Origin of the sequence: Variovorax sp. GrIS 2.14 (genome assembly GCF_046115955.1) — a bacterium.
In the GTDB taxonomy this organism is placed as follows: Bacteria; Pseudomonadota; Gammaproteobacteria; order Burkholderiales; family Burkholderiaceae_C; genus Variovorax.
In genome coordinates this window covers 282359-338329 of record NZ_JBJXIA010000004.1, presented here as the reverse complement: position 1 = coordinate 338329, position 55971 = coordinate 282359, and the positions used below count along the sequence as shown (strand labels likewise).

The window sequence follows — 55971 nt, the reverse complement described above, 5'->3', positions numbered from 1 at the left end:
CGAGTCCGGCTTCCTCGCAACGCGAAACCAGGGCGACCACACCGTGCGGCTGCGCCTGCAGCCGCTCGGCAATTTCTCCGATCGACGCCCACTGTCTTCCTGGAAACCCTTGCGTGTGAAGCATCAATTGGTACTGCAGCACCGTGATGCCCTCCTCCCGTGCAGCGTCTTCGCTGAACCGCAGGAAGCTGCGCAAGCGAAAGCGGAAATCTGAAAGAGCTTCGAAGCGCTGCTTCTCCGCTGCACCTTGGTTGTTTGTCATTGGCTGTGTGCTCGTCGGACGGATGAATGTAGCAGTGGCTTGCGGACTGTTCCCGCAGTGCGAAGGGTTATTACTCACGACGTGACATACATAACCTCATAACATGACATATCTGAACGCAGCCTGACCCGGCGTCATGGCTGCGTTTCTGCTTTCGTGCAGGCTTCCGCTGTCGAATTCCACTTCCCTGAGAGATCTTCCCAAGCCATGAAAATCAAGAGCCAGAAGGACTTGCTGTCCGGTCTCATGTTCAGTGGCGTCGGCCTGGCCTTTGCCATTGGTGCGATGAACTACAACATCGGAAGCGGAGCCCGAATGGGGCCTGGCTATTTCCCGCTTGTGCTCGGCATCCTGCTGGCCATCGGTGGCGGGGTGGTCATGGTGGGGGCTCTGTCGGCAGGTCCGGCCGGCGGTGACCCGGTCGGGCGCATCGCCTGGAAACCGCTGACCCTGGTCATCGGCGCCAACCTGGTGTTTGGCCTGCTGCTCGGAGGCCTGCCGACGATGGGCGTTCCGGCGATGGGGTTGATGATCGCGATCTATGCCTTGGTGCTGATCGCAAGCCTTGCCGGCACACGTTTCACGCTCAAGGCGGCCCTCATCCTGGCCACGATCCTGGCGATCGGCAGCTACCTGACCTTCATCATCGGCCTGAGCCTGCAGTTCCAGGTCTGGCCCACGTTCATCACCGGCTGAGGTCTGAATTCCATGGAACTGATCCACAACCTCGCCATCGGCTTCGAAGCCGCGCTCACAGTTCAAAACTTGATCTATTGCTTCGTGGGCTGCCTGCTCGGAACGCTCATCGGCGTGCTCCCCGGCATCGGCCCGGTCGCGACGATCGCGATGCTGCTGCCGGCCACCTACGCGCTTCCCCCGGTGGCCGCGCTCATCATGCTGGCCGGCATCTACTACGGCTCGCAGTACGGCGGCTCGACCACGGCCATCCTGGTCAACCTGCCCGGCGAATCGTCCTCTGTCGTCACCGTCATCGACGGGCACCAGATGGCCAAGCAGGGACGGGGCGGACCGGCGCTCGCGGCCGCGGGGCTCGGGTCGTTCTTTGCCGGCTGCGTCGGCACCTTGGTGCTCGCGGCCTTCGCGCCGCCGCTGACCGAATTGGCATTCAAGTTCGGCCCGGCGAAGTACTTCTCTCTGATGGTGCTGGGATTGATCGGCGCGGTGGTGCTGGCCTCCGGATCGCTGATCAAAGCCATCTGCATGATCATGCTGGGCCTGCTTCTGGGCCTGGTCGGCACCGATGTGAATTCAGGCGTGGCGCGCTTCAGCTTCGACATTCCCGAACTCACCGACGGCATCAGCTTCGTGGCCATCGCCATGGGCATCTTCGGTTACGGCGAGATCATCGCGAATCTGTCACGCAGCGAAGAAGAGGGCCAGGTCTTCACGGCCAAGCTGCACGGCCTGATGCCCACCAAGGAAGATTTCAGGAACATGATGCCTGCCGTGCTTAGAGGCACGGCGCTGGGCTGTTCGCTCGGCATTCTTCCGGGCGGAGGCTCGCTGCTGTCGGCCTTTGCTTCCTACACGCTCGAAAAGAAGATCAAGCTGCGGCAAGGCGAGATTCCGTTCGGCAAGGGCAACATCCGCGGCGTCGCCGGCCCGGAGTCCGCCAACAATGCCGGCGCGCAGACGTCCTTCATCCCGCTGCTCACCCTTGGCATTCCAGGCAATCCAGTGATGGCCCTGATGGTCGGTGCCATGACCATCCACAACATCCAGCCGGGTCCGCAGGTCATGACCAGCAACCCCGAGCTGTTCTGGGGCCTGATCGCGTCGATGTGGATCGGCAACCTGATGTTGATCATCCTGAATCTGCCGCTGATCGGCGTGTGGATCAAGTTGTTGTCGATCCCCTACCGCTGGCTCTTCCCGGCCATCGTGCTGTTTTGTGCCATCGGCGTGTACTCGACGAACAACAACACCTTCGATGTCTGGATGGTCGGCTTCTTCGGAGTCGTCGGCTACGCCTTCCTGAAACTGGGTTGCGAGCCTGCGCCGCTGTTGTTGGGCCTGATCCTCGGACCGATGATGGAGGAGAACCTCCGGCGCGCGCTGCTGTTGTCCCGAGGGGATTGGGGGGTGCTGGTCACCCGGCCGATCTCGGCGGGGCTGCTGGTTGCTGCTGTGCTGTTGCTCACCGTCGTGTTGTTGCCGGCAGTTAAATCGAAACGCGAAGAAGCGTTTGTAGAGGAGTAACCCGATGCACATATACCTCTCCCGTCTCTGCATTGCCATTCCCGGCGGGACATTGGTGGTCCTGGCCGCATGCAGTACCCAAGTTCCCTTGAATCCGACCTCGCCGTTTTCGCCTGCACGGATTTCGACGGCATCGCCTGGCCGCGTCGAGCAGGCGGTCGTGGTGCCCTCCCCCACCGCCCTGCACCCGCCCAAGGCCGATTTTGCGATGCCCGCGCGCGGCCCGGCGCGGGCATGGTTCGACGGCGCCGGCAACCCGGGCATCGATATCGTGGGGCAACCCGGCGATCCGGTCTTCGCCTCGCGCGACGGCCGCGTCGTGCTTGTGAGCAGTGCCCTGCCCGCCTACGAAACCATGATCGTGATCAAGCACGACGACACGTTCATCACGGCTTATGCGCACCTCGGAAAGACGCTCGTGCGCGAGAACGACGAGGTGCGCCAGGGCCAGCAGATTGCAGAGTTTGGCTTCCGGAAGAACGACGAGGTCGCGCTGCATTTCGAGATTCGCAAGATGGGCGTCGCGGTCGATCCCGAGCTCTACCTTCAGGGCCTCGCCCATTGAGATCTTCTTTTTTCTACTTCACACGGAACCCATCACGAATGCTTCATCCCAAGCGACTTTTGAATCTGTTCATCCTGCTCGCGATCTGCTGGCTCGCAGCGCCATCGGCGTTGGCCGCCCAGATGGTCAGCGCCGCCGGCAACACCGTCAACATGCGCACGGGGCCCGGGACAAGCTACGTCGCGCGCTGGACAGTCGACAAGGGCTACCCATTCAAGGTGCTCGCGCGCAAGGGCAAGTGGCTCAAGGTCAGCGACTTTAAGCACGACTCGGGCTGGGTCTATGGCCCGCTGATGAACAAGACGCGGCACTACATCGTGAGTGCGGCCTCGGCGACGCTGCGCGCAGCCCCCAACGCACGCAGTGCCGTGGTCTTCAGGGCCGCCCGGGGCGATGTGCTGCGCAAGCTTCGCCAACGCGGGCGCTGGATCAAGGTGCGCCACGAACACGGCCCGGTTGGCTGGGTGGTGAAGAGCAGGCTCTGGGGATGGTGAGCGCCGTGAATCACCTTGAACACCACGCTTACCAACGGATTGCACGCACATGAACGACTTCATGCAAACCATCCAGGCGATCAACTGGGAGCGCTGGAGCACCCCTGCACTTTCAGGGCTTCGGATCGTGCTGATCGTGGTGGTCGCGTGGATTTCGATCAGCGTGCTGCAGCGCGCAGTGCGCGTGGTCCGCCTGCGGGTCGAAGGGCGCCTGGATGGCACCGACAGCGCGCGACGCGCCGAGACATTGGGTCGCGTCGTGCGCTACCTGATCGCCATGGTGATCAGCGCCGTCGCGGTCATGCTGGTGCTGGCGGAAGTTGGCGTGTCGCTGGCACCCATCCTGGGCGCTGCCGGCGTGGTGGGTCTCGCCATAGGCTTCGGCGCCCAGAGCCTGGTCAAGGACTACTTTACGGGCTTCTTCATCCTGTTCGAGGATCAAATCCGCACCGGCGACGTCATCAGCATCGCGGGCATCGGTGGCTCTGTTGAAGACATCACGCTGCGTCATGTCCGCCTGAGAGACTACGACGGCAATGTGCACTTCGTACCGAATGGACTGATTACCTCGGTGACCAACATGTCCCGGTCCTTCGCACAGGCCGTGATGGATGTGGGCGTCTCTTACCGCGAAGACGTCGATCAGGTGATGGCACTCATGGCCGAGGTCGGTCGACAGCTGAGAGCGGATCCTGACCATGCCGTAAAAATCCTCGGCGACTTGGAGATTGCAGGCGTGGAGCGCCTTGATGACAGCGCCGTTGTACTGCGATGCCGCTTCAAGGTAGCACCGCTCCAGCAATGGACGGTCAGACGCGAATACCTGCGCCGCATGAAGGCGGCGTTCGACGCACAAGGCATTGAGATCCCGTTTCCGCATGTCACCGTTTATGCGGGCGTAGGCAAGGACGGCTCGGCTCCGGCGTTGCCGGTGCGGCTGCCGGGCGGTGCCCTCGAGGCCCAGGCGGTGCTCGATCATGTGCTGCCTTGAGCGCAGCGACAGCATCAACGTCGGCGAAGAGATTCAGCGCAGTGACAGACAGAACGGTCCTGCGAAAGACGTGAATACGTCGCGACGGTAGCTAGAGTGTCTTGCAATGCATCCCGCCTTCGTCCCCGCTGACCGATTGCGCTTCGCTTCAGGTTCCCTGGGGCTGATCTTCGCCACAGGCAGGCAGTGGTCTGCCTATGTTGTTGCCACTCTGGTGTTGGCCGGCTGCAGCCAAGGCTACCCGACGTCCAATGCCCCGGACACACGAAGCATGGGCGCCGCGCAACATCTGGCAGCAATCAACGGTATGTTGGCGTCCGATCCAGACCACGCCTCACGCGAAGCGCTGCTGGTCAACGCATGCACGTTGCGCTTCACTGCTTTACTCTCCTTTCAACATCGCATTCAGGGATCACCTGCAGGAACTCGTCAGGCGATGCTGGGCCATAAAAGGATCAAGACCATAGGCCTGCGCGACCTTAGACAGCGACAGCCACGCTCTCGACCACACCATCCTGAGGGCGTTGGCCAGACGCCGTCGCCAACGACAGAACTTTTCATGTTGGAGCTGCGCGCGTAATGCATCACAATGTGACCTATTAGGCTCGCAGCGGGAAAATACCGAGCACGCCGAAATTGTTTCGGATTGGGCAAGGATCGTCCGCGCGATTCGCAATCACAGCGTTTCACGCCACAGCAGCATCAATTTACGGGTATGAAATCACGTCAAGAAACTCTGGGAAGCGCGTCTCCCTCCGACAGGTTCGGAGGGCGTGTGGCGGCGTGCCTGACGGTGGGCACCGACGAACTGCCTGAAGCCCAACTCGCCCGACTTGAAGCTGCTCGAAGCCGCGCACTCGGGCGCAAGAAGAAGGCTTTGAGTCGCCCGATGCGATCAACGGCCCGCCGCATCCCGTCGTGGCTGCAGTTGAGCTCTCGCGGACTGAAGCTTGCGACGGTGGTCCCGTTTGTTCTGCTCGCGGCGGGTCTCTGGACGATCGACACGGTCACCATCGAGAACCTTTCAAGCGATATCGCGGAAATCGAACTGAGGCTGTTGACCAGCAAGCTGCCGCTTGCCGCATACACCGATCCAGGCTTCGCCGAGTTCGTGCGGCGCGATCGGCAGAACGCCGTAGCCGCTGCCGACGGGCCAACTTGAGGCTGTCGCTCCCGCCAAGTGAGCATCGTCGGTGATCTCACAGTGCAGCAGTGCCTTTAGGTGCCGGCACGCTGGCAGATCCGATCGAGATGCCCAATGACAAGCCGCGCTCACTCGTACACAAAAATGCCTGAAGCAGAACCGCTGAACAACGGTTCACACTTGCATCGATGGGCATGCCAACCCGGCTGCCGTCGTCGACCGGGCATCGTGGGCCGCCCTGAAACTGAACGCTCCTCTCGGATCGCTTTGGCGACGGTGCGCTGGGCGAGCATCGGAGGACGAATGAAACGTCTCGTCATCGTGAGCCCACTCCTCTTGCTTGCAGCCTGCGCGAGTTCGGGCCTGTCAGCCAATGGGATTCACTCCCTCGAAGTGAGCAGCCCACATCGTTTCGCCCTGCGTACGACAGCGATCCTGGAAGCGTCCAGACAATGTCGAGAGAACGGCAAACGAGTCGATATCCTTCAGGTGGATTCCAGTGGACTGACGCCCTTTACAAATCTGCCTGAGGCCGAAGCCGTGTTCCGGTGCGACTGAGGGTTGCGATTTCCGCAATGGCAGGGTTCGCCGCGGTCGATCTCTGTGAATACCGTAGTGCCGCCCAACAGATTTGTCTGATCATGATCGTTTGCTTTCGTTTCAACTTCGTCCTGGCGCTGTCGCTGGTGAGCGCCTCGGCCCTGAGCGCCACAACCCACGACGCGACCGAACTGAACGTCAAGTACCACGATGTTCAGAAGTGCACTGAGCGCACCCTGGGAAAGCAATGGGAAGCGCGGTATGGCATTGAAATGGCACTTAACCGTTGGGGTGCGATCGAAGCGACGGGCGCCTCCATTGACACGGCGCCGCAGGTCGTTCGCGTCACAGATCTTCGATGCCGGTACCAGAGCGATCTGGCCGGTGAACCGCGGCCTTGATGCTGGCTGGCAAGGTGATGGTGACGGGCGGAGAGCCCACCTATTCAAGCGCGAATGTCGCGAGTTGTCGCCTCTGTTCACCCGAATTTGCACCCCCGAAAGAATGCAGTGTCAAAACACGATGTGAAGTGACCAGACGCAAAAAAGCCCCGACAGGCGGGGCTTTAGAGCGCTTGCTGATGCACCGTGAAGTGATCTGAAAGCTATAGCTGGCGGAACCGGAGGGATTCGAACCCTCGATGAGGCTCTACACCCCATACTCCCTTAGCAGGGGAGCACCTTCGGCCACTCGGTCACAGTTCCTGAAAGAAGCCGCAATTATGCCAGCTTCCACGCCGCTTTCAAGCGGGCGGCTGATCCAGATCGAAGGCCTTGTGCAGCGCGCGCACGGCCAGTTCCATGTACTTTTCATCGATCACGACCGATGTCTTGATCTCGCTGGTCGAGATCATCTGGATGTTGATGCCCTCTTCGCTCAGCACGCGGAACATCTTGCTGGCCACGCCCACGTGGCTGCGCATGCCGATGCCGACGATGCTGACCTTGCAGATCTTGGTGTCGCCGACGATCTCTGCCGCGCCGAGCGTGGGCAGCACTTTGGCCTTGAGCAGGTCCATCGCCTTGGCGAACTCGCTGCGATGCACCGTGAAGCTGAAGTCGGTTTTGCCGTCCTTGCTCAGGTTCTGGATGATGACGTCCACTTCGATGTTTGCATCGGCGACGGCACCGAGGATGTGATACGCGATGCCCGGCTTGTCGGGCACGCCGAGCACCGAGATCTTGGCCTCGTCACGGTTGAACGCGATGCCGGATACGACGGCTTGTTCCATTTTTTCGTCTTCCTCGAAAGTGATCAGCGTGCCGGACTTGGCCTCTTCAACGATGTCGATATCCCACGGCGTAAAGCTCGAAAGCACGCGCAGCGGCACCTTGTACTTGCCGGCAAATTCGACCGAGCGAATCTGCAGCACTTTTGAGCCTAGGCTCGCCATTTCAAGCATCTCTTCGAAGCTCACCGTCTTCAGGCGGCGAGCGTCCGGCTCCACGCGCGGGTCGGTCGTGTAGACGCCGTCGACGTCGGTGTAGATCAGGCACTCGTGCGCCTTCATGGCCGCGGCAATGGCAACAGCCGACGTATCGCTGCCGCCGCGTCCCAGCGTTGTGATGTTGCCGGCGTCGTCGACACCTTGAAAGCCGGTGATGACGACGACGCGGCCGGCATCGAGGTCGGCGCGCACGCGCTCGTCGTCGATGCTCTCTATGCGCGCCTTGGTGTAGGCGCTGTCGGTGCGAACCGAAACCTGCCAGCCGGCATAGCTCACCGCTTCCATGCCCTCGGCCTGCAGCGCGATGGCCAGCAACGCCGACGAAGCCTGCTCGCCGGTCGAGGCAAGCATGTCGAGTTCCCGGTCGTGGCCGCGGCTGCCGGTCTGCTGAGATGCCAGCTCCTTGGCGAGACCGAGCAGGCGGTTGGTTTCGCCGCTCATGGCGCTGGGGACCACGACCATCTGGTGGCCGGCGCGCGCCCATTTGGCGACGCGCTTGGCGACGTTGCGGATGCGCTCGGTGGAGCCCATCGACGTGCCGCCGTATTTGTGAACGATCAATGCCATGGGTGAATTGGGAAGAGAAAGAAACCGGGCGCTAGGCCTTAGGCAAGGGCGCGGAATTGTACCAATGCAGGTGCTCGGACTGCCGCTGGGCAAAGCCGTCGGCGACCTTGATGTGGATGCGATGGCCACGCGTGGTGCAGGCGGCAATCTGGTCGAGCAGTTGGTCGAGCTGCGACGCACTCGGCGCGCGCGCGTGCGACTCTCGCAACCAGTGGCGCAACACGTTCCCCTGGCGCGCGCGCGAGAGCGCTTGCAGTGCCGGGATGCGCGGCGGATTGCCGACCAGGAAAAGGTCTTGCGCGCCCAGTTCTTTCAGGAGCTCTTGCGCCTCGGCAGCGTGCGCGGCACTGCGCGCAAAGGTCGACCGAAATTGCGGAAATGTCTGCACCAGCGCCGGCAAAAGAACAGCGCGAATCCGGTTGCGGGTGTAGCGCGCGTCGTCGTTGGTCGGGTCGTCGATCCAAGGCAAGCCGCGCGTTGCCAGCCAGGCGCGGATGTCTGCGGCCGAGACGCCGAGCAACGGGCGATGGATGGTCAAGCCCCGACGCACTGCGATGGCCGGCATGGCGGCCAAGCCCGGCAAGCCGGCACCGCGCGACAACGCCAGCAACAGTGTCTCGACCTGGTCATCGGCGTGGTGGCCGATGGCGATCGACCGGACCGACGGGCGCTCTGTGTGCGCACCGGCCATATCGTGAAACGAGGCATAGCGCGCATCGCGTGCAGTCGCTTCGGGACTGTCTCCCGCAGCATGACGTGCATCGACGTGTCGGCTGACAAACGGCACGGCCAACTGCGCGCAAACATCGGCGCAGTGCCGCTCGAAATCGTCGGCTGCAGCTTGCAGGCCGTGATGCACATGAAACGCGCGGACTCTCCCGGGCCAACGCGCAGCGCACGCCGCCAGAAGCGCAGTCGAATCAGCCCCGCCGCTGTACCCTACCGCCAGGGGCAGCGCCGGCTCGAACGCGGCGATAGCCTGCTCGAAGGCCTGTCCGGATGCAGTCACCTCGACACGCTGCGCGCCCTACTTGATGTCGGCTTTGGTGTCCGAGAAACGGCCGTAGCTTTGCAGTCGGTCGTAGCGTCGATCGAGCAGTTCCTTGACCTTCAGGTCGCTGACCTGACGGAATGCGTCGTTGAGCGCGCGCTTCAGGAAAGCCGCCATCTGGCGGTGGTCGCGATGGGCTCCGCCGACCGGCTCGTTCACGATCTTGTCGACCAGCCCGAGGGCTTTCAGACGATGCGCCGTGATGCCCAGTGCATCCGCCGCTTCCTTCGCCTTGTCGCTCGTCTTCCAGAGAATCGAGGCGCAGCCTTCAGGGCTGATGACCGAGTAAATCGAATACTGAAGCATCACGAGCTGGTCGCCTACCGAGATCGCCAGCGCGCCGCCGGAGCCACCCTCGCCGATGATCGTGACGATGATCGGCACCTCGAGCTGCGCCATCTCGAAGATGTTGCGGCCGATGGCTTCGGACTGGCCGCGTTCTTCCGCATCGATGCCTGGATAAGCGCCCGGCGTGTCTACAAAAGTAAACACCGGCAATTTGAATTTCTCGGCGGTTTTCAATAGCCGCAATGCCTTGCGATAGCCCTCGGGCTTGCTCATGCCGAAGTTGCGCGCGGTGCGCTCCTTGGTGTCGCGACCTTTTTGATGGCCCAGCACCATGCACGGCGTGCCGTTGAAGCGGGCCAAGCCGCCTACGATCGACAAGTCGTCGGAAAAATGCCGATCGCCGTGCAGTTCGACGAAGTCGGTAAATATTTCTCTGACGTAGTCGAGCGTGTAGGGGCGCTCCGGGTGCCGGGCAATCTTGGTAATTTGCCAAGGCGTCAGGTCGCTGTAGATGTCTTTGGTGAGTTGCTGGCTTTTTTTGCCCAGCTGATCGATCTCTTCAGAAATGTCCACCGCAGATTCGGTCTGGACATACCGCAGCTCTTCGATCTTGCCTTCGAGCTCCGCAATGGGCTGTTCGAAGTCGAGAAAAGTTCGTTTCGCCAACGTCTTCTCCTGTTATTCAATAGGCGACCGGTACCGGGTCGAGCGAGCGCCAAATATACCAAGTCGCGACGCTGCAATACGGTGCCCAGGCAACCGCCACCTCGCGCGCGTCGCTGCGACTGACCGGGTCACCCGAAAAGTAGTTGACGCTGATGCCGTTGAGCAGGCCCAGGTCGTCCAGCGGCAGCACGTTGGGCCGCATCAGATGAAAGATCAGGAACATCTCGGCCGTCCAGCGGCCGATGCCACGGATCGCGACCAGCTCTTCGATGATGAGTTCGTCCGCCATCGCGTTCCAGGCGTCCACATGCACTGCGCCGGCATCGAAGTGGATTGCGAGGTCGACCAGGTATTCGACCTTGCGCGCCGACAGACCGGCGCCGCGCATGTCGTCGACCTTGAGCTTGAGGACATTCGCGGGCGTTATCTTGCGCGGCAGCGCAGCGAACTTGTCCCATACCGCCTGGGCGGCCGGAACCGCGATCTGCTGGCCAACAATGCTGCGCGCGAGCGTCGTGAAAGCATCCCCACGTGATTCCAGACACGCATCGCCGAAGCGAGGAATAAGCCGCTTCATCACGCGGTCTTTCCTGGCGAGATGCTTACAGGCTTCTTCCCAGTAATCGGGCGTAAAAATCTCGACAGGCGGTGGTTTCTTTGGCGAAGGCATGGGCGCTCGGGTTGCTTCTTCTTTGCGTTCTATTGAGCTGCGGCCCAAGTCGTGCCGGTGGGGGAGTCTTTCAGCGCGATCCCCTGCAAAAGCAAGTCTTTTCGAATGCGGTCAGCTTCGGAAAAGTTCTTCGCGTCCTTGGCCGCAGTACGTTGGGCGATCAGCATCTGAATGGCCGCAGCGTCGAGTGAACCGCCAGCTTGCTGATACCCAGCTTGGAGAAAAACCTTGGGATCGCCCTGCAGCAATCCGATCGTGCCGGCCAATGCGCGCAGCAGGCCCGCGACCTCAGGCGACTTGGTACGGTTAACTTCGCCCGCAAGGTCGAACAACACGGCGACTGCCTCCGGCGTGCTGAAGTCTTCGTCCATCGCAGCCTTGAAGCGCGTGGCGTGCGGCTGGTTCCAGTCGATGGCTGCGTCCGCAGGCGGGACCAGATCAAGCGCGGTGTACAGGCGCTTAAGGGAATTGCGTGCATCGTCCAGATGCACGTCGCTGTAGTTGAGGTCGCTACGGTAGTGCGTGCGCACAAGAAAAAAACGCAACGTTTCGGCGTCGTATTTTTCCAGCACTTCGCGGATGGTGAAGAAATTGCCCAGGCTCTTGGACATCTTCTCGTTGTCAACACGCACGAAGCCGTTGTGCACCCAGAAACGCGCCAGCGGTTTGCCATGCGCGCCTTCGCTCTGCGCGATCTCGTTCTCGTGGTGCGGAAACTGCAAGTCCACGCCGCCTCCGTGGATGTCGAAGGTCTCGCCAAGCGTGGCGCAGCTCATGGCCGAGCACTCGATGTGCCAACCGGGCCGGCCCACGCCGAACACGCTATCCCATTTGGCGTCGTCGGGCTCGGCCGGCTTGGCGGCTTTCCAGAGCACGAAGTCGAGAGGATCGTCCTTGCCGTCGAGTACTGCAACGCGTTCACCGGCATGCAATTCGTCGAGCGACTTGCCCGAGAGCTTGCCGTAGCCGGGAAACTTGCGCACTGCGTAATTCACATCGCCATCGGCCGAGCGGTAAGCCAGCCCCTTGTCTTCCAGCGTGCGGATGATGTCGAGCATCTGCGGAACATAGTCCGTCGCGCGCGGCTCGATCGTCGGAGGTTCGATCCCGAGGGCGCCGATGTCCTGGTGCATAGCCACTACGGTCTCTTCGGTCAGCGCCCGGATGGTGATGCCCCGTGCCAGCGCGCGCGCGATGATCTTGTCATCGATGTCGGTGATGTTGCGCACGTAGGTCACGGCGTAGTCGCTCGCACGCAGCCAGCGTTGCACCACGTCGAAGGCCATCATCATCCGCGCGTGGCCGATATGGCACAGGTCGTACACCGTCATGCCGCAAACGTACATGCGGACATGGCCCGGCTGTAGCGGCGAAAATTCTTCCAGCTGACGCGATAGCGTGTTGTAAATGCGCAGGCTCATGGAGACTCGGAAAGCATCGGACTTACGGCCGGCCGGAGCGGGTGCGCAAGGGTAATTTTCAGGGGTGAAGGTGGGGTTGCACCGGAGGCTGGAAACGACCCCTCGGCTACAATCGGCCTCAGTATAAACGGCCGCCGCCGCATATTTTTCGGGTGTTTTTCGAGCTTGCTGCAAGGCGCTCGACCCCCCTACCTCCCGAGGCTTCATGAAGCACTTCGCGCTCTCCCCCTCCAACGCCATCCTCCCCATCTTCCGTCTTCTTTCTGCACCTTTCGTTGCCATGCTGCTGTGCCTGACGGTCGGCCCAGCACACGCCGACGACTACGGCGACGTCAACCAGTTGCTGCGGCAAGGCAAGGTACCTGAAGCACTGACCAAGGCCGACGCTTACATCGCCGGCAAACCACGCGATCCGCAGATGCGCTTTTTGCGCGGCGTGATCCTGACCGAACAGGGCAAGCAAGCCGACGCCACGGCCGCCTTCACCAGTCTCACGCAGGACTTCCCGGAACTGCCCGAGCCGTACAACAACTTGGCTGCGCTCTATGCATCGCAGAGCCAGTTCGACAAGGCACGTGCCGCCCTCGAAATGGCGATCAAGCTGAATCCGGGCTATGCGACGGCCTACGAAAACCTCGGCGACGTGTATGCCCGTCTCGCAATTCAGCAGTACGTGCGCGCGCAACAGTTCGCGTCGACCAATCCGAGCGTGACGTCGAAGCTGAAGACGGTTCGCGAACTGTTCGGGCCGGCCACGACGAGCGCGGACCCGGCTCAATTGCCAGCGGCGCCTGTGACCGCCAAGAAGCCGGTGCGCGCGAAGTAGACTTTTTTGTTCGCAGGTGCGCTGGTTACGGCCGGATGCACGCTTCCCGATTCATCTTTTCACCGGACAGATCATGGTTACAAACACACGTAAAGCAGGTGCCCTTTCGCGCCGCACTGCTCTCTTGCTTGCAGCGTCGCTAGCCGGCTCGATCGCCTTTTCAAGCGCGGCTTGGGCGCAATCCGCACCACGAGTCAAGCTCGCCACGTCGGCCGGCGACATCGTCGTCGAGCTCGATCAAGCCAAGGCACCGAAGACCGTCGACAACTTTCTGCAATACGTCAAAGACAAGCACTACGACGGGACGGTGTTCCATCGTGTCATCGACGGCTTCATGGTCCAGGGCGGCGGCTTCACTGCCGACATGCAGCAAAAGCCGACGCGCGCACCGATCGCGCTGGAGGCCGCCAACGGCCTGAAGAACGACAAGTACACCATCGCGATGGCGCGCACCGGAAACCCTGACTCGGCCACATCGCAATTTTTCATCAACGTAAAGGACAACGCGATGCTGAACGCTCCCAACCCGGACGGCCATGGCTACACCGTGTTCGGCAAAGTCGTTGCCGGCACTGAAGTCGTCGACAAGATTCGCGCCGCACGCACCGGCACCAAGGGCGGCATGGAGAACGTGCCACTCGATACCATCACCATCCAGTCGGCCAGCATCGTCAAGTGACTGGCGTGACCCAACTTTTTTGAAGGAGCCATCATGAGCAACCCCCAAGTCGAACTGCACATCAAGAACTACGGCGTCGTCACGCTCGAACTCGACCGCGCCAAGGCGCCGAAGTCGGTCGACAACTTTCTCGCTTACGCCAAGAAGGGTCACTACGACAACACGGTATTCCACCGCGTGATCCCCGGCTTCATGGTTCAGGGCGGCGGCTTCGAGCCCGGCATGACCCAGAAGCCCAGCGGCGCCGAGATCGAGAATGAAGCCAACAACGGCCTGAAGAACGACAACTACACGGTCGCGATGGCACGCACCAGCGCGCCGCATTCGGCCACGGCTCAGTTCTTCATCAACGTGTCCGACAACGCCTTCTTAAACCACACGGCACCGTCGGCGCAAGGCTGGGGCTACGCTGTGTTCGGCAAGGTCATCGCCGGCAAGGAAGTCGTCGACAAGATGAAGGCCGTGAAGACCGGCCGCAAGGGCTTTCATGACGACGTTCCGCTCGAAGACGTCGTCCTTGAAAAGGCTGTCATCACTGCGGAATAAGCGGACGGATAGACCAGGCGGAGCAAGCGGCACGATGCGTTGGGCGGCGATCGCATGAACCCATTGAGCTCCTCGTCGACGTTCCCCGAAATCATCGCGCCCGTCGGATGGCGGACCGTCGACCTCATCTCCGACCTGCACCTGCAGGCTGGAGATGCCGCAACGCTCGAAGTGTGGCGCGGGTACCTGCAGACCACGTCGGCTGACGCACTGTTCATCCTCGGCGACCTGTTCGAAGTCTGGGTCGGCGACGATGCTGCGACGCAGCCCGGCTTCGAGGCAGAGTGCGCCGAACTGCTGCGCCTTACCGCCGAGCGCTTGCCGGTGTATTTCATGCATGGCAACCGCGACTTTTTGGTCGGGGCCGGGCTGGCAGCACAGGCGAACTTCATCTTGCTCGAAGATCCCACGGTGCTGGTGCTACACGACGAACGCTGGCTTTTGAGTCATGGCGATTTGCGTTGCCTCGACGACACCGACTACCTTGCGTATCGCGCACGGGTACGGAAGCCGGAATGGCAAAGTGCAGTGCTGGCCAAACCGCTGGCTGAACGCCGCGCGCTGGCGAGATCGATGCGCGCGCAGAGCGAAGACCATAAGCGTGGACCTGACGTGGTGTGGGCCGATGTCGATGCCACTGCCGCACGCGACTGGCTGCGGCAGGCTCATGCCCGCACGCTGGTTCATGGTCACACCCATCGGCCGGCAGAGCACGATCTTGGCGATGGCCTGCGTCGTGTCGTTTTGAGCGACTGGGATGCCTCAGCGCACCCGCCTCGCGCGCAAGTGCTCTGCCTGTCGATCGCGGGCGCTCAGCGCGTTGATCTGCGCTGATCTGCGTTGACCTCTGATGTTTCGTTGGTTGCGCCGTCTTCGCGCCCTTCCCTCCATTCCCGACGCTGCATGGCAGGGCACGCTGGCGCGCTATCCATTCTTGAACGACCTTTCCGACGCCGAGCGAGACAGCTTGCGCACGCTCACTGCTGGCTTCTTGAGCAAGAAGGAATTTCACGGTGCGCACGGCTTTGCGATCACCGACGAAGTCGTGCTTGCCATTGCCGCTCAGGCCGTCTTGCCGTTGCTGCACCTGGAGGGCGGACTAACCTGGTACGACGACTTCGTCGGCGTTGTGGTGCACCCGTCTGAAGTGGTCGCGCAGCGCACGACCACCGACATGGCCGGCGTGGTTCACGAATACGAAGAAGTGGTCGCAGGGGAAGCCATGGACCGCGGTCCGGTGATGCTCAGTTGGCAAGACGTGCTCGCCAGCAGCATTACCAGCGACACCGGGTACAACGTCGTCATTCACGAGTTCGCACACAAGATCGATATGCGCAGCGGCGTTGCAGACGGCTGTCCGCCGCTGCCTGCGGGCTTTGCCGGGACAGCTAACGCGCGGGAGGCGCGAAGCGCATGGCTCGGCGCGCTTCAGTCGGCTTATGAAGTCTTTCGAGAACAGACCATCGTCGCCGAGCGATTCGGAGGCGCGCCGCCGTGGCTCGACGCATACGGGGCCGAGTCGATCAGCGAGTTCTTCGCGGTCGCGTGCGAGGCGTACTTCGTGAACAGGGTTCGCTTCGCCGAAGAGTTTCCGACGTTGCTCGCGCTGTTCGATGAATTTTTCTTAGCCGGTCAGGCCGATCGGGCCTGACCTCGGCTGACCGTTACTTGCGCAGCAGCGCCTTCAGCGCGTTCTGCAGACGACGGGCCGCTGCAGCATCGTGCGGCATCGCGAGCACCTTGCTTGCGTCCAGACCCCAGGTTTGCGCCGGTGCAGGGTCGCCGCGCTTGGTGAGCAACTTGAGTTGCAGAGCACGTCGTGCATCGAGCTGATCGGCTGGCGTCGGAACCTCCGCCGCCATCTCGAGACGCAGCAAAGCTTCGGACGCTTCATCTGCCTTGGCTGCAGGCGCGCCAGCCAACGACTGCGACCAGGCAGTTCGCACCGCTGGCGACACAGCCCGACCCAGTTCCTGCACCGAGGGCAGCTGCGACGCGTCGCGCTTTTCCCATGCGCCCATCACTTGCGACAACGCCTCGCCGTGCGCTTGTGCTGCAAGTTTGCGAAGAGCCATGTCGGCCCGTTCGAGCGCCTCGCGTTGCGCGCGGAATGCGGCATCGCCGAGACGCGGACCACGGTCTTCAAAGCGAGGAGCGCGGTCGCCAAAGCGATCGCCGCCACGGGCATCGCCCGAGCGCGGTCCACGATCGTTCGAACCACCGGGGCCGCCGGGGCCACGTGAGTCGCGGCGGTCGCCGAACTTGCCACCGCCACGCGGAGCAGGCGCGACATCGCCTCGCTTGCTGCCGGGGCGATCGTCGCCGCGGCGTGCTGCCACCACGGGCTTGGGGGCAGGCTTGGGCGGTGCGGCGGGCTCGACCGGCTCGACCGCTGCTGTTTCCTCCGCAACTTCTTCCGCACGCACTTCGTTGTCGGCGCGCGAGGAGGCGTCCGAACTGTCGGCAGGTGCGATCAGGTCGCGCGGGCCAGCAGGCGCGGTCGCAACCTCCGGCACTTCACTTTGCGCCTCGGCAGCAACCTCGCGGCCGCCTTCGAGCGCAGCGTCGGCCGGTGGTGTGCTGAGCTGCGTGCTCTCTCCGAACTCCATCGCAGCCTGTTCGACACCCACCTGTTCGGTCGCACCGACATCGGGCCCATCGGGTCCTTCGGTCGGCGCCGCGTGAGTTGCTGCAGCCGCTGGTGCAACAGGTGCCGGTGGCGGAGCTGGCGGCGGCGCTTCACCGCGAATCGCCCCTTCGAGCCGGGCGATCGCAGAGCGAATTTTTTGCACGTCGCCAGCGGCGTTGGCAGCATCGAGCGCCTTCGACGCATCCAGCACGTAGCGGTCGTGCTCGCTCATCGCCGAAGACGCCTTTTCGCGCTCTGCCGTCTTGCGGTTGAACGCGTCGTCGATGGGCGCGCGGAAGGCGTCCCACAGCTTTTGTTCATGACGACGATCGAGCGGCACAGTTTGCGCTTCGGCCTGCCAGCGCTGCTGCAGCGCCTTGACCGCGTCGATGCGCAACATCGGCTGTCCACCGAGTTCGGTGGCTTCGGCAATCATGGCTTGGCGCCGATCGACACTCTCTTTTTGAGCCAACTCGAACGGTGCACGCGCCGCGTCGAACGCTGCGTTCCAGAGCGGTTGCAGTTCGGCGAACACCTTCTCACCGATATGGCCGGCATCGCGCCACTGATCGGCGAACTGGTGCAGCGCGCGGTTGTGCGCCTTGAGGTCAGATGCGTCGGCATGCGCCTCGGCCCAGCCCTTGACCTCATCGATCAACGCGATGCGCTGCGCGCGATGTTCGGCAGCGTCCGCACGCACCTTGTCGAGCCAGGCCTCGACGACCTTGTGCGCTTCGTTGCAGGCTTCGTCGAAGCGCTTCCACAGCGCGTGGTTCGGCACGCCGCCTTGGTCGGCCTGCTTCCACTGATCGCGCAACATGCGCAGCGTTTCCTGCATCTTGCGGCCACCCAGGGCCTGGCCTTCAGGGCGCTTCAGCAAACCTTCAGCCCGAGCGACCAAATCTTCGCGGACCTTGTCGGCGCTCCAGCGCTGCCAGCCTTCGAGTTCGCCGGCAGCCACCAGGGCCGTGTGGACGCGTGCTTCCAGTTCGGGCTCGACTTGCTTGCCGTGTTGCTTCAGCACGGCGCGCAAGGCGGCGGCGGCGCCGGCGCTGGCTTTGCCATGACCTTCTGCAGTTTCCTGTTCGAGCTTGAGCAGCGCAGCCTGAACGGCTTCTTGCGCTGCGGCACGCACGGAGGGATCGACCTTCGGCGCTGCGGGCTTGGCCTGCGCAGCCTTCGGCGCGACAGCCTCGCCGCGCGCGGCGCGCAATTCGTCCGCCCACACCGGAACTGGCGGCAGCGGCGCTCCAGCGTCAGCGGCCGCAGCCTGCGCCTGCGTCAGCGCACCATGGAAAGCATCCGAGACGACGAGCAACTGCGCCTTTGACGCATCGAGCTGAGGCGCGAAGCGCGCGTCGAGGCTGTTCCAGTTGCCGTCGGCGGCAATCGCGTCGGCCTGCTCTTTCCAGTGAACGACGTCGCCGCGGAGACCCTCTTCGGCCGCTTGCGCGTCGTGCCATGACTTGGTCGACAGCACTTCGAAACGCTGCGCGAGCAGCACGGCCGCTTCACGGTGCACCTGTGCGCGATGCTGCAAGTCTTCAATGCCTTTCACGCGCTCGGTCAACTGGCTCTTGAAGCTCGCGAGCGGTTCGCGCGACAACGGCGCACCGGCCTTGGCCGCGTCGCGTTGCCAGGCCAATGCGTCGGCTATGTTGAGCTTGGGCTGCGCCAGCAGCGCCTGGGCCTTTTGCGCCCATTCGGCGCCGATGGCTTCCTGGCCCTTGGCGCGTTTGAGTTCGTCGAGCTTCTCGCGCAGCAGACGGGCGGCGCCCTTATCGCGGCCGCTCAGCTCCTTGAACACCTCCTGCATTTGCTCGGTTGAGGGATTGCCCGCGAGCCAGTCACGGATGCGGCCCGCTCTCTCGCCAGAGGTGGACGCCGTGAAAGCGCCGCCGGTGAGGTTGTCGAGGGCCTGAAGATCGTGGGGCTTGGAAGAAGTTGAAGTCACTGCGCGAAGAACGTTTTGTCTTGTTGAATTGGATAAGCGAAGGCGCCAGCGAAGGCCGGCGCACATCGCATTTTCACCGACTTGGCGATGAGGGGTCTATCGGGTCGCCAGATTGAGCTCTGCGCCGGGTTTCCAGTTGGCATCTGCAGCCCGCGTTCGCACCGCGCCGAGGAAGAGCCGATCGCTCGGCACCTTCTGTTCCAGCAGGTAGTCACGCACCACCGCACCACGCTCGACGGCGAGCTTACGCATCGTTTCTTCGTCGGTGGTGACGCTGGCCATCAGCAGGTCTTCCATCTCTTTGAGCGGCAGATCTTTTGCAAGACCGACCATGTTGCGCGGCTTGGTGATGTCGGCGCGCTTGTATACCGCGGTGAGCAGCGCGGGGTATTCGGCATCCGTCACGGGCGGTACGGCAGCCGCCGAGTCCGCCGCGGTGTCTGCGCCGGCCGCATCCGTCACCGTGCTCGCACCCGTATTCGCAACGGCGCGCGCCGCCCCGCGGCGCTTTTCAGCCTGGGCCAGTTGCCGCAGGCGCTGACGCTTGAACGCTTCGGCTTCTTTGTCGAGGCTCGATGTGCCCACCACGGTCATCTGCAAGCCCGGCCGGTCCGTCAGCGCCTTGGCCACCTTGTCCAGGCCCTGTCTCGCACTGTCCGAGAGCGCCGAGCTGCCGGCGTCGAATGCGATGGTGCTCGACTCGCCGCTGCCGCCGCCGAGCCCGCCGGTGAGCAAGCTAAAAGGAGACGTGATGGCCTTGACGATGAGATTGACCAGCGCCTTCCAGATCAGCGGTCCCACGCTGAACTGCGGGTCGTTGATGGAGCCCGACAACGGCAAATCGACATTGATGACGCCATTGCGGTCAGCCAGCAGCGCGACCGCGAGCCGCACCGGAAGGCTGTTCGGCGCGCCCTGCACTTCCTCGCCGAACTGCAGTTGGTTCAACACCATGTTGTTGGTCGCGGTGAGTCGGCCATCGGGCGCGATCTTGTAGTTGACCTCGAGGCTCAGCTTGCCGCGCTCGATGTTATGGCCGGCGTAGCGCACGGAGTACGGCGACAGCGGCGGCAGGTCGAGGTCGCGCATCTTTCCGGTGATGTCGAGTTCGAGCGGCTTGGCTAACGGATTGAGTTTGCCGACGATTTCGAGGGATGCCGTCTGCTCGGCCTTGCCGCGGAGTTCGAGGTCGGCCAGTGCGGGTGTGCCACCTGCGCCTGCTTCCGGCTGCGACGAGAACGCGCTGAGCTTACCGGTGAGTTCGGTCAGGTCTGCCGAGTAGTTCGGCTTGACGAACTGATCGGTGAAGTCGACCTTGCCGTTGATCAGGCTCATCGGGCCGAAACGAATGATCGGCTTGGGTCCGGTCGACGCGTCGCTCACCTGAGGCGCCGATGCGGCCGCCTTCGGCGCCGCAGCAACCGGATCGCCACCGACCCTCTCTTCGGCCGAGATTGTCCGGCCGGACGACGTGGCGGGACGCACCGCCGTGGTCGTCGTGCCACCACCGGGTTTACGTGTCGTGACCGCCGCGGCTGGAGCGGCTGCTGTGCCTGGCGTCGCTGGCGTGGCCGCAGTCGGCGCGGCAACTGCCCCGTTCGGCGTTGCCGCGCCCGAGGCGACCTGCTCCGGCGATTTGGCGAGATCCTGCAAATTGATGCGGCCTGTCGGGTCCACGATGACGCGGGCAAAAAAGTCTGTCAGCGTGGTCTCGCGCACATCGACGCCCAGCGCCGTGCCGGGCGCCATTGTCACTTGCAGGCCACGCAGGGCCAGGGCTTTCCAGCTGAGCAACTGGTTGGTGCGGTCGATGCCCGGCGTCTGCGTCAGGCTCGCGCTGTTGGCGCGAAAGTCTTCGAGTGCGCTGTCGCCTGCCAGCTTCAGGCTCATGCCGGCCGGCGCCGCGGCGTATTTCACCGTGCCACTGTAGCTCGCATAAGCACGCCGGATGTCGACGTTGAGCGCGTTGGCGTAGTACGCCTTGAAGGCGTGCGCGGGGAAGGCCGCCACTTCGACGCGCCCTTCAGCCGCCAGCGGTTTCAGCACGAGGTTGCCCTTGTAGTCGAACCTGCCCGCGTCGGCTCGCCCGCCGGTCACAGCGATGCGCCCGGAGACCTGCAGTGGCGACACGGTCGCGGTGTTGGGTGCGATCTTCTGGGCGCTGACTTTGAGGGCGGTCAGTTCAATGGCCACCGGCGTGCTGCCGGCCTTGTCTGAATAAGACACTGCGCCGTTGTCGACTGCCATGGTGGCAATGGTCAGTGCCCAAGGCGTGGCGTCGGCCGCGGGCGCCCCCGGCGTGGCTGAAGCGTTGACCGGCTTCGGCGCAGCCACCTTGGCCACGTCCGCAGCCTTGCTACCCGACGCTGGCGCCTTCAACCAGCGTTCGAACATCCAGCGCTTTTCGTTGTCACGCTCGACCACCACCTTGGGGTTGGTCGCGGTGAAGGATGCGATGGCGAGCGTGTGCTTCGTCATGTCGACTTCGGCATCGGTCAACTCGAAGCGCCCGACGCTGGCGACTGCCGCTTTCCCTTGCGTCAGTGCCAGACCGTCGAGCGCCAGACGAACCGCCTTGAACTTGAGTTCCGGTTTGGTCCAGGCCACGTCGATCTGCCCGCTCAGCTTGCCGTCCACCGTTGGCTCGAGGCTTTGCGCGAGGTACGGTGCTGCCAACGAAAGCGGCAACGCATCGACATCTGTCTGCACGGTGGCCGCCTTGTCGGTGGCCTCACCCTTGAATTTCAGGTGCGCGCCGGCCAGCGTCATTGAGCCGCTGAAGGGTGCGGCCTTGGCCATCGGCCATGTCACCGTGGTCGCCTGGATGGCCAACTCGCTGGCATCGATCGCAGCGGCCGGCTGCGTGGTGGCATCGCGCCACCCGATGTTGCCGCCGTTCAAGGCGACCTTGTCGACCTGAACTTTCCAGCCCGGTGCCGGCGTGTCGGTACGAGCAGCCGCGCTGTCTGCTGCCGCCGGAGGCGCAACCTTCTCCGCCGTGCCGGTAGCAGGGTCGGTCGCCAGAAGATTGAGCTGACCCGCTGCGTCGCGCGCCACCACCAGGCGCGGCGCAGTCAGCGAAACCTCGCCCAGATGCACCATGCGGTCTAGCGGCCGCACATCGGCGAGTTCGACTTTCAACGAGTCGAAGCCGAGCAAGTCGCGCCCCTTGCCGTCGGCCAGCTTGGTACCGTGCGCCTCGATCGTCCCGCTCAGTTTCAAGCCGGCCGTTGCAGCCTGCTCGAAGTCGATCTTTAGATCGGCGTCGAGCGTGCCGGCCTGCAGCTTGATCGGCAGGCCGCTCGGGATGTAGCCGATGTACGGTGCTAGATCCAGCCCCTTGAACTGAACCCGCGCATCGGTCTTGCGGTTGTCGGCGAAAGGCGTGCTGAAAGCGGCCGAGTCGAACTTGCTGCCGTTCAGCACGAAGGCGAGCTTGGGCTCGGTCTTTACTTCGCGCTTGGACGCCAGATTGCTCAGAAATGGGACATTGAGCACCAGGTCACGCAGCGTGTGCGTGCGCTTGACCGTCTCGTCGTTGAAGTCGACGGAGCCGCCAGAGATGGCGATGTTGTAGATCGCAAAGCGCGGCGGGTTGCTCTTGGGCGCTCCAGGGGCAGCAGCCAGTTTGGCGAGAATGTCGTCGATGTCGTATTTGCCATCGGCCAGATGGGTCAGCTTGACGACCGGCGACTCGACGCGGACGGCGTCGATCACCGGTGCCAACCTCAAGACTGACTGGAGTTCCGCGTCGGCGTACAGCCGAGCCACGTGGAACTGCGGCTGGCTACCGTCAGCAGTGGCGATGCTCAGATCGTCGACTGTCAGTTCCAGCGTCCACGGCTTGAAATCTATTTTTCCGACAGTTACTTTTCGACCCAGCTTTTCACTGGCGATCTTTTGAATCTGGCTTTTCGCAATCGGCGGGACCGCCAACCAGGCGACGAGCCAAAGGCCGAGCAGCGATGCCAAAGCGACGATCCCGCGTCGCACCCACTTATTTTTTCTTAGCGATGCAGCATTCATTTGAAGTGAGTGTGCCGCAAAGGCTTTGTCGTTCCCATTGCCATTCCAGAAGCAAGAAAGCCCGGTGGCAGGACATGGTGTCTTGCTACCGGGCTCGATGGCGGGCACGAGGCTCATGCCATCTTTTCGCTCGACCGGAAGTTCAATCGTTCCGACCAAGCTGGCGGCAAGAGATTGCCACCAAGAGTGCCTCTATCGCTGGACCGCCGAATTGTTCTTTGGTCACTGGACTTTGGCGATGCCAAAATTAACTGGCTCTTCCAGATTAGGCCCTGCCCCGAGTCAATGCAAGTCGCATTTTCAATTTCTTGCAAACCGCTATTAGCAGCAATACTTTGGATTTACTCACCACGTTTTGTTAGACTGATTTTAGAATAACATACCTAGGCGTTATTCTTGACCGTGTATTTAGCCACTCCTAGAATCCGCTTCTCCCGTGATGCCAAGCGCCCGGGCCTCCATGAAATCCGCCGCCGAACTTCTCGGCTTGATCAGGCGCCCGCGCTCCCTCCTCCTCGCGCGGGCCTGATTTGTACCAATCCAGCGATTTCGCCTTTTGTACCGGTTCTCCGCCCCTCGGGGTGAACCGCCAGCAGGCGCCGCACAGAAAGGAAGAGCGATGAAACTGGCATTCGAAGCCACAGCCCAAGGATTCAGGACATTCGTGTCCGACGTGGCCGACGGTTTTTTCGAGATGACCCACAACGGTTTTGCCTTGGTAGGACTGGCCATAGTGTTTGCGGCCATAGCCCTGGTAGCGCGGCCCGACTTGCGTGAACAAGGCGAAGAGCAGCTCATGAGCTGGCTCCAGTCGCGCAAGCCCGTGCCCGCCGTGCCTGAAGTCCTCGTGAGCGATCTCGATCCCACCGCGATCGAGCGCACGACGGCGACCAGTCCGCTCGACTTGCCCAAGCAGCAAGCCGCAGTGGCTTACTGGCTCAGCAAGAAATACCGCGTTGCAGCAGAGCCCTTGAGCGCACTCGTCGCCGAGGCCTATGACCTCGGCAAGCGAAGCAAGCTCGATCCGACTTTGATCCTAGCGATCATGGCCGTCGAGTCCAGCTTCAACCCGTTTGCGCAGAGCCAGGTTGGCGCTCAAGGTCTGATGCAGGTCATGACGCGGGTGCACGGCGATAAGTACGAAAGCGCCGGCGGCACGCTGACGGCGTTCGATCCGGTGACCAACATGCGTGTAGGCGTCAAGGTGCTGCAGGAATGCATCGCGCGCGCCGGTTCGCTCGAAGGCGGCTTGCGTTATTACGTGGGCGCGGCCAACCTAGAAGACGACGGCGGCTATGCTGGCAAGGTCTTGGCCGAGCACGGACGGCTGCGTCAGGTCGCCGACGGGCGCTCGCCACCGACAACGACCGCACCCACCCCAGCCTTGCGTGCACAAGCGACACCAGCCCCGGCTCCCTTGGCAAAACCCGCCGAAGCTGCCGCAGACAAGCTGGCCTTGCTGGGCGATTTGTAAGCGATGCGGCGCTCCTGGGCGCTGAATCTTTCATCGTCGGCTACACTCGCGCGGTACGCGACTGGCGATAGGCGCACCCCGCTTCGGGGTCTCGCGCTGACGTGGAATACCACTGGGAAGCGTACCGCCTGCGGCCTTCAGCAGGTGTTCAGCCGTTCGCCTGGGCAGCCCTTGTTTGGTTGAAGAACAAGGACATCGTCTTCAAAGGACTGCCATGTACCCGCGCAATATTCTGGTCGAACAGACCGATCCTGAAATCTGGGCTGCTATCCAGGCCGAGAACGCTCGCCAGGAACAGCACATCGAGCTGATCGCGAGCGAAAACTACGCTTCACCTGCCGTCATGCAGGCGCAAGGCTCACAGCTCACCAACAAGTACGCTGAAGGCTATCCTGGCAAGCGTTACTACGGCGGCTGCGAGTTCGTGGACATCGCCGAACAATTGGCCATCGACCGTATCAAGCAGATTTTTGGCGCCGACGCTGCCAATGTTCAGCCGCATTGCGGCGCGTCTGCCAACGAAGCCGTGATGCTGGCCTTTTTGAAGCCGGGCGACACCATCATGGGCATGAGTCTGGCCGAAGGCGGTCACCTGACGCACGGCATGCCGCTCAACATCAGCGGCAAGTGGTTCAACGTGGTGAGCTATGGGCTCGACGCCAAGGAAGAGATCGACTACGACGCCATGGAGCGCAAGGCGCGTGAGCATCTGCCCAAGCTCATCATTGCCGGCGCCTCGGCGTATTCGCTGCGCATCGATTTCGAGCGCTTCGCCAAGGTGGCGAAAGACATCGGTGCGATCTTCATGGTCGACATCGCGCACTACGCCGGTCTGGTCGCAGCGGGCGTGTACCCCAACCCGGTCCCCTTCGCGGATGTCGTTACCTCGACGACGCACAAAAGCCTGCGCGGCCCGCGCGGCGGCATCATCCTGATGAAGTCGCAGCATGAAAAAGCCATTAACAGCGCGATCTTCCCTGGCTTGCAAGGCGGTCCACTGATGCACGTGATCGCAGCCAAGGCCGTTGCCTTCAAGGAAGCCATGACGCCCGAGTTCAAGGCTTACCAGCAGCAGGTCGTGAAAAACGCGCAGATCGTCGCCGAAACGCTAACCGAACGCGGCTTGCGCATCGTGAGCGGCCGCACCGAAAGCCACGTCATGCTGGTCGACCTGCGCGCCAAGGGAATCACCGGCAAGGAAGCCGAAGCGGTACTCGGCAGCGCGCATATGACGATCAATAAGAACGCCATTCCCAACGACCCTGAAAAGCCCATGGTGACCAGCGGCGTTCGCATCGGCACGCCGGCCATGACGACGCGCGGCTTCAAGGACGAAGAGGCGCGCCAGACAGCCCATCTGATCGCCGACGTGCTCGAAAACCCACGCGATGAAGCGAACATCGACGCGGTACGCGTCAAGGTGCATGCGTTGACCAGCCGCTTCCCGGTCTACAGCTGAACATGCGCACGGTGACCGCATGAAATGCCCTTTTTGCGGTCACCTCGAAACGCAGGTCGTCGAGACCCGTGTTTCAGAAGATGCGGACTTTGTGCGCAGGCGCCGTCAGTGCGCCGACTGCGACAAGCGCTTCACCACCTACGAGCGGCCGGAGGTCAACTTTCCTGCGGTCGTCAAAAAAGACGGCAGCCGTGCCGACTTCGATTCGCGCAAGGTTCGTGCGTCGATGGTGTTGGCGCTGCGCAAGCGACCAGTGAGCATCGAGCAAATCGACAGCGCCCTTATGCGCATCGAGCAAAAGCTGCTGTCCAGCGGGTTGCGGGAGATCGACTCGGCCAAGGTCGGCGAACTGGTCATGCGCGAACTCAAGCGGCTCGACAAGGTCGCTTACGTCCGCTTCGCGTCGGTGTATCGGAGCTTCGAAGACGTGGATGAATTCAGGCAGTTGCTGCGCGACATTTAGTGGCGCATCTGTAGCGCATCAGAAGCGCATCGACGTTACCAAACGTCGTTTTCTTCTGCGAACTTCGTCAATTCGAGTTTGCAAAGATTCTAAAAGGTCGCATCTGCATCGAACCAGCCCGATCGTCCATCTAGATCGACCGGCGAGGCATTTTTGCCTCCTTCTTTCGTGTAACGGCCCGTAGCATGCGGGCCCTATGCGACGCATATCCTTACTCACCGCCTATTCGTCAAAGTCGACTCACCTCGTCTCTGGCGTCACGGCCATCGAGTTGATGGTTGTCGTGTCGCTCGTCGGAATACTGGCCGCGCTCGCCGCGCCGAGCTTCCGTAGCGTCATCGAAAACTACCGCGTCCGACGCGCTACCGAGGACCTCGTCTCCACCATCTACCTGGCGCGCGCGGAAGGCATCAAGCGCGGTGGCGGCATCGTGCTTCGCAAGGCTGCCGCAGCGAATTGCAGCGGCGCCACTCAAATCGAGCAGTGGGATTGCGGCTGGTTCGTCTTTGTGGACTCGAACGGCAACAAGCTCATCGACCCGGGTGAAGAAACGATTCAAACCGCGCCCGCTGCGACGGGCGTCTCCATTACCTTCACTTTGCACAACGCGCTGGCGTCTGTCGACCGCTGGGGACAGTTCAGCGGTGCCGGCGCGTTCGGCTTTATCGTGCGGCCCTCTGGCAACACATCGGCCGCCAGTACAACGGCGCTGTGCATGAGCAGCGGCGGTCGTCTGGCAACACGCAAAGGGGTGACCTCATGCCAGGCCTGAAACGACAAAGCGGCGTCTCGCTCATCGAATCGCTGGTCGCGACGACGATTCTGGCGATCGGCAGCCTTGGGCTGCTCACCGTCCAGATCCGCACCTTGGCCGAAACGCAGACCAGCGTGCACCGGGCCCAGGCCGTTCGCGCCATCGAGGATCTGGCAGAGCGCATCAAGGCCAACCCGGACGGCTTCGGCCAGCTCCGCACTGGCGCATACGCAAGCCCATGGGACGCGACACCCATCGCTGCGTCGGATGCCTGCGATGTCAACGCATGCAGCCCGGCTGAGCTGGCCCGATCGGACATCGCCCAGTGGCGAAAAACGATCGCCCGCACCTTGCCACTGGGACAAGCCAAAGTCTTCACCGATGAATCGGTTGCCGCTGCCGACCGACGTCAGCTGGGTGTGATGGTGGGTTGGCGCGCGAACGAGCGGACGGGCGATGGTGTCTCGCCGTTCGATCTGAAAGTAGATGCTGCGGGTGTCGCTTGTCCCGAGGGACTCATCTGCCATCTCGTCTATGTGCAGCCCTGAATTTTCATCTGCCCGAGGTCGTCGGGCTCAAAGCGGCGCCTCCCTGATCGAGTTGCTCGTCGGTTTGACGCTCGGCCTGATGGTCGTCGCGGCCGCGATCGGCACATTGATCGTCTCAAGAACTGCGTCAGGCACGGTCGGCGATCTGAGCCAATTGCAGCAGCAAGGCTCCTACGCGCTGCGTGTCATGGGCATTCAGATTCGTCAGGCCGGGTCGGTCGCGCCCGTCAAGGATTCGGTCAACTCGCTCTACAGTTTCAAGGACACCTTCATCGGCTTCGGTGGGAATTCAAGCGTGGTGACTGGTGCCGATGGCGCCGGGGACAGCGCCGACACCGTATCGACCAGCAACGAGCCGCTCGATGGCAACCCCGACACACGTCCGCGCGATTGTCTCGGCGAGAAGGCAAACGGTGCCCGCATCGACAGCACGTTTTGGCTCGACGGCGAAGCGCACGAACTCAAGTGCAAAAGCGGCGCCAAGAACCAGGCCCTGATCGGCAACGTCGCCGACTTTCAGGTTTGGTATCGCATCCTTTCCGCGGCCAGCACCACGCAACGCATGACCGCGAAACAAGTCGATGCCGCCGGGCTGTGGCGCTCCGTTAAATCGATCGAAATATGTCTCGACTTGCAAGGCGATGAGGCCGGGCAACCCGATGTCGGCAGCTATGCCAACTGCCAAGGCGTGGAGTCGCCGAGGAACGGGCGACTGCATCTGGTCTTTCGCAATGTCTTCGACTTGCGGACACAGGGCACCTGATGGGCACGCCACGCTTGCGCCAGCAGGGCATCGCACTGTTTGTCGTGATGGTGGTGTTGCTGCTGTCGATGCTGCTGGTGCTTTGGTCATCGCGTACCGCCCTGTTCAACGAACTGCTTACGGGTACCGACAGCGACTACCAGCGTGCGCTCGAAGCTGCTCAGTCCATGGTGCGCGATGCCGAGTTCGATATTCAGGGGCAGAAGCCCGACGGGTCCGCGTGCACTGGCTCCTTTTGCCGGTCTCCCGTCATCGATCCGAGCCAAGGTCAGGCCTTCTACCCCGAGAGTGCAAACGACTTTCAAGATCTGGACGCCGTGTTGGTCACGAAGACTCCCTCATGCGTTGCCGGCATCTGCACGGCGACCAACGTAGCCGCCGAATTCTGGACAACGGCGACGGCACTGAGCGCCATGAAAGCCTCGGCAGCGACCTATGGCCGGTACACAGGCGCGCAGGCCGGCGAGGTCGGGAACCCATTGCTGAGGGCGAACGCCGGTGCTGGCGCCAAAGCCTGGTATTGGGTCGAAGTGCTGCCCTACGACACCGCCTCGGCGGTTACCGCCGGCCCGGCCCAGACCTTCGCGCCCGACGGCACGCGGCCCAACATCTATCGCATCACCGCTGTGGCACAGGGGCTTAAGCCGGGCACCCAGGCAGTTGTGCAGTCGGTTTTTGTCTGGAAAAAAGTCAGTTCGTGAGTCGAGGCAGACATTCGTGCCTGGCGAGGAAATAAGGGGAGTCACCATGAAAACGAATCCAATGCTCGCGCGGCCTGCGCTGAGCCTCGCCATCTGCGCTGTGCTCGCCACGGCGTTCGCCCTCTTCAGCGCGGACATCGAAGCCGCGCCACTGTCGTTGAGCATGTCGCCGGCCGGGACGGCGTACCGACAGCCCGCACCCAACGTCATCGTGTCGGTCGACGACTCTCGCAGCATGAATGTGTCGGGCATGGCGACCCTGCGCAGCGCACTGAAAGACACGTTCTCTGCCGCCAACGTGCCGGACGGTTCGATCCGCCTTGCATGGCAAGCGATGACCGGCTGCTACACGATCCCTGCCGGCGGTGACTGCAAGAACCAGAACGCGATGAGAGTGCTAGATGCAACGCAGCGAGGCCGCTTCCAGCAGTGGGTCGACACATTGGCGCCTGAGGGGGCGACGCCCTCGCACCGCATGTTGTTCAACGCCGGCCAATATCTGAAGTCGGCGCCAGGTGTCGACAGCCCCTGGGCCAGCGTCCCCGGAAGCACGCAACAACCGATGTTGAGCTGCCGCAAGTCTTACAACCTCTTCATGACCGACGGCGGCTGGAACGACACGACATCATGGGATGCAGCCGACAGCACCGCTGCGCGATCGATCGGTAACAGGGATGGGACGACCGGAACGTTAGGTGATGGAAAGACGGTGTACGACGTCGAAAGCGAAAGCACGGCGATTTACCGCGACCGCTTCGGCACGAGCACGTTGCCGACGCTCTCCGACCTCGCCTTCCACTATTGGGCGACCGATCTTCAACCGTCTCTCGCCAACGATGTCCCTGCGAAGATCACCCAAAAAGGCGACCAGACCTTCACCAGCGAGGGCTCGAGCAGAACCGTTCAGGAATTCTGGAACCCGCGCAACGATCCGGCGACCTGGCAGCACATGACGACCTACACGGTCGGTTTCAATGCAGCCGCCAACTGGAACGCCACCAGCGCCACGCCGAAGTTCGGCACGGACACATGGACCGGCGGCGATTACACGGCACTGATTGCCGGGCGCACCCAATGGACCGATGCCATAGACGGAGACGAGACCACGCGAATGCCAGAGCTCTGGCACATGGCGCTCAACGGCCGTGGCAAGTTCGTGCCGGCGCCGACCGCGAGTTCGCTTGCCGGGTCGTTCAAGGACATCCTCGATTCGATTGCCGCCGAAAAGTCCTCGCCCATTAGTTCGGTGTCTGTCAGCGCCAGTTCCACGAGGCTCGATGCCGCAGTGTTCACCTCTTCCTACGACCCTGCCAGTTGGAGCGGCGCCATCACTGCGCACAAGCTGGCCGCCGGCACGGGTGTCGCGTCGGCCCAAGGCCTCTGGGGGATGGTACCGGCCACGGCAACAAGCGCTGCGAAGCCCATTTCCACCTCGACGTTGATGGATGACGTGGCCTTCTCGCCGAGCGCCCGCGTGGTCATGTCTGCAAGGCGCCCGTCGGCGGCTGGCGACAGCCCCGCCGTTAACGGTATCTCGTTCGTCTGGAGCGCACTTGCAACCGCACAGCAACGCGCGCTCGACACATCGAACGCCACGATCGACGGCCTGGGCAAGGAACGCCTCGCCTTCGTGCGCGGCTTTCGCGACGACGAGCAATCGAACGGCGGCAACTTTCGTAACCGCGATTCGCGTCATGGCGATGTCGTGAACTCCAAGCCCTGGTACGTGGCCGGCAAGGCGGGCGCAGGCTACACGGCATACGGTTATGCCGCATTCAGGGCAGCCAGCACGACGCGGCCATCGATGCTCTACGTCGGCGCCAACGACGGCATGCTGCACGGCTTTTCGGCCGTCGACGGCAAAGAGAAGATCGCTTACGTACCGCTGGCATCCTATGCCGGGCTGTCGCAGCTGACCCAGCCCGGCTACGCCCATCGCTACTTCGTCGACGGCTCACCTTTAGCCGGCGATCTCTACGTCGGCGGAAGCTGGAAGACCTATCTGGCCGGCTTCATGGGCGCGGGCGGCAAAGGCTACTTCGTACTCGACGTGACCGACCCTGGCGCGTTTGTCGCAGGCAATGCGGGAAACATCGTCGTACTGGACCAGACCGCATCCACCTCCACCTCCGCCGTCGACGCGGACATCGGCCACATCTTCAGCGAACCCGTTCGCGAGCAAGGAGACACCGGAGTTACACGTCAAATCACTCAGCTCAACGACGGCCGCTGGGCACTGGTCACAGGCAACGGCTACAACAGCACGCGCGAGAACGCCGTGCTGATGATCCAGTACCTCGACGGCGCTCGCGAGTTGAGAAAGATCCATGCAACCACTGCAAGCGGGCTGACAGGCAACGGCCTTTCAGCCCCTCGGCTCGTCGATCTGAACGGCGACAGCGTGTCCGATGTGGCCTATGCGGGCGATCTTCACGGCAACCTCTGGAAGTTCGACCTCAGCGCCCACGCGCCATCTGAATGGAAGACCGCTTTCAACGGCGCGCCGCTCTACTCGGCGACTTCCGCAGCAGCCGGAGTCGTGCCCGAACGGCCGCAGCCCATCACCAGTGCGCCAGTGTGGTTGCCGCATCCGAAAGGCGGAGTGATGGTCGTCTTCGGCACCGGTGCCAATCTGACTGACGCCGACAGAACCGACACCTCACTGCAAACGGTTTACGGCGTGTACGACAGCACCGCGGTGACGCGCAGCGCCGGCAAGCTCATCCTGACTGGCGGCAGCGCCCTCGCCGGCGGTCGCGGTGCGCTGGTGCAGCAGACCATCAGCTCCGCTGCCGCCACGGCCACGGCGGTCGCCGGATCGGCATCCGGCCACACCATCCCGCTTTGGGCGGTGTCGTCCAACCCTGTCGACTACGCCGGCTCGCCCGCCAAACGTGGCTGGTACCTCGAACTGCCGCCGGGTGAACGTGTGCTCGGCAATCCAACGTGGTTCGACGGCCAATTGATCGACGTGGCAAGCACGCTGCCCGCGGCCGGTGAAGACATCACACGTGAAACCTGCTCCCCCAGCATCACAGGTGCACGGCACTTTCTGACGACGATCAACGCCATCAACGGCAGCGCGCCAAAGTCCGATATCTACGCCTATGCCGGCGCGGGCGGCGCAACAAGCGCGACGGGAACTGCTTCGCGAAGCGAAACCGGCGTCCGGTCCAGCATCAGGGACAGCGCGACCAACACAGAAAAGGCCCTCTGTGCGGCTGGTCAGATCTGCGCCGATCGCAAATTGCTCGGCCGCACCGCACTGCGCCCGTCGTGGCGGCAAATTCAATGAGTGCACAACAACGCACTTGGCAGCGCGGCTTCAGTCTGGTCGAAGTGCTGACCGTCGTCACGGTCATTGGCATCCTCACCGCTCTCGCGCTGCCCAGTTACCAGGAATATGTACGCCGCGGTCATCGGGCCGAAGCGCGCGCGGGGCTGCTCCAAGCAGCACAGTGGATGGAACGCGTGGCGACGGCCAACGGCGTCTATCCCGCGACGACACCCAAGAACGGTGCGGACGTGACGCCGTTGCCCCTGTCGCTGACGACCGTTCCCGGCAGGCGGTACGCCGTGTCGCTCAAGACAGCCACCGACTCCGCCTACACTCTAATTGCAGTGCCCTCGGGCGCGCAGTCAGACGACAAATGCGGGACGTTCACGCTGGACCAGTCCAGTGTTCGCGGCATCACTTCGGCTGCGACCGCTGGCAGCGCCGACTTGATTGCCGACTGCTGGACTCGCTGACCGTCGTTTACTCATCGGTTAGTGTGGCGCGCTGCTGATTCGTCACTCACTCGACACTGACCCAACGTTGACCGCCCCATCCGACCCCGCTGCCGTCCCCTTTGCCGCAACGCGCTTGGCAAACACGGCAGCGCCCATGCAACTCGCCTTGTCATCGGCACGCGCCGCGCTATGGGCCGTTCCGCCCAATCCCGCCGTCGGCTGCGTGATCGTGTCGCCGACCGGCGAGGTGATCGGCGTCGGTCGAACGCAGCGCACAGGCGGTCCGCATGCCGAAGTCATGGCGCTGCGCGACGCTGCCTCCAAAGGTCATGCTGTCCGGGGCGCCACAGCCTATGTAACGCTGGAGCCCTGCTCCCACCACGGCCGAACAGGCCCCTGCAGCGACGCACTCATCGCCGCCGGCATCGGCAAAGTCGTCGCTTCGCTGGCCGACCCGAATCCGCTGGTGGCCGGACAGGGATTCGCCAAACTTCGCGCCGCCGGCATCGATGTCGAAGTCGGGCCGGGTGCTTCCGAATCCCGTGAACTCAACATCGGTTTCTTCAGCCGAATGATCCGCAAATCACCGTGGGTTCGCGTCAAAGTCGCCGCGTCGCTCGACGGCAAGACGGCGCTCGAAAACGGGACCAGCCAATGGATCACCTCCCCACCTGCGCGCACCGACGGTCACGCCTGGCGGGCGCGCTCTGGCGCGATGCTGACGGGTGTGGGCACCGTGCTCGAGGACAACCCGCGTCTCGACGTACGGCTGGTCGACACAGAACGTCAGCCTCCGCTGGTCGTGGTCGACAGCCATCTTCAGACGCCGCCCGACGCACATATTTTTGAAGCTGCACGTCATGTGTGGATCTACGCTGCGGCCCGTGATGAAGCCAAGGCAGCGGCACTGGAAGCGCGCGGTGCCACCATCACGTGCCTGCCGAACGCGCAGGGCAAAGTCGATCTCGCTGCCCTGCTGAAAGACCTCGCGATGCGCGAAGTCAACGAACTGCACGTCGAGGCCGGCCACAAGCTCAACGGCTCGCTTATCCGAGAAGGCCTTGTCGACGAATTTGTGGTCTATCTCGCGCCCAAGTTCGTCGGCAGCGGCTTCGGTATGGCCAGCCACACCCATGCCGGCGGTTCGCTGACGTCGCTGACGGGCGCATTGCCTCTGGAATTCCGCTCGGTGGAGTTGATTGGCCCCGACCTCCGGATCGTCGCGCGAGTGACCGGCAAAGACGCGTTCTAGCGTCCTTTCGGCGGCCCTTTTGGCGCCGTTCTTGCGCATCCGGCGAACGCAGGCCGCGCGTTCTGCGAAAATCCACGAATGTTCACCGGAATCATCACCGGCGTGGGGCGCATCGCCGCAGTCCACGACCTCGGAAGCTCTTCATCCCACGGCAAGCGGCTCAGCATTGCGACGCCTCCAGGTTACCTGGACGACGTGGGCCTCGGCGACAGCATCGCGCTCAACGGCGCCTGCATGACCGTCACGTCGCTCGACGCGGCGCAACTGCAGTTCAGCATCGATATTTCCGCTGAATCTCTCGACAAGACCGCCGGTCTTTCCGTGCCCGACGGCGCCGTCAACCTCGAAAAAGCCTTGCGGGCCAACGACCGGCTGGGCGGCCACATCGTCTCGGGCCACGTCGATGGCATCGGCAGGGTGAGCTACTTCGCGGAGATCGGCGAAAGCTGGGAACTCCGAATCGTCGCGCCGCAAGCACTCGCACGCTTCCTTGCGTACAAAGGCTCGATCACCGTCAACGGTGTCAGCCTGACCGTCAACACAGTGACCGATCTTGTTCTCGAAGACGTTCCGGACGGCAGCGAGATCAGCATCAACCTGATACCGCACACGGTCGAGAACACTGGGCTAGGCACCTTGCGCGCCGGCAGCAACGTCAACCTCGAGGTCGACACCGTCGCCCGCTACGTCGAGCGCATGCTGCAAGCGGGCGCCCTCTCCATCCCGAACAAGAAAGACAAGCCATGAACGCCTCCGTCACGTCGATTTCGTCTGTATCGCCGATCACCGCTTCGCGCAGCGGTCGCGTCACCGCGCCAATCTCGCCCATCGAAGAAATCGTCGAAGACCTGCGTGCCGGCCGCATGGTGATCCTGGTCGATGAAGAAGATCGCGAGAACGAAGGCGACATCGTCATCGCGGCCGACCACATCACGGCGGAGTCGATCAATTTCATGGCGCGCCACGCTCGCGGCTTGATCTGCCTGACACTGTCGCGCGAGATGTGCGAACGCCTGCAACTGCCGCCGATGGTGTCGCGCAACGGCGCCAAGCACTCGACCGCGTTCACCGTGTCGATCGAAGCGGCCGAAGGCGTGACCACCGGCATCTCGGCCGCCGACCGAGCCCGCACCGTGCAGGCGGCCGTCGCGCGCAAAGCGGTGGCGGCAGACCTGGTGCAACCGGGCCACATCTTTCCGCTCCAGGCGGTGGATGGCGGTGTGCTCATGCGCGCGGGGCACACCGAAGCCGGCTGCGATCTGGCAGCGATGGCCGGCTGCTCGCCCGCTTCGGTCATTTGCGAAGTCATGAACGAAGACGGCACGATGGCGCGCCTGCCCGACCTGCAACTGTTCGCAGCGGAGCACGGCATCAAGATCGGCACCATTGCCGCCTTGATCGAGCACCGCAGCCGCACCGAATCGCTTGTCAAAAAGGTAGGTGTTCGCGAAATCCAGACGGCTTGGGGTGTGTTCACCGCACACGCTTTCACCGACAAACCCAGCGGCGGCGTGCATCTGGCGCTGGTCCGCGGAAGCTGGTCGCCGGAAGATACCGTCGACGTGCGCGTGCACGAGCCGCTCTCGGTGCTCGACGCGCTCGAGGTCAACCGCTCGCTGCATTCATGGGGCCTTGACTCGAGCCTTTCGCACATCGCTGCCGAAGGCAAAGGCGTGGCCGTGCTCTTGAACTGCGGTGAATCCGGCGCTGACTTGCTGGCCCAGTTCGACGGCACCGCGCGCCCGGCGCAAGCGCCCGAGCGCGGCCGCATGGACTTGCGCAGCTACGGCATCGGCGCGCAGATCCTGCGCGAATGCGGCGTCCGCAAAATGAACCTGCTCGGCACGCCACGCCGCATGCCGAGCATGGCCGCAGGCTACGGCCTGGAAATTGCGGGCTACATCTCGAAAGACTGACGACATGCAAGGTTCGAACAAAGGAGCGGGGACCCCGCTCGAAGGCACCGGCTTGCGCATCGGCATCGTGCAGGCGCGCTTCAATGCGGACGTCACCGACGCGCTCGCGCAGGCTTGCCTCGCCGAACTCGAAGCGCTCGGCGTCGCCGCAAAAGACATCGACCATGTGCAAGTGCCCGGCGCACTCGAAGTGCCGATTGCACTGCAGGCGCTGGCCGAGCGCGGTGGTTATCACGCGCTGGTCGCACTCGGCTGCATCATCCGCGGCGAGACATACCACTTCGAGCTGGTCGCCAACGAGTCCGGCGCCAGCGTGAGCCGCGTCGCACTCGACTACCGCCTGCCCATCGCCAACGCCATTCTCACCACCGAAGACCTCGCACAAGCCGTGGCCCGTCAGACCGACAAAGGTCGCGATGCGGCCCGTGTCGCCGTCGAAATGGCGCAGCTGCTAGCCACACTTTCATGACCGAAGACACCACCAAAGACGCGATCGCCAAGACCGGCCCGCCCAAACAAATTCGCACCGGCCTCACCGCCACGGGCGTTCGCAAAGCTTCGGCCAAGTCGAGCCGAAGCCGTGCGCGCGAGTTCGCCTTGCAGGCCCTCTACCAGTACATCGTGGGCAAGAACGATGCGGCCGACATCGACGCTTTCACACGCGATCTGGCCGGCTTTCACAAGGCCGACTCGGCGCACTACGACGCGCTGCTGCACGGTTGCATCGAGGGCGCGGCGCAACTCGACGTGCTGATTCTTCCCTTGCTCGACCGCGAAATGGAACGCATCTCGCCGATCGAACATGCAGTCATGTGGATCGGCGTTTACGAGTTCCAGAATTGCCTCGACGTGCCCTGGCGCGTGGTGCTGAACGAATGCATAGAACTGACCAAGGAATTCGGCGGCACCGACGGCCACAAGTACGTCAACGCCGTGCTCAATGGCTTGGCGCCACAGCTTCGCAGTGCCGAGGTCGAAGCAGACCGGCTGACCGGCAAGGCCAAGTAAAGAGATGAAGATTTCGTCGCGCGCCGAGCGCATCGAGCCGTTCTACGTCATGGAGGTGGCGAAGGCCGCGTCTGCCCTTGCCCGCGAAGTCGCGCACACCGATCGGCCGATGATCTTCCTGAACATCGGCGAGCCGGACTTCACGGCACCGCCGCTGGTGCAGGAAGCGGCCGCTCGCGCCATCCACGACGGCGCCACGCAATACACGCAAGCGACCGGCCTCGATGCACTGCGCGAGCGCATCAGCGCTTGGTACACAGAGCGCTTCGGCGTCGATGTACCGGCGCGCCGTATCGTCGTGACGGCCGGCGCTTCGGCGGCGCTGCAGCTGGCTTGCCTGGCGTTGATCGAGGCGGGCGACGAGATCCTGCTGCCCGACCCCAGCTATCCGTGCAACCGCCATTTCGTCAGCGCAGCCGACGGCAAAGCCGTACTCGTGCCGACCACGGCAGCCGAGCGTTTTCAGCTCACCGCCGACAAGGTCGAAGCCCACTGGACCGACAAGACGCGCGGTGTACTGCTCGCGTCGCCATCGAACCCGACGGGCACCTCGATCGCTCCGGATGAGCTGCGCCGCATTCACGAGGTGGTGACACGGCGCGGCGGCATCACGCTGATCGACGAGATCTATCTCGGCTTGTCTTACGACGCGAAATTCGGCCAGACCGCGCTCGCCATCGACGACCAGGTCATCAGCATCAACAGCTTCAGCAAGTACTTCAACATGACCGGCTGGCGGCTCGGCTGGCTGGTGGTGCCCGACGCCCTCGTGCCAGTGATCGAGCGGCTCGCGCAAAACCTCTTCATTTGCGCCAGCACCATCTCGCAACATGCGGCGCTGGCCTGCTTCGAAGCCGAAAGCATCGCCGAGTACGAGCGGCGCCGTGCCGAGTTCAAGGCGCGCCGCGACTGGTTCATTCCGCAGCTCAACGCGCTCGGGCTGACCGTGCCGGTGATGCCCGACGGCGCTTTCTACGCCTGGGCCGATTGCACCTCGTTCGCGCAAAAGCTGGGTATCGAAGGCAGCTGGGATTTCGCCTTCGAGACCATGAAGCGGGCGCACGTGGCGGTGACGCCAGGCCGCGATTTCGGGACCGCAGAGACCAGCCGCTTCGTGCGCTTCTCCACAGCGAGTTCGATGGCGCATCTGCAGGAAGCCGTCGAACGACTGAAGGCACTGGCCCGATGAGCTTCGCGTTTCCGATTCGGGTGTATTGGGAAGACACCGATGCGGGCGGCATCGTGTTCTATGCCAATTACCTGAAGTTCATGGAACGCGCGCGCACCGAATGGCTGCGTTCGCTCGGCATCTCGCAGCATGCCTTGCGCGAAGAAACCGGCGGCCAGTTCGTCGTCAGTGAAACCACGTTGAAATACCACCGCCCGGCCCGCCTCGACGATGAACTGCTCGTTACAGCCGAAGCGCGGCAGATGGGCTCAGCGTCCTTGATAATCGGCCAGCGCGTGCTATCAAAATCAGAGCAAGGACTTTTGCTCTGCGAAGGCACGATCCGCATCGGCTGGGTGGACGCCGCCACATTGCGCCCCGCGCGCATTCCGGCACACGTTTCGGGAACCCTCGAGCACTCCATCGGCTCCATTGAAGAACCATCCAAGCCATGAACCAAGACCTCTCGATCATCAATCTCCTTATCCACGCGAGTTTCGTGGTGCAACTGGTCGTGCTGCTGCTCGTGATCGTTTCGATCTCCAGCTGGGCCGCGATCTTCCGCAAGTTCTTTGCGCTGAAGCGGATGCGCGCGCTGAACGACGAATTCGAACGCGAGTTCTGGTCGGGCACCAGCCTGAACGAACTCTTTGCTTCGGCCGCGCAAAACGCCAAGCTCGCGGGGCCGATGGAACGCATCTTTGCGTCAGGCATGCGCGAATACCAGAAGCTCCGGGAGCGCCATGTGACCGATGCCGGCACGCTGCTCGACGGCGCCCGCCGCGCGATGCGGGCCAGCTTTCAGCGTGAACTCGATGCGGCCGAACAAAACCTGTCGTTCCTCGCGACGGTTGGCTCGGTCTCGCCCTACGTCGGGCTCTTCGGCACGGTATGGGGAATCATGCATGCATTCACCGGGCTGGCTGCGCTCACGCAGGTGACGTTGGCCACCGTGGCACCCGGCATCGCAGAAGCACTGGTCGCGACCGCGATCGGCCTCTTCGCCGCCATCCCGGCCGTCGTGAGCTACAACCGCTTCGCACGCGAGATCGACAAGATCGCCATCGCTCTCGAGACGTACATCGAGGAGTTCTCGAACATCCTGCAGCGCAACCTGTCGGCCAACGTCAATCCGGCGACCGCCGCGGTCTCGGCCACTGCAGGGCGCTGAGCATGGCTGCCGTATCGTCACGCGGCCGCGGACGCCGCACCATCAACGAGATCAACATGGTCCCGTTCATCGACGTGATGCTGGTGCTGCTGATCATCTTCATGGTGACCGCCCCGCTCATCACCCCCAGCGTCATCAACCTGCCGACGGTCGACCGCGCCAACAAGCAGCCCGACAAGCCGATCGAGATCGTCATCAAGAGCGACGACGAAGTGCAGATCAAGAAAGACCCGTCGACCGGCACCGGCGGAACTTCGTTGCCCATAACGCAGATCGGAGCGGCCGCCAAGGCAGCGCAAGGCGGCGACGACCAGCGGCCGGTCGTGATCAGTGCCGATAAGACGGTCAAGTACGACACCGTGGTCCGCGCCATGAACGAGCTGAAGAAGATCGGCATCGAGCGCGTCGGCCTGTCGGTCACGACCACCGGCACCGGCGCGGCGCCGGCCAGGGGCAAGTAAGCGCATGTCGCTCGCTGCCGATCGTCCCGAGTTCGCACCGCCGCCGCAGCGCGGCACCCCGCGCGCCGTCATCCTGGCGCTCATCGCGCATGCGCTGCTGATCGCGGCGCTGACCTGGGGGGTGCACTGGAAACGTGAAGCCGAGGACGATGCGGTCGAAGCGGAACTGTGGTCGTCGACCGTGCAACAAGCGGCGCCGCGGCTCTCCGCTCCGCCGACGCCGGTGACACCGCCGACGCCGACGCCTCCACCCACCCCGGCACCGCCACCACCTCCTCCGCCACCGCCTGCACCTGCGCCGCAAGTCAGGCCCGACCCGACGCCGGTGCCACGCGCACCCGACATCGCGCTCGAACGCGAGAAGAAGCTGAAAGAACAGAAGGAGCGCGAGCGGGAAGAAGAGCGGCAAGACAAGCTGAAGGCGCAGCAGCAACAGCAACAACAGCAGGCCGCGAAGAAAGCGCAAGAGAAGAAAGACCTTGACGCCAAGCAGCGCGCCGAAGACGAGGCCGACCGCAAGCTGGAGCAGCAGCAAAAGCTGGCCGACGCCAAAAAGGCCGACGCGCAAAAAGCCATCGAGGCCAAGAAGGCAGAAGCGCAGAAGGCTGCTGCGGCCGAAGCGAAGCAGGCCGACACTGCCAAGCAGGCCGCTGCCGATCGCGCCGCCACGCTCAAGCGCATGCAGGGCATGGCCGGAGCCACTGGTGCCGAGGGCTCGCAGGGCACGGCGCTGAAGGCGTCAGGCCCTTCCGGCGGCTACGGCGCACGCATCGCCGCCGCAGTGCGCCCCAACGTGACCTTTCCCGACGCTGACACCGTCAACGGCAATCCAGCCGCCGAGTTCGAAGTGAGCCTGGCGCCTGACGGCACCATCGTCAACGTCAAGCTCAGCAAGTCGAGTGGCTTGCCGAGTTGGGACGAAGCCGCCGAACGCGGCCTGCGCAAGACGGATCGTTTGCCGCGCGACAACGACGGGCGGATCTTTCCGTCGCTGATCGTTTCGCTGAAGCCGAAGCATTAGAAGCCGAAGCGTTGACTGGGCCGGTGATCTACAACTCGTAGATCACCGCGGCCTTGCCCGCTTCAGCCTGCGCCGTCCAGCTGGCCAGCGCCGCATCGGTCGGGAAGAACTTCGCGCTTTCCCCCAGCTGCAATTCAACCTGCGCCCCGCCCCGCGCCAGCGACAAACGCACCGGCAGCCCCTGCCGCAATTCACCGTGCTCGCCCATCTCGGTGCGCGGTGGAAAGTCCCGGGCGATACGCGCAATGTCCGGCGCCTTGCCATTGACTGCCACGCGCAGGAACTTGCCGAAGCGGCAACGCGCACTGGCCAGGTCCCACACCTGCTGCACCTGAAAACGCGCCTCGAAACCTCCGCGACCCGGCTGCAGTTTGCCGCTCACGATCACCAGTTCATCGTCCTTCAGCGTGTTGCGATTGGCATTGAAAAGTGCCTCGTCGGCGGTCGCGTCGATCGAGTCCGACTTGTCGTCGAGCTTGAAGATCGCCAACCGACCACGCTGTCCGTTGATGACCCGAAAATCGCTCACGATGCCCGCGATGATTTGCGGTTCGCGGCTGTCCATCAGGTCACCCACCTCGCGCTTGCAGAAGCGCCGCACCTCGTGCGCGACCTCGTCGAACAGGTGTCCCGACAGATAGAAACCGACGGCCGTCTTCTCGAGTGTCAAACGCTCCTTCACCCCCCATGGCGTGGCGTCGACCAGCTCCGGCTCTTGCGTCGCCGAGCCATGCTCGCTGTCGCCGAAGATATCGACCTGGGAAGCGTTGGCTTCGGTAGCGCTCGCGAAATCGAAGGCCTTGTCGACCGACGCGATCAGCGACGCGCGGTTCTGCTGGATCGAGTCGAAGGCGCCCGCCTTGATGAGCGCCTCGACCGTGCGCTTGTTGATGCGCTGCCGATCCACGCGCACGCAAAAATCGAACAGGCTCTTGAAAGGCCCGCCGGCGTTGCGCGCCTTGACGATCGCCTCGACCGCGAACTGCCCGGTGCCCTTGACGGCGCCCAAGCCATAGCGAATCGACTTGTCCGTTACCGGCTCGAAGCGGTAGTTGCCGCGGTTCACGTCCGGCGGCTCGAAGCTGATGCCGAAGTTCTTGATCGCGTCTTCGAACAGCACCTTCAACTTGTCGGTGTCGTCCATTTCAACGGTCATGTTCGCGCAGAAGAACTCGGCCGTGTAATGGACCTTCAACCAGCCGGTGTGATATGCCAGCAGCGAGTAAGCAGCGGCATGCGACTTGTTGAAGCCGTATCCCGCGAACTTCTCCATCAGGTCGAAGATCTCGTCGGCCTTCTCTTGCCCGATCTTGTTGACCGCCGCGCCCTTCCGAAAAATCTCGCGGTGCTCGGCCATTTCTTCGAGCTTTTTCTTGCCCATCGCGCGGCGCAGCAGGTCAGCGCCACCGAGCGAATAGCCGCCCAGGATCTGCGCGGTCTGCATGACCTGCTCCTGGTAGACCATGATCCCGTAGGTCTCCGACAGCATCTCTTCGACCAGCGGATGCGGGTACTCGACCGGCTCGCGGCCGTGCTTGCGCGCGACGAAGCTCGGGATCAGGTCCATCGGCCCCGGCCGATACAACGCGTTGAGCGCGATCAGGTCTTCGAGCCGCGTCGGCCGCGCGTCTTTCAACATGCCCTGCATGCCGCGCGATTCGAACTGGAACACCGCCTCCGTCTTGCCTTCCGAGAACAGGCGATAGGTATGCGCGTCGTCGAGCTTGATGTCCTCGTAGGCGAACTTCTCCTGCCCCTTGTGTCGCGCAATGATGAAGTCCTTGGCGATCTCCAAGATCGTCAGCGTAGCGAGTCCCAAGAAGTCGAACTTGACCAGGCCGATCGCTTCAACGTCGTCCTTGTCGAACTGGCTCACCGCCGAGTCGCTGCCGGGCTGCTGGTACAGCGGGCAAAAGTCGGTGAGCTTGCCGGGCGCGATGAGCACGCCGCCCGCATGCATGCCGATGTTGCGCGTCATGCCCTCGAGCTTTTGCGCCAGCTCGACCAGCATGCGAACTTCTTCTTCCTTCTCGATGCGGGCCGCGAGTTGCGGCTCCATCTCGATGGCGTAGTTGTTCTTGTCGCCCTCGACCTTCGGGTTGGGTGGGTACTGGATCGTCACCGGCTGTCCCGGCTTGTTCGGGATGAGCTTACTAATGCCATCGCAGAACATGTAGCTCATGTCGAGCACGCGGCCCACGTCGCGAATCGCGGCCCGTGCGGCCATGGTGCCGAAGGTGGCGATCTGGCTCACCGCGTCGCGCCCGTACTTGTCCTTCACGTAGTCGATCACCCGGTCGCGATTGCCTTGGCAAAAGTCGATGTCGAAGTCGGGCATCGACACGCGTTCCGGATTCAGGAAACGTTCGAACAGCAGCTTGTATTCAAGCGGATCGAGGTCGGTGATCTTGAGCGCATAAGCGACGAGCGAGCCAGCGCCCGAACCGCGGCCCGGCCCCACCGGACAGCCGTTGTTCTTGGCCCATTTGATGAAGTCGCCCACGATCAAAAAGTAGCCGGGGAAACCCATCTTCAGGATGGTGTTGATCTCGAACTCGAGCCGCTCGACATAGCGCGGCCGCTCGACATCGCGCTTTGCGAGATCGGGGTACAGATGCGCCAGCCGCGCCTCCAGTCCATCGAACGATTCGACGCGGAAGAACTCGTCGATCGGCATGCGCGCGCCATCGACCTCAGGCGTCGGAAAGTTCGGCAACTGCGGCTTGCCGAGCACCAGCGTCAGGTTGCAGCGCTTGGCGATTTCAACCGTGTTGGCGACAGCGCTCGGCACATCGGCAAAGAGCTGCTGCATCTCGGCGACCGACTTGAAATATTGCTCCCGCGTGAACTTGCGAACACGGCGCGGATTGCCAAGAATTTCGCCTTCGGAAATGCAGACGCGTGCCTCGTGCGCCTCATAACCCTCGCGGTCTGCGAACTGCACCGGGTGCGTCGCGACCACCGGCAATTTAAGGCGTGCAGCGAGTTGCACTGCGGCGATGACGTGCGGCTCGTCTTCGGGTCGACCGGCGCGCTGCAACTCGACATAGAAGCGATGCGGGAACAGGCTGGCGAGTTGCAAGGCGACCGCCGTTGCGCGCTCGGCATGGCCTTGCAACAGCGGCGCGCCCAGCGGCCCGGCTTGCGCGCCCGACAGGCAGATGAGCCCGCCCTGCAACTCTTCGAGCCATGCCAGCTTGCACACCGCTTGCGACTGACCGCGGCCGACGTTCTGCGTCCATGCGCGCGCCAGCAACTCCGAGAGGTGCAGATAACCCTCGGTGTTTTGCACCAGCAAAACGATGCGCGTCACTGCACCGATTTCGGCGCCGAGGCCTTCGAGCATGACTTCGCAGCCCAGGACGGGCTTGACGCCTTTGCTGCGCGCTTCCTTGTAGAACTTGACCGCACCGAACAGGTTGTTCAGGTCGGTGATGGCCAGCGCCGGCTGCTTGTCGGCAGCGGCGGCGGCGACGACTTCGTCGATTCGATTGGTACCGTCGACGACGGAAAATTCGGTGTGCAGGCGGAGGTGAACGAACATGGATCGATTGTAGAAACTCGGCACTTCACGATGCGATTCAGCGCTCTCTAAAATGGCGGGCTGTGCAAGAAATTTTGAATATCGCCGCTTACAAATTCGTAGGCATCGACGACGCGTCCATGCTGCGCGAAGACCTGCGTTCGCGCGCCCTGTCGGCCGGCCTCATGGGCACGATTTTGCTGGCGCCAGAGGGCATCAACCTCTTTCTCGCCGGCGCGGCGGAGGCGGTGCGCGGATTCCTGGCCGGTCTGCGCGCAGACGAACGTTTTGCCGACCTCGAAACCAAAGAAAGCTGGTCCGCCACACAGCCGTTTCGTCGCATGCTCGTGAAGTGCAAGCGCGAGATCATCCGCATGGACCATCCGGCGATTCAACCCGCAGCCGGTCGTGCGCCGGGCGTCGATGCGCTCACGCTGAAGCGCTGGCTCGACCAGGGTCATGACGATGCCGGCAAACAGATCGTCATGCTCGACACGCGCAACGCCTTCGAAGTCGACGAAGGCACGTTCGAAGGCGCCGTCGACTGGCGCATCGACAAGTTCACGCAGTTTCCGCAAGCGCTCGAAGAGCATCGCGAAGCACTGGTCGGCAAGACGGTCGTGAGCTTCTGCACCGGTGGCATCCGCTGCGAGAAAGCCGCCATCCTGATGCGCGAAGAAGGCGTGGCCGACGTGCTCCAACTCGAAGGCGGCATCCTCAAATACTTCGAGACCGTGGGCGGCGCGCACTACCGCGGCGACTGCTTCGTCTTCGACGGCCGTCGGGCGCTCGCACCCGACCTGAGCGCGCGCTCGACGCACGCCAGCGCTCGCGCACCCGAAGACCCGGACCTCGCAATCAAGCACTGATCGCGCACCTGCCAGTCTCGGCAGGTAGGCGTCAGGCAGGCTCGGGTATTGTCCGCGCCATGCGCATCCTCCTGGTTGAAGACGAACTCGACATGGCCTCTTGGCTGGTCCGCGCGCTGACGCAAAGCGGCTTCGTAGCCGACCACGCGCCCGACGCCCGCACGGCAGAGGCCTTCATGGTCGGCACCGAATACGACGCCATCGTGCTCGACCTGCAACTGCCCGACAAGCACGGCATGAGCGTGCTGGCCGACATGCGAGACGCCGACAACCGCACGCCGGTGTTGATCCTGACTGCGCAAGGCGCGTTGCAAGACCGTGTGCGCGGCCTCAACCTCGGCGCCGACGACTTCCTGACAAAGCCCTTCGAGGTCGCCGAACTGGAGGCGCGCCTTGCGGCATTGGTCCGACGCAGTCGCGGACGACAACACCCGCGCATGCAGTGTGCCTCGCTTTCGTACGACGGCGAGAGCCATGCCTTCTCGCTGCGAGGCGCGTTGCTGCCGCTGACGCCGCGCGAACAGGCCGCGCTCACCGCCCTCTTGATGCGCAGTGGTGCACCGGTGAGCAAGTCGAACCTGTTCGGCAAGGTGTTTACCAACGACAGTACCGCGGGGCCCGACGCCATCGAGGTCGTCCTGCACCGGCTGCGGCGCAAGCTCGAGGGCAGCGACGTTCGCATCGTCACCGTGCGCGGACTGGGTTACATGCTCGAAAGCACCGGGGATGCAGTGGTCGATGTCGATGTCTCCAACGCGCGCTGACAAGAACACTGAGCCACGTCGCTTCGGCATTCGGGCGCGGCTGCTCGCGTTGCTGCTGCCGGGCATCGTCGCGCTGCTCGCGCTCGACAGCTGGAACGACTATCACGCCCTTTCGGAAACCGTCGCCAACGCCTACGACCAAAGCCTGCTGGAACCGGTCAAGGCGCTCGGCAACAGCATCGTCGTGCGGCCAGACGGCAAGGTGCAGGTGCATGAAGCCTTCTCGGTCGAAGCGATGTTCGCGGCGACCAGTGCGCGCTACAAGCACCTGCATGTCGGCATCACGCCCGTGGGCACAGACGGCCCGGAGACCACGCTCATGGGCGTACCCGACTTGCCTCCGCCGCCGGTCGCGCCGCCTGAGCAAAGCGTAGGCAAGCCGGTCTTCTACGACGCTTGGTACCAGGGGCGGCCGGTGCGCATCGCGGCGCTGCGTCAGACCGTGTACGACACCCGCGGCACTCACGACATCCAAGGCGCCGGCGACAGCAGCAGCAACGCCGCCTGGCAGGTACTGATCCAGGCGGCCGAAAGCACCGGCCCGCGCGCGCGTGCCGTCAACGAATCGCTGCAACAGGAACTGTGGCGCGACACCCGCATGCTGGTGGTCGTCACGCTGCTCATCTGGATGGGTGTCGCATGGACGATGCGCCCGCTCGAACGGCTGCGCGCCTCCCTGCGCGAGCGTCAGCCAGACGACCTGCAGCCGCTCGACCCGACCGGCATGCCGCAGGAGGTGATGCCGCTGGTCGACGCCGTCAACCACCACATCGAAAGCCACCGCACGATGGTGGCGGAGCATTCGCAGTTCCTTGCGGATGCATCGCACCAACTGCGCACGCCGCTCGCGATCCTGTCGATCCAGGCCGGCTATGCAGTGCGTGAAACCGACCCCGAGCGCATGCGCGAATCGCTGCGCGCCATCGTGACGCAACTGGCGCGCACGCGCCGGCTCAGCGAGCAATTGCTGGCATTGGCACATGCGACGCACCAGGACAACGCGGGTGGCGCGCCCGCGCTCGTCGACCTCAACGCCGTGGCGCGCGCCGTGGTGCTTCAATACCTGCCGCTCGCGCGGGAAAACGATCAGGATCTGGGCTGGATCGATGCGCGTGGCGACTTCCCCTTCGAGCGCACGGATGAAGCCGCAGCGCTCGATGCAGACGGCGAACCCACGCGGCCGGTGCTGCCCGTGCATGCGAACGAAGCCGAGCTCCACGAGGTGCTGTCGAACCTCGTGCACAACGCCATCAAGTACACGCCGCGCGGCGGCAGCATCACCGTGTCCGTACGGCGCGATGCGCGCTACGCGCTGGCCGAGGTCTGCGACAGCGGACCGGGCATCAGCGCGGATCGGCGTGCCAGCGTGTTCCAGCGCTTTCAGCGAGACGCGTCGAGCGAGGCGCGCGCCACGCAGGGCGCAGGCCTCGGGCTCACCATCGCGCGCAGCTACGCGCGCCGCAATCACGGCGACATCGAACTGGCGGATGCCGGAAGTGCGGACGGCGCGAGCGGACCTGCCAGCACAGCGGGTGCGGGGCTCCGTGCGACCCTTCGTTTACCCTTAGTGAACCTTAAGTGATTACACGTATTTTGAACGCCGACAGGGCGGCAGAGAGCCCATCGAAAGCCGATTGAAAGGCTCCATTTCTAGACTGCCTCCTTCAATCGAAGGAGACCTATGCAAGAGCAGCACGCCGGTACGCCCGGGGCGACATCGCCCCTCAAGGCCCGGTTCAAGAAGGATTACTACGGCGGCGCGCTGATGGTGCTCGTCGGCGTCGCTGCCGCAGTCGCCGGCGTCGACTACCGCGTCGGCCAACTCGCGCGCATGGGGCCGGGCTTCTTCCCGGTCGCGCTGGGTTCGCTGCTGGCGCTGGTCGGCGTCATGATCGCTGCGTCCGCGCGCAACCCGAAGCCATCCGCAGAACCTGCCGTGTCGCACGGTCATCCCGGCGGCATGCCGGACATTCGCGGTGGTGTCTGCATCGTGCTGGCCATCCTGGCCTTCTTGCTGCTGGGCGTGTACGGCGGCCTGCTGCCGGCGACCTTCGCCATCGTCTTCATCTCGGCGCTGGGCGACCGCGACAACACGCTGATCGAAGCCGGACTGCTGTCGCTCGCCATGTCGGCCATCGCCGTGGTGGTGTTCTGGTGGGCGCTGCAACTGCAGCTGCCGCTCTTCCAGTGGGGCGGCTGACATCATGATTTCGCAATCGCTTCATGACCTCTGGTTCGGCTTCGGCGTCGCCTTTCAGGGCACCAACCTGCTGTGGTCCTTCTTTGGCGTGCTGGTCGGCAATTTGATCGGTGTACTGCCGGGCATGGGTGCGCTGCAAGCCATCTCCATCCTGCTGCCGCTCACCTACGTGATGCATCCGGTGCCCGCCATCCTGATGCTGGCCGGCATCTTCTACGGCTCGCAGTACGGCGGCGCCATCGGTGCCATCCTGCTGAACATGCCCTCGCATCCGCCGCATGCGGTGACCTGTCTCGACGGGTATCCGATGACCAAGCAGGGCAAGGGCGGGGTCGCGCTGGGCATCACGATGATCGCCTCGTTCTTCGCGGCGTCGGTCGGGATCATCGTCATGATCTTCGCGTCGCCGTTGTTGGTGCAGATCGCCTTCAAGTTCGGCCCGACCGAGATCTTCTCGATCATGTTGCTGGGCTTGCTGGCCGGCTCCACCATGTCGCGCGGCTCGCCGCTCAAGGGCGTGGCGATGACGCTCTTCGGCCTGCTGTGCGGCGTGGTCGGTACCGACGTCAACAGCGGCAGCTTCCGCTTTGCCTTCGGCCTGCCCGAGCTGAGCGACGGGCTCGAGCTCACCGCGATTTCGATGGGCCTGTTCGGCGTGGCCGACTTCCTGCTCAACGTGAACCGCATGAAAGCCGTCGACAGCAGCGCCAAGCTCACCTTGGCCGACATGCGTCCGAGCAAAGCCGAGCTGAAGCGTGCCTTCCCGGCGATGATTCGCGGCACCCTCGTCGGCACCGTGTTCGGTGCGATGCCGGGCACCGGCCCGACCATCACGACCTTCATCGCGTACGCGCTGGAACGCAAGATCTCGAAGACGCCGCACAAGTTCGGCACCGGCATGATCGAAGGCGTGGCGGGACCCGAGGCTTCGGCCCACTCCAAGACGCAGGTCGACTTCATCCCGACGATGAGCCTGGGCATTCCGGGCGACGCAGTGATGGCACTGATCCTCGGTGCGCTGCTGATTCAGGGCATCCAGCCGGGCCCGCAACTGATCACCGAGCATCCGGACATTTTCTGGGGCCTGATCGCCAGCTTCTGGATCGGCAACGTCATTCTGGTGGTGCTCAACGTGCCGCTCATCGGCGTCTGGGTCAAGCTCCTGCGCGTGCCCTACAAGTACCTGTTCCCGGCTGCGATGTTCTTCATTGCGGTGGGCGTCTACAGCACGCAGAACAGCCTGTTCCAGATCTGGGAAGTGCTGGCCTTCGGACTGATCGGCGCATTGCTGATGTCACTCGAATTCTCGGTCGCACCAATTCTGCTGGGCTTCGTCCTCGGGCCGATGGTCGAAGAGAATTTCCGCCGTGCGCTGTTGCTCTCGCGCGGGGACATGACGGTGTTCGTGACACGGCCGATCAGCGGCACCTTCATCGGTCTGTGCGTGCTGCTGCTGGCTGGCGTGATCTTCTCGGCATGGCGCGGCCGCCATGGTGAGACACCGGTGCCGGGTCTCGACCTGCCCCAGCCACCGCTCGACGCGACTCCGGCTGTCAACGAGTAAGCAACGAACGATCGGCCCTGCGGGGTCGATCCGAGCCGACGATCAGGCGGGCGTGCTTTTAACGTCCGGCTCCTGAACCCCGAACGGGTGGCCCGGCAGCGGAATGAACTCCGTCTCGCCTGGCACATGGCCCATGCGTTGGGCGGCCCAGTCGGCGCCGGCCTGCAGGATTCGCTCGCGACGGCTCGAAACGAAGTTCCAGGTGATGTAGCGCGGCCCGTCGAGCGGCTCGCCGCCGATCACCACGAGTTGCACATCGGCCGATGCGTGCAGCGTGGCTCCCGCACCTTCCTGAAGAAACGCCATCGTGTGCGCTGGCACAGCGGTGCCGTCGACCGACACATCGCCATCGACCGCGTACACCGCGAGCTCGGGTGCCAGCGCCGGCAGTACGAAACTCGCGCCGGCCTTCAACTGCACATCGAGGTAGACGGTCGGCGCATACGTCTTGACCGGCGATGTCTCGCCGAACGCGCTGCCGAGGAGCACGCGCACCTTGGCACCCTGCTCTTCGCACGATGGGATGTCCGCTGCAGCCGTGTGCGCGAAATTGGGCTCGGCCTCTTCATGCGCCAGCGGCAGGGCGGCCCATAGCTGCAAGCCGTGGTTGACGTAGGTGTCGGCCTTGAGCTGGTCCGGCTTGCGCTCGGAGTGCACGATGCCGCGACCCGACGTCATCCAGTTGATTGCGCCGGGTCGAATTTCCTGCGTATTGCCGAGGCTGTCGCGATGCATCATCGCGCCCTCGAAAAGATAGGTGACCGTGGCCAGGCCGATGTGCGGATGCGGTCGCACATCGTGCTCGCTGCCCGGTGTTTCGGTGGCAGGGCCGAAGTGATCGAAGAACACGAAAGGCCCGACCGATCGGCGCTTGGCCGAAGGCAGGAGGCGGCGGACTTTAAAGCCGCCGCCGAGGTCTTTGTCGGCCGGTGTCAGCAGTTGAAGTGCAGTCATGGCCGACATATTGCATCAGGCTTTTGCAGAAGCCCAGCGTGCGCTGGCCTTGGCCACGCGCTCGCCGAACAGGCGTGCGGTGTCGAGGTCGCCCTGCTGCATTTCGGCCGGCGACGAATCCGAAGGCGACTGCGCCATGGCGCCGCTGAACGAACCGACGTAGTTGACATCGTTGCGTTGCGCCGCCTTGCTGTTGCTCGGCATGATGGCCGTGCCGACCCAGAGACCGCCCTGCTGCATTGCCAGCGTGAAAAGGTAGTGCAGCGTCGAGAGCTTGTCGCCGTTCATGGTGGCGCTGTTGGTGAAGCCGGCAAACATCTTGTCTTTCCAGGCTTGCGAGAACCATGGCTTGGACGAAGCGTCTGCGAACTTCTTGAACTGCCAGCTCACGCTGCCCATGTAGGTCGGCGAGCCCATGACGATGGCATCGGCTGCTGCAAGGGTCTCCCAGCCGCCTTCAGGCAAATTGCCGTCGGCATCGATCTGCACCAGCTCGGCGCCGGCGCCTTCTGCCACGGCTTGCGCCATGCGCAGAGTATGGCCGTAGCCGGAATGAAAAACGACTGCGATCTTGGACATGTTGATTCCTTCGGAGATGGACGTGTTGGGTGGAGTGGATGCAGCGACTCAGCGCTTGTCGATGCTCAAACGGCCGGCACCGAAAGCAGCGAGCGCAAGCAGGCCACCGGCAATGGCGATGTTCTTGTTGAAATTGATGGTCTGCATCATCTTCATCGCGTCAGGGGCAGCCCAGTACTTGTGGAAAGCCAGCGCAGCAGCCACGGTGAACACAGCCAGCACGATGGCGACGATGCGGGTCTTGAAGCCGAGCAGCAGCGCGATGCCGAAACCAAGTTCCACGATGATCGCGATCACCGCGGCCACTTCGGGCAACGGCAGGCCGGCCGAGGTGATGTAACCGACGGTGCCGGCGAAACCCATGAGCTTGCCGATGCCTGCAGGAATGAACAGGTACGCGATCAGGATGCGGCCGACGAGCGCCAGAACGTCTTGCATCGAGGTGGTGGTGACGCCGGACGACGACATGGGTGCGGTGGTTGAGGCCATTGAAATACTCCTGAGTTGAAAAAAAGAGAAAAGGGTCTGACAAGAGAAAGGGCCGTCCGTAGACGGCCCTCTGGGACTAAGCGGCGAGGTCGAATACCAGCACTTCGGCATCCTTGCCGGCACCGAGTTCGATCTTCGACTCGCCTTCGATCATCGCGGCGTCGCCGCCCGACAACTTCTGGCCGTTCACTTCGAGCTCGCCGCGCACCAGTTGCACGTAGCTCTTGCGCGTCGGGTCGAGCGTGAGGCTTGCCTTCTCGTCGCCGTCGATGAGACCTGCGAACAACCGCGCATCGGCGTTCATGGTGACCGAGCCTTCGGCACCGTCCGGCGATGCGACGAGGCGCAGCTTGCCGCGCTTTTCGGCGTCGTCGAACTTCTTCTGCTCGTAGCCGGGCGCCACACCGCGCTCCTTGGGCTCGATCCAGATCTGCAAAAAGTGCGTGGTCTCGTCGGCCTTGTGATTGAACTCGCTGTGCTGCACGCCGCGCCCTGCGCTCATGCGTTGCACGTCGCCCGGCGGAATGGACTTCACGTTGCCCATGCTGTCTTTATGAGCGAGTTCGCCCGACAGCACGTAGCTGATGATTTCCATGTCTTTGTGGCCGTGGGTGCCAAAGCCGCCACCCGCCGCCACGCGGTCTTCGTTGATGACGCGCAGGTTGCCGAAGCCCATGTGCGCCGGGTCGTAATAGCCCGCAAAAGAGAAGCTGTGAAACGAGCGCAGCCAGCCATGGTCTGCATAGCCGCGTTCCTGTGATTTCCTGACTGTCAACATTTGGATTACCTCTGCCCCTGTCGAGGGGCCTTGCTAACTGCCGCGCCGTATGCGTAGCGGATAGAAGTGACTTTATGCCGGGTTGTCACTTGCAAAAGCATCGCGATTTGATGGCACCATTCAAATTATTTGAACGATGATCGGCCATGCCAACCCCTCGTGATGTCTTGACCCCCGACGCGTTGTCGATGCTGCAGACCGTCGTAAGCACCGGCAGTTTTGCCGGCGCCGCCCGCGCACTCAACTTGGTGCCGAGCGCGCTCAGCTATCGCGTTCGCCAGATCGAAGACGCGCTCGACGTGCTTCTCTTCGACCGCAGCGCAAGGCAAGCTCGCCTCACCGAAGCCGGCACGGAGTTGCTGCGCGAAGCGGGCCGCATGCTCAATGAAATCGATGCCGTCGCCAACCGCGTGAAGCGGGTCGCAACCGGCTGGGAACCGATGCTCACGGTGGCGATCGACAGCGTGATCCCGCGCGAACCGATCCTCGATCTCGCCTGCGCCTTTTATGCGATCGATCCACCCACGCGCCTGAAGCTGCGTGACGAAACGCTGCTCGGCACCATCGAGGCATTGACGACGGGTGAGGCCGACCTGGCCATCGGCAGCGTGCTCGATGCCGCCAGCCTGGCCTTCACCGCGACCGGCATCCGCAGCCGCCCGATCGGCGAGTTGCGCTTCGTCTACGCCGTCGCGCCGCAGCATCCGCTGGCACGCCTCGAAGGCGTGCTGACCGACGAGGTGCTGCGACAGCATCGTGCGGTGGCCGCAGCCGATTCGTCGCGCTCCGGGCCCACCATGACGGTCAACCTCGTCGGTGGGCAAGACGTGCTCACCGTCGGCTCGATGGCAGCCAAGTTGGCCGCCCAACTGCATGGGCTCGGCGGTGGCTTTTTGCCCGAGCCGATGGCACGCCCTTACATCGAGGCCGGCCATCTGGTCGAGCGTTCGACCTCGCGTGTGTTGCCCGTTGCGACCATGCATTGCGCCTGGCGCGTGCCCAGCGCAGGCAAGCCCGGCCGCGCCCTCGAATGGTGGCTCGCGCAGTTCGACCACGAGGGAACTCGCAAGGCGCTGCTCGGGTGGCACCGGGGCCGCTGAAGCCGATGTAGAGTGCAAGCCGACTGTCATTCATCCCGTCAAAAAAAGAGAGACCTTCCATGACCAAAAGCCCAACTGCCAAGCGCCATCGAAGCGCCATCTCCCCGGCCCTCAAAACCACTGCAACTTTGGCTTCGACCTCGACGTCTACTGCGAAGCCGAAGATGGCCGAGCGCCATTACGCCGTCATCGGCGCCGGCATCGCGGGCATTGCCGCCGCGCGCACGCTGGTGCAGGCCGGTCACCGCGTCACGGTGTTCGAGCGCGAGTCGCAGGTCGGCGGCCGCATGGCGAGCGACAAGACGCAGTTCGGCCGCTTCGACACCGGCGCGCAGTACTTCACCGTGCGCGATCCGCGCTTCGCCGCCGCCATCGAAACCACGCCCGGCCTGTGCAAGCGATGGAGCGCCAACGCCGTGCGCGTGCTGGATGCCCATGGTCTAGTCGCTGAAGCCGCGCTGCCGTCGCGGGAGCCGCATTGGGTGGCGCAGCCGGGCATGGATGCGCTGGTCGCGCAATGGGCTGTGCCGCTGGGCAGCAGCGTCGTCACCGACACGCACGTCGTGCAGATCGAGCGCGACACTATCGACGGCAAGCGCTGGCAGTTGCGTACCGCCGGTGTAGACGACTCGGTGCATGTGTATTCGGGCTTCGATGCGGTGTTGCTCGCGGTGCCACCTTCACGCGCACGGCAGCTGCTCGGCACCCATTCGCCCACGATCACGCAGAAGATCGAGAAGGTCCGCATCGCGCCATGCTGGACATTGATGATCGCGTTTCCGCAGGCCAACCAGGCCAACATGTCGCACCTCGGTCCGCAGTGGAACGCGGCGCGCAGCACGCACCATCGCGTGGCCTGGCTCACGCGCGAATCGTCCAAGCCGGGACGCGAGCGTGTCGAACGCTGGACCTTGCAAGCCAGCGCACCGTGGTCGCAAGAACACTTGCGCGACGACAGCGCCCGCATCGAGGCCAAGCTGCTGCGCGCCTTCTCCGAGATCACTGGGATCCGTGCCGAACCTTCATTTGCCAAGACGCGCTGCTGGGCCGAGGCGCAGACCCAAGTGCCGGTCGGCAAGTCGCACCTGTGGGATGCGAAAGCCCGCATCGGCATCGCCGGCGACTGGTGCATGGGTCATCGGGTCGAAGACGCTTTTCTGTCCGGACTCTCGCTCGCTCTCGCCGCACTGTGACCGCATCGGGGCGCGCTGTCCGCACCGGGCGGTTCGCCCCCTCGCCCACCGGCCCGCTGCACGCGGGCTCGCTGGTCGCCGCGCTGGCAAGCTGGCTCGATGCGCGTGCGCAAGGCAGTCGTTGGCTGGTGCGCATGGAAAACGGCGACACAGAGCGCTGCCTGCCCGGTGTAGGTGAAAGCATCCTCGAACAGTTGGCCGCATGTGCGCTCGTGTCCGATGAGCCGCCGGTTTGGCAGACGCAACGCCTGCTGGCTTACCAACAGGCTTTCGATCGATTGGTGGCCGCCGGCCTTGCCTACCCCTGCGCCTGCTCTCGCGCCGAGATCGACGCCGCACTCGCGCAGCAAGGTGTGCCGCACACGCGCCATGGCGAGCGCGTGTACCCAGGCACCTGTCGCAACGGACTGGATGGCAAGCCCGCGCGTGCCTGGCGCTTTGCCACGGCCCGATTCGAAGCCGCGCACCCGACCGAGGGCGTCACCTGGATCGACCGCCGGCTCGGCCCGCAATGGCAAGACGTGGCGCAGGAGGTCGGCGACTTCGTACTGCGCCGCGCCGACGGACCGTGGGCCTATCAACTGCGCGTAGTGGTCGACGATGCCGAACAGCACGTCACCGACGTCGTGCGCGGCGAAGACCTGACCGACAACACCGCACGCCAGCTATTGCTGCAGCGCGCACTGGGCCTGCCAACGCCGCGCTATCTGCACACGCCGCTGGTGCTAGGTGCCGATGGCGAGAAACTGTCGAAGCAGACAGGCGCGGCTTCGTTCGACACCCGCACGCCGCAAGCCGCGCTGGCCGAGCTCGACAAGGCGGCGCGAGTTCTCGGCCTGCCCCCCGCACAACAAGCGATATCGCCGTCCGACGCGCTCACATCATGGGTTCCGCAATGGGCCGCTCTCTACAATCCGCCGCCGTGATGACCCAACTGCCTGACACCCCCCAAGACCCCGAAGACCCGACGCCATCCTCGGACCCGACCCATCCATTGCACCGTCGCCTGAAAAGCTTCGTGCGCCGCGCCGGCCGCACCACCGACGGCCAGGCGCGCGCCTTTACCGAACTGGGTCCGCTG

At 63.5% G+C, this 55971-nt stretch carries 54 protein-coding genes, 1 tRNA gene, 1 pseudogene and 1 riboswitch (2 of these 57 only partly in view); of the genes and pseudogenes, 42 read left to right on the top strand and 14 right to left on the bottom strand.

Annotation, left to right across the window (positions count from 1 at the left end):
- A protein-coding gene (locus RCH10_RS09800) for a MarR family winged helix-turn-helix transcriptional regulator (RefSeq protein WP_409052198.1) crosses the window boundary here: on the bottom strand, positions 1 to 262 show its 5' portion. Its footprint begins 155 nt before the window's first position; only the first 262 of its 417 coding nucleotides appear in the window; the start codon lies at positions 260 to 262; the stop codon falls past the left edge of the window.
- Positions 263 to 469: 207 nt separating this feature from the next.
- Between RCH10_RS09800 and RCH10_RS09795 the strand changes: the two genes are divergently transcribed.
- The 9 genes from RCH10_RS09795 to RCH10_RS09755 all read left to right on the top strand — a co-directional run bounded on the left by RCH10_RS09795 (position 470) and on the right by RCH10_RS09755 (position 6617).
- Positions 470 to 958, top strand: coding sequence for a tripartite tricarboxylate transporter TctB family protein (locus RCH10_RS09795; RefSeq protein ID WP_323496903.1), 489 nt, complete (start codon positions 470 to 472; stop codon positions 956 to 958).
- A 12-nt stretch (positions 959 to 970) separates the two neighbouring features.
- Positions 971 to 2482, top strand: coding sequence for a tripartite tricarboxylate transporter permease (locus RCH10_RS09790; RefSeq protein WP_409052197.1), 1512 nt, complete (start codon positions 971 to 973; stop codon positions 2480 to 2482).
- A gap of 4 nt (positions 2483 to 2486) precedes the next feature.
- Positions 2487 to 3047: a murein hydrolase activator EnvC family protein gene (locus RCH10_RS09785; RefSeq protein WP_409052196.1), complete on the top strand. Its 561-nt coding sequence runs from the start codon at positions 2487 to 2489 to the stop codon at positions 3045 to 3047.
- Between the two features lie 38 nt (positions 3048 to 3085).
- Complete coding sequence (locus tag RCH10_RS09780; protein ID WP_409052195.1) at positions 3086 to 3541, top strand: SH3 domain-containing protein; 456 nt, start codon at positions 3086 to 3088, stop codon at positions 3539 to 3541.
- A 49-nt stretch (positions 3542 to 3590) separates the two neighbouring features.
- Positions 3591 to 4532 (top strand): mechanosensitive ion channel family protein, encoded by a 942-nt coding sequence (locus tag RCH10_RS09775; protein ID WP_409052194.1) that lies wholly within the window; start codon positions 3591 to 3593, stop codon positions 4530 to 4532.
- A 106-nt stretch (positions 4533 to 4638) separates the two neighbouring features.
- Positions 4639 to 5112 carry a hypothetical protein gene (locus RCH10_RS09770; RefSeq protein WP_409052193.1) on the top strand — a complete coding sequence of 158 codons (474 nt, stop codon included), beginning with the start codon at positions 4639 to 4641 and terminating at the stop codon, positions 5110 to 5112.
- 135 nt (positions 5113 to 5247) lie between these two features.
- Entirely contained in the window at positions 5248 to 5694 is a 447-nt protein-coding gene (locus RCH10_RS09765; RefSeq protein ID WP_409052235.1) for a DUF3619 family protein, read from the top strand.
- Between the two features lie 285 nt (positions 5695 to 5979).
- Positions 5980 to 6234, top strand: coding sequence for a hypothetical protein (locus tag RCH10_RS09760; RefSeq protein WP_409052192.1), 255 nt, complete (start codon positions 5980 to 5982; stop codon positions 6232 to 6234).
- A gap of 17 nt (positions 6235 to 6251) precedes the next feature.
- Positions 6252 to 6617, top strand: coding sequence for a hypothetical protein (locus RCH10_RS09755; RefSeq protein WP_323496897.1), 366 nt, complete (start codon positions 6252 to 6254; stop codon positions 6615 to 6617).
- Positions 6618 to 6827: 210 nt separating this feature from the next.
- On the opposite strand, the gene RCH10_RS09750 is transcribed toward RCH10_RS09755, so the two are convergent.
- From RCH10_RS09750 to cysS, 6 genes are all read right to left on the bottom strand, one after another.
- Positions 6828 to 6920 (bottom strand) — tRNA-Ser (locus RCH10_RS09750).
- A gap of 38 nt (positions 6921 to 6958) precedes the next feature.
- Positions 6959 to 8230, bottom strand: coding sequence for an aspartate kinase (locus tag RCH10_RS09745; RefSeq protein WP_409052191.1), 1272 nt, complete (start codon positions 8228 to 8230; stop codon positions 6959 to 6961).
- Between the two features lie 31 nt (positions 8231 to 8261).
- Positions 8262 to 9239: a tRNA lysidine(34) synthetase TilS gene (gene tilS, locus RCH10_RS09740; protein WP_409052190.1), complete on the bottom strand. Its 978-nt coding sequence runs from the start codon at positions 9237 to 9239 to the stop codon at positions 8262 to 8264.
- Between the two features lie 18 nt (positions 9240 to 9257).
- The gene (locus RCH10_RS09735) at positions 9258 to 10235 is read right to left on the bottom strand and encodes an acetyl-CoA carboxylase carboxyltransferase subunit alpha (protein ID WP_323498032.1); all 978 of its coding nucleotides are present in this window, start codon (positions 10233 to 10235) and stop codon (positions 9258 to 9260) included.
- Positions 10236 to 10251: 16 nt separating this feature from the next.
- A complete protein-coding gene (locus RCH10_RS09730; protein ID WP_187052358.1) occupies positions 10252 to 10905 on the bottom strand; it encodes a DNA-3-methyladenine glycosylase in 654 nt (217 codons plus the stop codon).
- A gap of 29 nt (positions 10906 to 10934) precedes the next feature.
- Positions 10935 to 12326, bottom strand: a complete 1392-nt coding sequence (gene cysS / locus RCH10_RS09725; protein WP_409052189.1) for a cysteine--tRNA ligase — start codon at positions 12324 to 12326, stop codon at positions 10935 to 10937.
- Positions 12327 to 12531: 205 nt separating this feature from the next.
- Here cysS and RCH10_RS09720 point away from each other — a divergent pair, with 205 nt between their 5' ends.
- From RCH10_RS09720 to RCH10_RS09700, 5 genes are all read left to right on the top strand, one after another.
- Positions 12532 to 13152, top strand: coding sequence for a tetratricopeptide repeat protein (locus RCH10_RS09720; protein ID WP_409052188.1), 621 nt, complete (start codon positions 12532 to 12534; stop codon positions 13150 to 13152).
- A 73-nt stretch (positions 13153 to 13225) separates the two neighbouring features.
- A complete protein-coding gene (locus tag RCH10_RS09715; protein WP_409052187.1) occupies positions 13226 to 13831 on the top strand; it encodes a peptidylprolyl isomerase in 606 nt (201 codons plus the stop codon).
- Between the two features lie 33 nt (positions 13832 to 13864).
- Complete coding sequence (locus RCH10_RS09710; protein ID WP_323501992.1) at positions 13865 to 14377, top strand: peptidylprolyl isomerase; 513 nt, start codon at positions 13865 to 13867, stop codon at positions 14375 to 14377.
- A gap of 54 nt (positions 14378 to 14431) precedes the next feature.
- On the top strand, positions 14432 to 15211 hold the full coding sequence (locus RCH10_RS09705; RefSeq protein ID WP_409052186.1) for a UDP-2,3-diacylglucosamine diphosphatase: 780 nt from the start codon (positions 14432 to 14434) through the stop codon (positions 15209 to 15211).
- Between the two features lie 16 nt (positions 15212 to 15227).
- On the top strand, positions 15228 to 16028 hold the full coding sequence (locus RCH10_RS09700) for a zinc-dependent peptidase (RefSeq protein WP_409052185.1): 801 nt from the start codon (positions 15228 to 15230) through the stop codon (positions 16026 to 16028).
- Positions 16029 to 16041: 13 nt separating this feature from the next.
- On the opposite strand, the gene RCH10_RS09695 is transcribed toward RCH10_RS09700, so the two are convergent.
- Both RCH10_RS09695 and RCH10_RS09690 read right to left on the bottom strand, forming a co-directional pair.
- Positions 16042 to 18960, bottom strand: coding sequence for a DUF349 domain-containing protein (locus RCH10_RS09695; RefSeq protein ID WP_409052184.1), 2919 nt, complete (start codon positions 18958 to 18960; stop codon positions 16042 to 16044).
- A 96-nt stretch (positions 18961 to 19056) separates the two neighbouring features.
- Complete coding sequence (locus RCH10_RS09690) at positions 19057 to 22986, bottom strand: DUF748 domain-containing protein (protein ID WP_409052183.1); 3930 nt, start codon at positions 22984 to 22986, stop codon at positions 19057 to 19059.
- A gap of 619 nt (positions 22987 to 23605) precedes the next feature.
- Here RCH10_RS09690 and RCH10_RS09685 point away from each other — a divergent pair.
- From RCH10_RS09685 to tolA, 19 genes are all read left to right on the top strand, one after another.
- Positions 23606 to 24460: a lytic transglycosylase domain-containing protein gene (locus tag RCH10_RS09685; RefSeq protein ID WP_323501989.1), complete on the top strand. Its 855-nt coding sequence runs from the start codon at positions 23606 to 23608 to the stop codon at positions 24458 to 24460.
- Positions 24461 to 24507: 47 nt separating this feature from the next.
- Positions 24508 to 24633: riboswitch (ZMP/ZTP riboswitch) on the top strand.
- Between the two features lie 41 nt (positions 24634 to 24674).
- Positions 24675 to 25919, top strand: coding sequence for a serine hydroxymethyltransferase (gene glyA / locus RCH10_RS09680; RefSeq protein WP_323498023.1), 1245 nt, complete (start codon positions 24675 to 24677; stop codon positions 25917 to 25919).
- A gap of 19 nt (positions 25920 to 25938) precedes the next feature.
- Positions 25939 to 26382 carry a transcriptional regulator NrdR gene (gene nrdR, locus RCH10_RS09675; protein ID WP_187052367.1) on the top strand — a complete coding sequence of 148 codons (444 nt, stop codon included), beginning with the start codon at positions 25939 to 25941 and terminating at the stop codon, positions 26380 to 26382.
- A gap of 196 nt (positions 26383 to 26578) precedes the next feature.
- On the top strand, positions 26579 to 27154 hold the full coding sequence (locus tag RCH10_RS09670; protein WP_409052182.1) for a GspH/FimT family pseudopilin: 576 nt from the start codon (positions 26579 to 26581) through the stop codon (positions 27152 to 27154).
- A complete protein-coding gene (gene pilV, locus RCH10_RS09665) occupies positions 27142 to 27684 on the top strand; it encodes a type IV pilus modification protein PilV (protein ID WP_409052181.1) in 543 nt (180 codons plus the stop codon). Before RCH10_RS09670 ends, pilV begins: the two co-directional genes overlap by 13 nt.
- A gap of 52 nt (positions 27685 to 27736) precedes the next feature.
- The gene (locus RCH10_RS09660; protein WP_409052180.1) at positions 27737 to 28447 is read left to right on the top strand and encodes a hypothetical protein; all 711 of its coding nucleotides are present in this window, start codon (positions 27737 to 27739) and stop codon (positions 28445 to 28447) included.
- Positions 28447 to 29148, top strand: a complete 702-nt coding sequence (locus tag RCH10_RS09655) for a PilX N-terminal domain-containing pilus assembly protein (protein WP_409052179.1) — start codon at positions 28447 to 28449, stop codon at positions 29146 to 29148. Before RCH10_RS09660 ends, RCH10_RS09655 begins: the two co-directional genes overlap by 1 nt.
- A 46-nt stretch (positions 29149 to 29194) precedes the next feature.
- The gene (locus tag RCH10_RS09650) at positions 29195 to 32443 is read left to right on the top strand and encodes a pilus assembly protein (protein ID WP_409052178.1); all 3249 of its coding nucleotides are present in this window, start codon (positions 29195 to 29197) and stop codon (positions 32441 to 32443) included.
- Positions 32440 to 32898 (top strand): type IV pilin protein, encoded by a 459-nt coding sequence (locus RCH10_RS09645; protein WP_409052177.1) that lies wholly within the window; start codon positions 32440 to 32442, stop codon positions 32896 to 32898. Before RCH10_RS09650 ends, RCH10_RS09645 begins: the two co-directional genes overlap by 4 nt.
- A 136-nt stretch (positions 32899 to 33034) precedes the next feature.
- Positions 33035 to 34132, top strand: coding sequence for a bifunctional diaminohydroxyphosphoribosylaminopyrimidine deaminase/5-amino-6-(5-phosphoribosylamino)uracil reductase RibD (gene ribD, locus RCH10_RS09640; protein ID WP_409052176.1), 1098 nt, complete (start codon positions 33035 to 33037; stop codon positions 34130 to 34132).
- Between the two features lie 78 nt (positions 34133 to 34210).
- On the top strand, positions 34211 to 34879 hold the full coding sequence (locus tag RCH10_RS09635; protein WP_409052175.1) for a riboflavin synthase: 669 nt from the start codon (positions 34211 to 34213) through the stop codon (positions 34877 to 34879).
- Positions 34876 to 36048, top strand: coding sequence for a bifunctional 3,4-dihydroxy-2-butanone-4-phosphate synthase/GTP cyclohydrolase II (gene ribBA, locus RCH10_RS09630; RefSeq protein ID WP_323498013.1), 1173 nt, complete (start codon positions 34876 to 34878; stop codon positions 36046 to 36048). Before RCH10_RS09635 ends, ribBA begins: the two co-directional genes overlap by 4 nt.
- A gap of 4 nt (positions 36049 to 36052) precedes the next feature.
- On the top strand, positions 36053 to 36517 hold the full coding sequence (ribH, locus tag RCH10_RS09625; protein WP_323498012.1) for a 6,7-dimethyl-8-ribityllumazine synthase: 465 nt from the start codon (positions 36053 to 36055) through the stop codon (positions 36515 to 36517).
- Positions 36514 to 37056 (top strand): transcription antitermination factor NusB, encoded by a 543-nt coding sequence (nusB, locus tag RCH10_RS09620; RefSeq protein WP_323502446.1) that lies wholly within the window; start codon positions 36514 to 36516, stop codon positions 37054 to 37056. The genes ribH and nusB overlap by 4 nt, the downstream gene beginning before the upstream one ends.
- A gap of 4 nt (positions 37057 to 37060) precedes the next feature.
- Positions 37061 to 38245: a pyridoxal phosphate-dependent aminotransferase gene (locus RCH10_RS09615; protein ID WP_409052174.1), complete on the top strand. Its 1185-nt coding sequence runs from the start codon at positions 37061 to 37063 to the stop codon at positions 38243 to 38245.
- A complete protein-coding gene (gene ybgC / locus RCH10_RS09610) occupies positions 38242 to 38679 on the top strand; it encodes a tol-pal system-associated acyl-CoA thioesterase (protein WP_323498009.1) in 438 nt (145 codons plus the stop codon). The genes RCH10_RS09615 and ybgC overlap by 4 nt, the downstream gene beginning before the upstream one ends.
- Entirely contained in the window at positions 38676 to 39395 is a 720-nt protein-coding gene (gene tolQ / locus RCH10_RS09605) for a protein TolQ (RefSeq protein ID WP_187052381.1), read from the top strand. The genes ybgC and tolQ overlap by 4 nt, the downstream gene beginning before the upstream one ends.
- Before the next feature lie 2 nt (positions 39396 to 39397).
- Positions 39398 to 39856: a biopolymer transporter ExbD gene (locus RCH10_RS09600; protein ID WP_409052173.1), complete on the top strand. Its 459-nt coding sequence runs from the start codon at positions 39398 to 39400 to the stop codon at positions 39854 to 39856.
- A gap of 4 nt (positions 39857 to 39860) precedes the next feature.
- The gene (tolA, locus tag RCH10_RS09595; protein WP_409052172.1) at positions 39861 to 40877 is read left to right on the top strand and encodes a cell envelope integrity protein TolA; all 1017 of its coding nucleotides are present in this window, start codon (positions 39861 to 39863) and stop codon (positions 40875 to 40877) included.
- A 28-nt stretch (positions 40878 to 40905) separates the two neighbouring features.
- Here the strand turns inward: tolA and dnaE are convergent, their stop codons facing one another.
- The gene (gene dnaE, locus RCH10_RS09590) at positions 40906 to 44421 is read right to left on the bottom strand and encodes a DNA polymerase III subunit alpha (protein ID WP_409052171.1); all 3516 of its coding nucleotides are present in this window, start codon (positions 44419 to 44421) and stop codon (positions 40906 to 40908) included.
- Positions 44422 to 44483: 62 nt separating this feature from the next.
- On the opposite strand from dnaE, the gene RCH10_RS09585 reads away from it, so the two are divergent.
- The 5 genes from RCH10_RS09585 to RCH10_RS09565 all read left to right on the top strand — a co-directional run bounded on the left by RCH10_RS09585 (position 44484) and on the right by RCH10_RS09565 (position 49797).
- Complete coding sequence (locus RCH10_RS09585) at positions 44484 to 45269, top strand: sulfurtransferase (protein WP_409052170.1); 786 nt, start codon at positions 44484 to 44486, stop codon at positions 45267 to 45269.
- A gap of 59 nt (positions 45270 to 45328) precedes the next feature.
- The gene (locus RCH10_RS09580; RefSeq protein ID WP_409052169.1) at positions 45329 to 46033 is read left to right on the top strand and encodes a response regulator; all 705 of its coding nucleotides are present in this window, start codon (positions 45329 to 45331) and stop codon (positions 46031 to 46033) included.
- Positions 46008 to 47615: a sensor histidine kinase gene (locus tag RCH10_RS09575; protein ID WP_409052168.1), complete on the top strand. Its 1608-nt coding sequence runs from the start codon at positions 46008 to 46010 to the stop codon at positions 47613 to 47615. The genes RCH10_RS09580 and RCH10_RS09575 overlap by 26 nt, the downstream gene beginning before the upstream one ends.
- A 99-nt stretch (positions 47616 to 47714) precedes the next feature.
- Positions 47715 to 48233: a tripartite tricarboxylate transporter TctB family protein gene (locus tag RCH10_RS09570; RefSeq protein ID WP_409052167.1), complete on the top strand. Its 519-nt coding sequence runs from the start codon at positions 47715 to 47717 to the stop codon at positions 48231 to 48233.
- Positions 48234 to 48237: 4 nt separating this feature from the next.
- The gene (locus RCH10_RS09565) at positions 48238 to 49797 is read left to right on the top strand and encodes a tripartite tricarboxylate transporter permease (RefSeq protein WP_409052166.1); all 1560 of its coding nucleotides are present in this window, start codon (positions 48238 to 48240) and stop codon (positions 49795 to 49797) included.
- Positions 49798 to 49839: 42 nt separating this feature from the next.
- Here the strand turns inward: RCH10_RS09565 and RCH10_RS09560 are convergent, their stop codons facing one another.
- The 4 genes from RCH10_RS09560 to RCH10_RS09545 form a co-directional block, all read right to left on the bottom strand.
- A complete protein-coding gene (locus RCH10_RS09560) occupies positions 49840 to 50751 on the bottom strand; it encodes a pirin family protein (RefSeq protein ID WP_409052165.1) in 912 nt (303 codons plus the stop codon).
- Positions 50752 to 50766: 15 nt separating this feature from the next.
- Positions 50767 to 51330, bottom strand: a complete 564-nt coding sequence (locus RCH10_RS09555) for a flavodoxin family protein (RefSeq protein ID WP_187052390.1) — start codon at positions 51328 to 51330, stop codon at positions 50767 to 50769.
- Between the two features lie 48 nt (positions 51331 to 51378).
- Positions 51379 to 51819 carry a DoxX family protein gene (locus RCH10_RS09550; protein ID WP_409052164.1) on the bottom strand — a complete coding sequence of 147 codons (441 nt, stop codon included), beginning with the start codon at positions 51817 to 51819 and terminating at the stop codon, positions 51379 to 51381.
- A gap of 76 nt (positions 51820 to 51895) precedes the next feature.
- The gene (locus tag RCH10_RS09545) at positions 51896 to 52597 is read right to left on the bottom strand and encodes a pirin family protein (protein WP_409052163.1); all 702 of its coding nucleotides are present in this window, start codon (positions 52595 to 52597) and stop codon (positions 51896 to 51898) included.
- 146 nt (positions 52598 to 52743) lie between these two features.
- On the opposite strand from RCH10_RS09545, the gene RCH10_RS09540 reads away from it, so the two are divergent.
- The 4 genes and pseudogenes from RCH10_RS09540 to trmB form a co-directional block, all read left to right on the top strand.
- Complete coding sequence (locus RCH10_RS09540) at positions 52744 to 53697, top strand: LysR family transcriptional regulator (protein ID WP_323498000.1); 954 nt, start codon at positions 52744 to 52746, stop codon at positions 53695 to 53697.
- 164 nt (positions 53698 to 53861) lie between these two features.
- A complete protein-coding gene (locus tag RCH10_RS09535) occupies positions 53862 to 54890 on the top strand; it encodes an FAD-dependent oxidoreductase (RefSeq protein ID WP_323501740.1) in 1029 nt (342 codons plus the stop codon).
- Complete coding sequence (gene gluQRS / locus RCH10_RS09530) at positions 54887 to 55816, top strand: tRNA glutamyl-Q(34) synthetase GluQRS (protein ID WP_409052162.1); 930 nt, start codon at positions 54887 to 54889, stop codon at positions 55814 to 55816. Before RCH10_RS09535 ends, gluQRS begins: the two co-directional genes overlap by 4 nt.
- A pseudogene (gene trmB, locus RCH10_RS09525) lies at positions 55816 to 55971 on the top strand (tRNA (guanosine(46)-N7)-methyltransferase TrmB); its annotated part runs 585 nt beyond the window's last position; the annotation flags it as partial. The gene gluQRS and the pseudogene trmB, both read left to right, overlap by 1 nt.

Excerpts from the sequence above, each read along its gene's own strand:
- pilV (WP_409052181.1), top strand. The coding sequence starts at position 27,142 with ATGCCAGGCCTGAAACGACAAAGCGGCGTCTCGCTCATCGAATCGCTG.
- RCH10_RS09685 (WP_323501989.1), top strand. The coding sequence starts at position 23,606 with ATGAAACTGGCATTCGAAGCCACAGCCCAAGGATTCAGGACATTCGTG.
- RCH10_RS09645 (WP_409052177.1), top strand. The coding sequence starts at position 32,440 with ATGAGTGCACAACAACGCACTTGGCAGCGCGGCTTCAGTCTGGTCGAA.
- RCH10_RS09780 (WP_409052195.1), top strand. The coding sequence starts at position 3,086 with ATGCTTCATCCCAAGCGACTTTTGAATCTGTTCATCCTGCTCGCGATC.
- ribD (WP_409052176.1), top strand. The coding sequence starts at position 33,035 with ATGCAACTCGCCTTGTCATCGGCACGCGCCGCGCTATGGGCCGTTCCG.
- RCH10_RS09535 (WP_323501740.1), top strand. The coding sequence starts at position 53,862 with ATGGCCGAGCGCCATTACGCCGTCATCGGCGCCGGCATCGCGGGCATT.
- cysS (WP_409052189.1), bottom strand. The coding sequence starts at position 12,326 with ATGAGCCTGCGCATTTACAACACGCTATCGCGTCAGCTGGAAGAATTT.
- RCH10_RS09715 (WP_409052187.1), top strand. The coding sequence starts at position 13,226 with ATGGTTACAAACACACGTAAAGCAGGTGCCCTTTCGCGCCGCACTGCT.
- RCH10_RS09760 (WP_409052192.1), top strand. The coding sequence starts at position 5,980 with ATGAAACGTCTCGTCATCGTGAGCCCACTCCTCTTGCTTGCAGCCTGC.
- RCH10_RS09670 (WP_409052182.1), top strand. The coding sequence starts at position 26,579 with ATGCGACGCATATCCTTACTCACCGCCTATTCGTCAAAGTCGACTCAC.
- RCH10_RS09545 (WP_409052163.1), bottom strand. The coding sequence starts at position 52,597 with ATGTTGACAGTCAGGAAATCACAGGAACGCGGCTATGCAGACCATGGC.
- RCH10_RS09710 (WP_323501992.1), top strand. The coding sequence starts at position 13,865 with ATGAGCAACCCCCAAGTCGAACTGCACATCAAGAACTACGGCGTCGTC.
- RCH10_RS09650 (WP_409052178.1), top strand. The coding sequence starts at position 29,195 with ATGAAAACGAATCCAATGCTCGCGCGGCCTGCGCTGAGCCTCGCCATC.
- RCH10_RS09730 (WP_187052358.1), bottom strand. The coding sequence starts at position 10,905 with ATGCCTTCGCCAAAGAAACCACCGCCTGTCGAGATTTTTACGCCCGAT.
- RCH10_RS09790 (WP_409052197.1), top strand. The coding sequence starts at position 971 with ATGGAACTGATCCACAACCTCGCCATCGGCTTCGAAGCCGCGCTCACA.
- RCH10_RS09785 (WP_409052196.1), top strand. The coding sequence starts at position 2,487 with ATGCACATATACCTCTCCCGTCTCTGCATTGCCATTCCCGGCGGGACA.
- nusB (WP_323502446.1), top strand. The coding sequence starts at position 36,514 with ATGACCGAAGACACCACCAAAGACGCGATCGCCAAGACCGGCCCGCCC.
- RCH10_RS09705 (WP_409052186.1), top strand. The coding sequence starts at position 14,432 with ATGAACCCATTGAGCTCCTCGTCGACGTTCCCCGAAATCATCGCGCCC.
- RCH10_RS09575 (WP_409052168.1), top strand. The coding sequence starts at position 46,008 with ATGTCGATGTCTCCAACGCGCGCTGACAAGAACACTGAGCCACGTCGC.
- ybgC (WP_323498009.1), top strand. The coding sequence starts at position 38,242 with ATGAGCTTCGCGTTTCCGATTCGGGTGTATTGGGAAGACACCGATGCG.
- RCH10_RS09600 (WP_409052173.1), top strand. The coding sequence starts at position 39,398 with ATGGCTGCCGTATCGTCACGCGGCCGCGGACGCCGCACCATCAACGAG.
- RCH10_RS09745 (WP_409052191.1), bottom strand. The coding sequence starts at position 8,230 with ATGGCATTGATCGTTCACAAATACGGCGGCACGTCGATGGGCTCCACC.
- RCH10_RS09615 (WP_409052174.1), top strand. The coding sequence starts at position 37,061 with ATGAAGATTTCGTCGCGCGCCGAGCGCATCGAGCCGTTCTACGTCATG.
- ribBA (WP_323498013.1), top strand. The coding sequence starts at position 34,876 with ATGAACGCCTCCGTCACGTCGATTTCGTCTGTATCGCCGATCACCGCT.
- tolQ (WP_187052381.1), top strand. The coding sequence starts at position 38,676 with ATGAACCAAGACCTCTCGATCATCAATCTCCTTATCCACGCGAGTTTC.
- RCH10_RS09655 (WP_409052179.1), top strand. The coding sequence starts at position 28,447 with ATGGGCACGCCACGCTTGCGCCAGCAGGGCATCGCACTGTTTGTCGTG.
- RCH10_RS09700 (WP_409052185.1), top strand. The coding sequence starts at position 15,228 with ATGTTTCGTTGGTTGCGCCGTCTTCGCGCCCTTCCCTCCATTCCCGAC.
- dnaE (WP_409052171.1), bottom strand. The coding sequence starts at position 44,421 with ATGTTCGTTCACCTCCGCCTGCACACCGAATTTTCCGTCGTCGACGGT.
- tolA (WP_409052172.1), top strand. The coding sequence starts at position 39,861 with ATGTCGCTCGCTGCCGATCGTCCCGAGTTCGCACCGCCGCCGCAGCGC.
- RCH10_RS09765 (WP_409052235.1), top strand. The coding sequence starts at position 5,248 with ATGAAATCACGTCAAGAAACTCTGGGAAGCGCGTCTCCCTCCGACAGG.
- RCH10_RS09540 (WP_323498000.1), top strand. The coding sequence starts at position 52,744 with ATGCCAACCCCTCGTGATGTCTTGACCCCCGACGCGTTGTCGATGCTG.
- nrdR (WP_187052367.1), top strand. The coding sequence starts at position 25,939 with ATGAAATGCCCTTTTTGCGGTCACCTCGAAACGCAGGTCGTCGAGACC.
- RCH10_RS09755 (WP_323496897.1), top strand. The coding sequence starts at position 6,252 with ATGGCAGGGTTCGCCGCGGTCGATCTCTGTGAATACCGTAGTGCCGCC.
- RCH10_RS09635 (WP_409052175.1), top strand. The coding sequence starts at position 34,211 with ATGTTCACCGGAATCATCACCGGCGTGGGGCGCATCGCCGCAGTCCAC.
- RCH10_RS09770 (WP_409052193.1), top strand. The coding sequence starts at position 4,639 with ATGCATCCCGCCTTCGTCCCCGCTGACCGATTGCGCTTCGCTTCAGGT.
- RCH10_RS09580 (WP_409052169.1), top strand. The coding sequence starts at position 45,329 with ATGCGCATCCTCCTGGTTGAAGACGAACTCGACATGGCCTCTTGGCTG.
- RCH10_RS09550 (WP_409052164.1), bottom strand. The coding sequence starts at position 51,819 with ATGGCCTCAACCACCGCACCCATGTCGTCGTCCGGCGTCACCACCACC.
- RCH10_RS09570 (WP_409052167.1), top strand. The coding sequence starts at position 47,715 with ATGCAAGAGCAGCACGCCGGTACGCCCGGGGCGACATCGCCCCTCAAG.
- glyA (WP_323498023.1), top strand. The coding sequence starts at position 24,675 with ATGTACCCGCGCAATATTCTGGTCGAACAGACCGATCCTGAAATCTGG.
- RCH10_RS09565 (WP_409052166.1), top strand. The coding sequence starts at position 48,238 with ATGATTTCGCAATCGCTTCATGACCTCTGGTTCGGCTTCGGCGTCGCC.
- RCH10_RS09795 (WP_323496903.1), top strand. The coding sequence starts at position 470 with ATGAAAATCAAGAGCCAGAAGGACTTGCTGTCCGGTCTCATGTTCAGT.
- RCH10_RS09720 (WP_409052188.1), top strand. The coding sequence starts at position 12,532 with ATGAAGCACTTCGCGCTCTCCCCCTCCAACGCCATCCTCCCCATCTTC.
- RCH10_RS09775 (WP_409052194.1), top strand. The coding sequence starts at position 3,591 with ATGAACGACTTCATGCAAACCATCCAGGCGATCAACTGGGAGCGCTGG.
- RCH10_RS09560 (WP_409052165.1), bottom strand. The coding sequence starts at position 50,751 with ATGACTGCACTTCAACTGCTGACACCGGCCGACAAAGACCTCGGCGGC.
- RCH10_RS09690 (WP_409052183.1), bottom strand. The coding sequence starts at position 22,986 with ATGAATGCTGCATCGCTAAGAAAAAATAAGTGGGTGCGACGCGGGATC.
- ribH (WP_323498012.1), top strand. The coding sequence starts at position 36,053 with ATGCAAGGTTCGAACAAAGGAGCGGGGACCCCGCTCGAAGGCACCGGC.
- RCH10_RS09555 (WP_187052390.1), bottom strand. The coding sequence starts at position 51,330 with ATGTCCAAGATCGCAGTCGTTTTTCATTCCGGCTACGGCCATACTCTG.